A 56,879-nucleotide genomic window follows, 5' to 3' on the forward strand; every position below is an offset into this window, starting at 1 on the left:
TCGTGTGTCCTTGGCGTGTTGTGTTTTTTGTCGGTATTCACCCCCACAAAACCCTCACGACCAGCTCAGCCGAGCACGGCCCGGTGGAACGCCCGCAGCCCGAACCAGCCCACGCCGGCCGTCCCACCCACGAGCACCACCAGCACCACCCAAGCCGACAGGTGCGGCACGTCCGGGGTCAACGCCGCCCGCAACGCCTCGCTCAGGTACACCACCGGGTTCGCCAAGACCGTGATCTGCAGCCAGCGCACCGAGCCCAGGGCCGCCCACGGGTAGTACACGCAGCCGAGCATCATCAGGGGGATCATGATGATGCTGAACAGCACGTTCACCTGCGCGGGCTCCACCACCGAGCCGAGCAGCAGGCCGAGGGCGGCGGAGAACACCGAGCCCAGCAGCAGCATCAGCACCAGCAGCGGCCAGTCCGAATAGGACAGATCGGGTGCCTGGCCCGGGGCGTGCAGGAACGTCACGATCGGCAGCACCAGCACCGCCGCGAACAGCGACTGCACCGCGCCGCTGACGATCCGCTCCACCCCCACCGCCCACACCGGGACCGGGGTGAGCAGCCGGTCCTGGATGGACTTCGGGTAGGACAGTTCCGTGATCAGCGGCACGGTCACGCCGAGCAGGCCGGCGAACAGCATCGAGTTGGCGAGGATCCCCGGTGCCAGGACCGTGCCCGACGTCCCGCCGATCCCGCCGGAGATCGAGGGCAGCACGTAGGAGAACACGAACACCGTCAGCAACGGCTGGACCAGCACCCGCCCCAGCAGGCCGCCGAGCTGCTTGCGGAACACGACGTGGACGTCGCGGGCGAGGAAGGCGAAGAACACCCGGGCCGGGGACACCGACGGCGTGGTGATCGTGGTCATGCCCGGTACGCCCTTCCGGTCAGGGAGAGAAACGCGCTTTCGAGGCTGGGCCGGGCCGTCGTCACGTCCAGCAGCCGCCGGCCGGCCGCGGCGCCCAGGGCGACCAGCTCCGCGATCAGCCCGTCGGTCTCGGCCGTGGACACCCGGACCGAAGCGCCGTCCCGCACCACCGGCAGCGCGCCGAAGTCCATTCCGGACACCGGGCCGTCGTAGGTGGCAGTCACCAGCGACACCCCGCCCGCGGAGGCGATCAGCGCCGACACTTCGTCGCACACCAGCACGCGCCCGCCGTCGATGATCGCCGCCCGGCGGCAGAACCGCTCGGCCTCCTCGATGTTGTGCGTGGTGAGCACGATCGTCTGGCCCGAGGCGTGCAGCTCGCCGAGCGCGTCCCAGACGTTGACCCGGCTGTGCGGGTCGATGCCCGCGGTGGGCTCGTCGAGGAAGAGGATCTCCGGACGCTGCACCAGCGCCCGCGCGATCATCATCCGGCGCAGCTGCCCGCCGGAGAGCTGGTAGAACATCGCGCCGCGGCGGTCGCCGAGGCCGAACTGCTCCAGCAGCTCGTCCGCGCGCCGTCGTGCCGCCGCGCGGGTGCCGCCCCAGTACCGGGCCCGGTAGCGCAGGTTCTCCTCGACGGTCAGCTCCCGGTCAACGGAGTTGGTCTGGCTCACCAGGCTGATCCGGCGGCGCACCTGGACCGGCTCGCGCGCGGCGTCGAAGCCGGCGATGCGCACGCTGCCCGCGGTGGGCCGCACCAGCGTCGTCAGCATGCCGATCGTGGTCGACTTCCCGGCGCCGTTCGGGCCGAGCAGGCCGAAGAACTCCCCCGCGCGGACGTCGAGGTCGATCCCGGCGACCGCCTCGACCGGGCCCCGTTTCGCCGGGTAGACCTTCCGCAGCCCGGTCGCCGCCACGACGGAGGCCGTCCGCCCGGCCACGGCGGGCCGGGCGGGGGTTCGCAGTCCCGCCATCACACGGGCTTGCGCAGCACGAGCGACTGGCTCATCACCGGGTACATCGCGGAGACGAGCACTTCCGGCAGCGACTTCACCACGTGCTCGAAGTCGAACTCCGGCGTGCCGAGCAGCTCCCGCGGGTCGCCGGTCTCCAGCTGCAGCCCGCTCGCCTCGATCAGCGCGCCGACGTCCTGGTTGATGCCCCACATGTTCTTCTCCAGCACGCCGAACGGCCGGAGGTCGAGGAAGGCGTCCACGGTCAGGACCAGCTTGCCGCCCGGCTTCAGCAGCCGCGTGCTCGCCCGCACGATGTCGGCGCCTTCGGCGAGGTCCACGTGCTCCAGGACGGACAGGCACAGCACCCGGTCGAACGACTCCGGCTCGAGGTCCGCGTCCTGCAGCCGGGCCGCGACCAGTTCGACGTCGGTCCCGAAGGTGGTGTTGAGCAGCCGGTGCTCGCGCGGCGACAGCGGCAGGTACCCCGGGTCGGTCCAGACGTTGTAGTCCTCACGGGCCGACGGGTCGACGTTGACCACCGAACAGCCTTCGAGCGCGGCGACGAACTGCAGCCCGCTCAGCCCGCTGCCGACGTCGAGCACCCGCATGCCCGGGGTGAACTCCGCGACGGCGAACGCCCACGGGTACTCGTGCACCCGCGTGCCGCTCGCGTACTGGAAGGCGAACGGGCCGTAGTCCGGCTTCGCCGGATCGGCCAGCGCTTCCAGCGGCCGCTGCATCGGCCGCTTGCCCTCGGCGAGCAGCCGCGCGGACCGGTGTCCGTAGGGCGCACCCCACTTCTCGTTCCAGGCCGCGAACTCGGCGGGAAGATCCTTGCGTGCCAGCATGGTTCACCTCTCAGACGGTGGCGTGCTCGCGTGCGGCCAGACGTTCCAGCACCGGCACGATCTCGGTGGGCACGGGCTGGGCGTTGGCCTCGTCGGCCAGCCGCCGGGCGTCGGCCCGCCATCGGGGGTTCTCGAGCAGGTCGGTGACCAGCCCGCGGACGGTGTCGGGCCCGGCGTCCTCGGGCAGCAGCACCGCGGCCGCCCCGGTCGGCGCCAGCTGGTTCGCGACGAACGCCTGGTCGGGGAACTGCGGCACGATGAGCTGCGGGACGCCGTTGACGACCCCGGTCATCGTGGTGCCGTTGCCGCCCTGGTGGATCATCAGGTCGCAGGTCGGCAGCAGCAGGTGCAGCGGCAGCGCGTCGACCACCCGGATGCCGTCGGGGATCGGGCCGAGGTGCTCGCGGTGCGAAGGCGCGACGGTGACGACGACCTCGGCGTCGATCCCGGCGACCGCCTCCAGCATCTGCCCGGCCAGCACCAGGTTCGGGTTCACCTTCGCCAGGGTGGTGCCCCAGGTGATGCAGACCCGGCGCTCCGATGGCGGCTCCAGCAGCCACTCCGGCACCTCGGCCGGCCCGTTGTAGGCGATGTAGCGCATGAGCTGCTTGGGGTAGTCCGTCGGGAGCTGGATGCTCGGCGGGCACGGGTCGACCGTGAGCGTCCCCTGTGGACTGAACTCGGTGACGCCGAAGCGCTCGGCGAGCGGGCGCAGGAGGACCGGCTCGATGTCCCGGCCGCGGTAGGCGATGTCCGGCGCCATCAGCACCCGCACGTTCGGCACCCCGACCGCGGCGGCGGCGATCGGGCCGGCGTAGGTGGTCGGGCCGTGCACGACCAGGTCCGGCTGCCAGGCGCGGGCGAACTCGACCAGGCCGTCGACCATGGTCTCGGCGATGTCGGCGAACATCCGCAGCGCGCGTTCGCCCTTGGGCTTGCGCAGCTGCTTCCACAGCTCCACCGTGGCCGGCGCGTCCCGGTCGATGTGCATCGTGTCGCGCGTCAGCTGGCTGAAGTCGCAGTCCTCGCCGACTTCGACGGCGGGCTGGCCGGACATGGTGATCGCCTCGGCGAGCGCGGGCGGACCGGCGACCCGGATCTCGTGCCCCGCGTTGCGCAGCGCCCAGGCCAGCGGAACCATCGGGTAGTAGTGCGGGGGCCACGCCCACGCGGAGAACAGCACGCGCATTCGCGTACTTCCTTTCTGAGACGCCGAATGACCAGAACTTCGCAGCCGGGCTTGGGGCACGGCTGGAGGATCGCTCACCTCCCGGCGAGCGACCGCAGGTCCGCGACGAGCTCGGCGGGGGCGGGCCGGTCCTCGTTCTCCAGCCGCGCCCGCCGCGCCGCCGCCGTGAACCCGCTCCGCTGCAGCACGTCGAACACCGCGCCGGCGACCGCCGCCGCGCTGAACTCCGCGGCCGCCAGCGCGCGGCCCGCGCCCGCGGCCTCGAGCCGCCGCGCGATCGCCAGGTGGTCCGGCAGCTGGCCGACGGCGACCTGGGGCAGCCCGGCGGCGAGCCCGGTCAGGACGCTGCCCGCCCCGCCCTGGGACACCAGCACGTCGCAGTGGGCGAGGAGCCGGTCCAGCGGCGGGTCGACGAACACCGACACGGTGGGCGGCAGGTCGCCGAGCAGCGCGCGCTGCCGCGCCGAAACCGCCAGCACGACGTGCACGTCCAGTTCGGCCACCGCGCGGGCGGTCTCCCCCGCGAGGAAGTACTCCGGGCCGAGCAGCTCCATCGTGTGTCCCCAGGTGACGCACACCCGGGGCCGCGCCACCGGGCCGAGCACCACCTCGGCCCGCTCCGGACCCGAGCACGGCAGGTAGCGGACCAGCCGCCGCGGCAGGTCGCCCGGAGCGTGCAGGCACGACGGTGTCGGGTCGATCGTGGTGCCGGCGAGCGGGTCGACCGGCCCGACACCGAGCCGCCCCCCGATCGGTTCCAGCAGGCCGGGCAGGAACCGGGCGGCCCGCGCCACCAGGTCGGGCCCGTAGAGGTGGCGGACCGACGGGATCCCGAGCGCGGCCGCCACCAGCGGCCCGGCGAACGCCGTCGGTTCGGCGACCACGAGGTCGGGTCGCCAGGCCTGGGCGAACCGCACGGCGTCGCCCGCCATCTCACCGGCCAGCCGCGCGAACAGCTTCAGCGCCCGGGGCACCCCGTCGGCCGGCGGCGCCGGCGCGGGCCCGGCTTCGGCGGGCAGGACGAACTCCCGGAACTCCGGCAGCACGTCGAGGTCGGGGCCGGCGGCGACCGCGGTCAGCCCGAGCTCGGCGATCGCCGGGCCGAGCGCGGGCTGCCCGAGCACTCTGACCTCGTGCCCGGCTCCGCGCAGCGCCCACGCGAGCGGGGCGACCGGATGCAGGTGGGTGCGCCAGCCCCACATGACGAACAGCACGCGCATCGCCCTCGGCCGCCGGCCGCCAGTGCTCACACTTCCTCCAGCACGTCACGTCCGCGGCACCCTTGCGCGCGGGCGAGCCATCGCTCACGGCCACACCGGATCAAGGTGCCATCGGGCCGCACTGGATTCGCCGTCCAGCCGCCCGCCCGCGAGCCGGGGTCGAGCAGGGCTATAGCCGCCATCGCGACACTTCGGCAGCTTTCCGTCACCCGAGCGCAGGGGATACGACATGGCCGATTCAGCGAGATCGCTCCTGCTGGAGCAGGTCCGCGGCTACCACGAAGCACAGGCCCCCGGGCCGCAGAAGTTCGTCCCCGGCGAGACGCCGATCCTGTCCTCGGGCGCGGTGCTCGACGCGGACGACCGCGTGGCGCTGGTGGCGGCCGCGCTCGACCTCCGGATCGCCTCCGGCGGGATCGCGGCCAAGTTCGAGTCGTCGTTCGCCCGGACCCTCAAGCGGCGCAAGGCGCTGCTCACCAACTCGGGCTCGTCGGCGAACCTGCTGGCGATCAGCGCGCTGTGCGCGCCCCAGCTCGGCGACGACCGGCTGCGGCCCGGTGACGAGGTGATCACGGTCGCGGCCGGGTTCCCGACCACGGTGAACCCGATCCTGCAGCACGGCCTCGTCCCGGTGTTCGTCGACATCGAACTCGGCACCTACAACACGACGGCCGAACGGGTCGAAGCCGCCTTCTCGCCGCGCACCCGCGCGATCATGATCGCGCACACCCTCGGCAACCCCTTCCCGGTCGCGGAGATCGCCGAGCTCGCCGAGCGGCACGGGTGCTACCTGATCGAGGACAACTGCGACGCGGTCGGGTCGACCTACCGGGGCCGGCTGACCGGGACGTTCGGCCAGTTCTCCACCGTGTCCTTCTACCCGGCCCACCACCTGACCATGGGCGAGGGCGGCTGCCTGCTGACTTCGAGCCTGAAGCTGGAGCGGCTGGCGAGGTCCCTGCGCGACTGGGGCCGCGACTGCTGGTGCGAACCCGGCGAGGACGACCGCTGCCTGCGGCGGTTCGACTTCTCGCTGGGCACGCTGCCGCCGGGCTACGACCACAAGTACGTGTTCTCGCAGCTCGGGTACAACCTCAAGAGCACGGACCTGCAGGCCGCGCTGGGGCTGAGCCAGCTGGCGAAACTGCCCGGCTTCACCGAGGCGAGGAAGCAGAACTGGCAGCAGCTGCGCGAAGGCCTCGACGGCCTGCCGGGCCTGCTGCTGCCCGAGCCGACCCCGGGCAGCGACCCGAGCTGGTTCGGGTTCGTGATCACGGTGCAACCGGACGCGGGCTTCACCGCCGGCGAGGTGATCGCCCACCTGGAGGCCAACGCGATCCGGACCCGGCGGCTGTTCGCCGGCAACCTCACCCGGCACCCGGCCTACCTCGACCGGCCGCACCGCATCTCCGGCTCGCTGGCCAACAGCGACATCGTCACCGAGCGGACGTTCTGGGTCGGTGTGTACCCGGGCATCACCCCGGAAATGATCGAGTTCGTCATCGGCACGCTCAAGGAGTTCGTCGCCACCCACTGAAGCGACCCTCCCCCGGCGCCTCTCGGAACTCCCCCGTTCCGAGAGGCGCTTTTCTTTTTCATATTGTGACGACTTAAGATAGAATTGATATTCGCGGCAATCTTTGCCACCGTGGACACCGGGTGTGAATTCATATTTACCGCTCGTGACGCACCCGACGATCCGGATGAATCGGATTAAACAGAAAAGACGGACGAATGCGTGCGAATCCTCTGGGCATCGGGTCTTCGCTGCTCACCGGGACTTCACCGGCCCCGAGCCGCCCGCCTCGACGGTCTTCCCACCAACGTCGGGGCGTCTCGGGGAAATCTTGACACCGCCACCAGCGGCGAATACTGTCAGCCACACGGCGCGAAAGTGCTAAATCTGGGGTGAGGGCAGCCCTTTTGCGCCGAACTGGGGATGATGTCGGCTATTTCGCCGTTTCGTCGGATAGTCGAATCACCGTCCCCCGGTTACGTGTTCTTATGCCTACCGCTGGGGGAAGTCATGAGATTCAATACCCTGGGCACCTTCGAGGTGACCCACGAAGACCGGCTGCTCACACCGACCGCACCGAAGCAGCGCAGCGTCCTGGCGCTGCTGGTCCTCTGCCACGGCGGCCTGGTGCCGGTGACCTCGCTCATCGAGGAGATCTGGCCGGAGAACCCGCCGGCGAGCGCACTGACCACCTTGCAGACCTACATCTACCAGCTGCGCAAGCTGTTCTGCGCCGCCGGCAACAGCCACGACGGCGTGCTGGTGACGAAACCGCTGGGCTACCTGGCCCGGATCGCGCCGGGAAGCGTCGACGCCGACGAGTTCGAGCAGCTGGCCGGCACCGCCAAGGACGCGCTGGAGGCGGGTGACCCGCTGCGCGCCTCGCAGCTGCTCCACCGGGCGACCGCGCTGTGGCGGGGCGACGCGTTGTGCGACGTCCAACGTGGACCGCTGCTCGACGCGCACGCCGCGAAGCTCAACGAGGCCTGGTTGCAGGCGCTCGGGATGCGGGTCGAGGCCGACCTGCAGATCGGCAGGCACCACGAGCTGGTCGGCGAGCTGCGCGGGCTGATCGCGAAGTACCCGCTGCACGAGGACCTGTACGCGAAGCTGATGCTCGCGCTGTACCGGTGCGACCGGCGGTCGCAGGCGTTGCAGGTCTACCACGAGGTCCGGCGCTGCCTCGACGACGAGCTGGGCATCGATCCCTCGCCGACGCTGCAGCGGCTGCACCAGAACGTCCTCTCGGACTCCCCCTCGCTGCGCCAGGTGACGCCGGTGGTGCGGGCGGGGACCGCGCCGGCGCCGCGGAACATCGTCCAGGCGCAGCTGCCCGCGGACCTGTCGGACTTCACCGGCCGGACCGCCGAGCTGGCCGAGCTGGACCGGCTCCTCACCCCCGAGGGGTCGGCCGGGCGGACGTTCGCGGTGACCGGGATGACCGGGGTGGGCAAGACGGTGCTCGCGGTGCGGGCGGCGCACGCGGCCCGGTCGCGGTTCCCGGACGGCCAGCTGTTCGCCGAGTTCGGCCCGGACACCGAGCCCGCGGACGTCCTCGGCGGGTTCCTGACCGACCTCGGCGTCCCCGCGGCGGACGTGCCCGCGGGCGAGGCCGAGCGCGCCAAGCTGTTCCGGACCAGGACCGCCGGCGGCTGCGGGCTGATCCTGCTCGACAACGTCACGTCGGCCGCGCAGATCCGGCCGCTGCTGCCCGGCGGCCGCTGGGTGGTGCTGGCCACCGGGCGGCGGCTCACCGGCTCCCTGCCGGGGGTGGTGCCGATGCTGCTGGAGCCGATGTCCACCGACGACGGTGTCGCGCTCATGTCCAAAGTGGTCACGTCGCGGAACATCCTGCACGAACGCGGCACGGTGGCCGCGGTGGTCCACCGCTGCGGCGGTCTCCCGGTGGCGCTGCGCGCGCTGGGCGAGCGCCTGTCGGTCAACCGGCACTGGCCGGTGACCAAGCTGGCGGCCCGCGTCATCGGCGACGACGGGCTGCGCCCGGAGCTGCAGGCCGCGGGCGTCGACCTGCACGGGCCGTTCCGGGAGGACCTCGCCGCGCTCGAGCCCCGCGACCGGCAGGTGCTGACCCGGCTGTGCGAGTCCGGATTGGACTGCTTCACGGCGAAGAACGCGGTCGCGGTCGTCGAAGGGAGCGAACGCGAGGCGGAGGACACCCTCGACCGGCTGGTGGCGGCGAACATGCTGCGGGTCCGGGTCCAGGCCGACGGCCCGGAGTTCCACTACTCCCTGCCGCCCCTGTTCAAGGACTTCTGCACCGGGGCGGAACGGCCGTCGCACCTGCTCCAGGTGGTCGCCACCCTCCCGCGCGAAGCGGAGACCGGGATCGCCGTCCCCGGTTGAGCCGGGGACCGGGACCGGCGGAGTGGATTCGTGGAGGACCACCCCGCCGGATCCGGCGAACCGCAGGACTGCCGCCCGGAGCGGCGAACAGGTGATCGGAACGGCCGACACGGGGTACTCCCGGCGTGTCGGCCGTTCCCGTCGGTGGGCCGGCCACCGAAGCCGGCACCGCGCGGTCCGCTCGGCGCGCACCGGCTCCGCCACCGGCACCGCCCGCCTCACCGGGCCAGGAACTCCAGCCGCCCCACCACCGCCGCCGGAGCCGGACGCGACCGGTTCTCCGCCGCGATCTCCGCCGCCCGCCGGGCGTAGCCCGCCTCCGCGAGCACCCCGGCAGCAGCCGAAGCCACCGCTTCCGGGGTGAGCTCCGCCGCCGGGAGCAGGACGCCGGCGCCCGCGGCCGCCACCCGTCCGGCGTGCGTGACCTGGTCGCCCTTGAACGGGACCACCAGCTGCGGCACCCCGCAGGCCGCGGCCGTGAGCGCCGTGCCCGCGCCACCCTGGTGCACGACCAGGGCGCAGCCGGGCAGGATCGTGTGCAGCGGCACCGATTCCAGCACCCGGACGCCGTCGGGCAGCTCGCCCAGCAGGGGCCGCTGGCCGCGGGCCACCGCGACGAGCACCTCGGTGCCGCAGCGGAGGAGCCCCGCCAGCGCCACCCGGACCGGGTCCAGGTTGCCCGTGGTGCCCCCGAACGAGGCGCCCCAGGTCAGGCAGACGCGGGGACGGCCCGCCGGGGCGCCCGTCCGGGGGATCACGGCCGAGCCGTTGTAGGGGATGGTGCGCAACGGCCAGGCCGGCCCCGGGGTCTCCAGCTGCAGGGCCGCCGGGCACGGATCGATCGTCACCGTGCCCGCCGGGTCCGGCTCGCCGAGGCCCCACTCGTCCCACAGCGGGGCCAGCAGGGGCCATTCCCCCGCGCGCTGGGCGTAGGTGTGGTCGACCCCGTAGAGCACCCGCGCCGACGGGATGCCCGCCACCGCGGCCGCGACCGGGCCCGCGTACTCACGCGGGTCGAACAGGACGACGTCCGCCCAGTCACGGGCCACCGCCACGAGTGCGCCGGCCCAGCCCTGCGCGGTCAGGCGGAACATCCGCATGGTCCGCTCGGTGCGGTCGCCCGCGCGGGGGTCGAACCCCTGCCAGGCCACCGTGCCGTCGACGTCCTCGCCCAGGGGCAGCACCGGGAGCCCGGTGCGGCGTGCCGCGGCCGCGAACGACGGCGCCGCCGCCACCCGCACCTCGTGCCCGGCGGCTCGCAGCCCCCAGGCGAGCGGCACCATCGGGTAGAGGTGGGAGACGGCGGGATAGCTGGTCACCAGGATTCGCATGGGGCACTCCGGGGAAGAAGGACGTGGCCGGTCACGACGCGTCGAGGACCTCGACCGCGCCGGTCGTCCCGTCCACGGTGACCAGCTGGCCGTCGCGCAGGACCTCGGTCGCGTTGCCGGTCGCCACCACGGCCGGGATGCCGTGCTCGCGCGCGAGGATCGACGGGTGCGAGAGCAGCCCGCCGGTGTCGGTGATCAGGGCGCCGATGCCGCCGAACAGCACCGACCACTGCGGGGTGGTCTCCGGGCAGACCAGCACGTCGCCGGGGCGCAGCTTCGCGAACTCGCGCTCGCTGATCACCACCCGCACGACGCCGGTGTACCGGCCCGCCGACGCCGCCGTCCCGCGCAGCAGCCGGTCGCCCGCCGCCGCGCGGTGCCCGGCGCCCAGCTCGGACACCGAGTCGATCCACAGCATCGGCTCCAGCACCGCGCGATCGGCCGGGGCCAGCTCGGCCAGCACCGCCTCCCGATCGGGCCCGCCCTGGTATTCGCCGTAGGTCTGCGGGCCGAGGTTGGCCTGCGACCACGCCTGCTGCCCGGCGCGCAGCGCCACCAGATCGTGCTGCGCCGCACCGGAAGCGAAGGCGGCGCGTGCTTCGTCCAAAGTGAGCAGGAAGATGTCGTCGACGTCGGCCAGCAGTCCACCCGAGACTAGCCGGGCGGCCAGTTCGCGCAGCGCGTACCGGACCTGCGCCCAGGCGACGTGCGCCTCGAACCCGGTGTCGTCGCGCAGCGGGAACGCGCGTTGCGCGCGGGCCAGCGCGCGGTCGAACCGGGCGAGCTCCGCTCCGGACAGCCGGACGCGGGCCGCCGCGACGGTCTCTTCGCGCTCGGCGATCGCCGCCGCCGCGGCGGCGTCGGTGTCGGTGCCCGCGTCGAGCCGGTCCCGGATCAGGCTCAGCACCAGCCGCGGCTGTTCCGCCAGCGACGGCTCGGCGAGGTCCGCGCCGAGACAGCGCTGGCCGTACTCGACGAGGTAGGCCTCGAACGCTTCGGCGAATTCGCCGGCCGGCTCCCGGAGCACGCCGGGGTCGCGCGCGGCGAGGCGGGCCAGCCGGCCCAGCTCTCGCGCGGGCTCGGCCGCTCGGCCGGGGAGCCCGGTCAGCATCGGGAGGATCTCCGCGGCGCCCCAGCCGAGCAGGTCCCGGCAGACGACGCCGAGCTCGCCCCAGACCATGCTGGACACGCCGCCGACGAGGAAGTGCAGCCGCTGTGCCTCGTAGGCCAGCTCGACCCGCCGGTCCAGTTCCGCGGCCAGCTCCGGCCCCGGCAGCTCGCCGAGGACCACCGACCGGACCTCGGTCAAGGCGGCGCGCAGCCCCGGGAGCCACTCGGCGTACCACCGGTCGACGATCTCGCCGTGCTTGTCGGCCCGGCCGGCCCCGACCACCTTCCGCGCTCGCTCGCGCACCGCGTCCACCGACGCCAGCGGCACGATCCGCACGTAGGACCAGCCGCCGAGGTTCCGCACCTCGACCCGCTCGCCGAACGCGTAGGTGAACAGGTTCGAGCTGGTCCGGTTGACCGCCCGGATCAGGGTCGAGGTGTTCATGGGCGACAGCGGCTTGAGCGTGTACCCGCCGCGGAGCCAGAACCCCGGCGGCACCTCGAACTCGATCGCGACCGGCTCCGGCCCCGCGGCGGGCAGCGCGGTGATCGGGCGCGCCTGCAGGAGGACCACGTCGTCGCCGGCCCACGCCCATTCGATGTCCTGCGGAGAGCCGGCGTCGGCCTCGACCCGCCGCGCCAGGTCCGCGACGCGGCCGGCCTGCTCCGCGGTCAGCACCCCGTGCGGCCCGCGGACCAGGGCGGGCGCGTCCGTGACGGCCCATTCGTCCGGCACGACCCGGCCGGAGACCAGCTGGTCGCCGAGCCCCGGCACGGCGTCGACGCGGACCGTGCCCCGCGCGCCGGTGACCGGATCGGCGCTGAACGCCACGCCGGCGGCGACGGCCGGGACCAGCGGCTGGACCAGCACGGCCAGCCCCGGCCGGTCCGCGCGGCCGCGGTATTCGCGCAGCCGGGCCGCGTCGGCCGACGCCCAGCAGGTGCGCACGGCCGCGACGAGCTCGTCGAACCCGGACACCCCGAGCACCGTTTCGTACTGCCCGGCGTGGGACTGCTCGTCCCCGTCCTCGGCGACGCCGGAGGACCGCACCGCCAGCGGCACGTCGCCGAAGTGGCCGGCCACGGACCGCAGCGCGGCCAGCACACCGGCCGAGAACTCGCCGGCCTCGAACGCGGCGACGGTGAGCACCAGCCCCGGCGGCACCGGGAACCCGGCCTGCCGCAGCCGCGCCAGCCGGGCGGCCTTCCGCCCGGCTTCGGCCGCTTCGAGGCCGGGCTCGTCCAGCGACCGGACGAGATCGGGCTGGGTGAGCGTCACGCGGAACCTCCCGGCGTGTCGACGAGGATCGCGGCGCCCACCGGGTCGGCTGTGCCCGCGTGCTCGATGTCGGCGCCGACCGCGACCGCCCGGCGATCGAGATCGGTCACCTCGTCCGCGACGTTCACCGAGTCGGCAGCGGCGCCCACGTCGCCGCGAACCTCCGCCACCCGACCGCCGACGCCAGCCACCTCGGCCGCATCGCCCACCGGGCCGGCCGCGGAGTCCGCGCCGTCGGCGCCGGTGCGGTCCGCGACCGGGGAACCGAGACCGGTCACTTCGGCCGCGAGGTCGATGAGGATCGCGGCGTCCGCGTCGCCCGCTCCGGCCGCGACCACCGCCTCGTAGGCCAGCGCGGCCGCGGTCAGCACCGGCGTGGCGACGCCCGCTTCGGCCGCCGCGGCGGTGCCCAGCCTCAGGTCCTTGGCCATCAGCTCGGACCGGAACGCGGCCGGCTCGTAGCGGCGCGAACGCATCAGCTCCGCCCGGAACGACAGGACCTTCGAGCTGAAGCCGCTGGCTCCGATCGCCGCCAGGAGCCGGTCGCGGTCGAGGCCGGCCGCCACGCCGTAGTTGACGGCCTCGGCCAGCGCCGCGACCTGGCCGCCCAGCAGGAGGTTGAACACCAGCTTCGTGGTGGCCGCGTGGCCGGCCGGGCCGAGGTAGGACACCTCGCGGCCGATCGCCGCCAGCACGTCGCCCGCCGACTCGACGGCCGGCCGGGCTCCGGCGGCGAGCACCCGGAGCTGCCCGGCCGCGGCTTGGGCCGGGTTGCCCAGCACGCACGCCTCGATCCGGGTCACCCCGGCGGCCGCGAGCCGGGCGGTCAGCGCCCGGGAGTACCCGGCCGACACGGTCGAGGTGTCCACGATGACCAGCCCGGGCCGGATCGCGGGCCCGGCCGCGGCCAGCACCGCGTCCACCGCCGGCTCGTCGGCGAGGCTCAGCAGCACGCGGCCGGCGCCGGCCACCGCGGCCTCGGCCGAAGCGGCGAGCTCGGCGCCGCGGTCGAGCAGCGGGGCCGCCTTGGCGGCGGTGCGGTTGTGCACCAGCACCCGGTAACCGTGGCCGAGCAGGCTCGCCGCCATGCCCGAGCCCATCACGCCGAGGCCGAGCACGGCGATCGTCTTGGTGTCCATCGGCCTCAGCCCGCGGCGAACGCGGCCGGCGGCACCGAGATCTGCGAAATGCACCGCATCACGCTCTTGGCGAAGTGCTGCCGGAAGCCTTCGGGCGTCTCGGTGTTGCGCTCCGAAGCGAGGTACGGCTTCAGCTGCTCCTCGACCAGGTGCACCCCCTCCTGGCGGGCCATGTGCCTGCCGATCTGGGAGAAGTCGCCTTCGTAGTGGATGAACCGGACCAGCTGCGCGTCGCGGATGAACACCGCGGTGCCGAGGAGCCGGCCGACCTCGGTGCCGCTCTCGTCGCGCATGATCGGCGAATCGGCCCGCTTGAAGTTCGCGAAGATCCCGGCGATCTCGTCTTCGAAGCCGGGCTTGATGTCGTAGGTGATGGCCGCGTAGGGCATGGCAAAGCCTCCTGGTTCACATTCCGCCGTCGACGGCCAGCAGCGCGCCGGTGACGTAGGCCGACAGGTCACTGGCGAGGAACAGCACCGCGCCGGCGACCTCTTCCGGGGTGCCGAGCCGGCCCAGCGCGGTCATCCGCTTGACCCGTTCGGCGACCGGCGGCGCAAGCTCGTCGCCGGTGTCGATCACGCCCGGCGCGATCGTGTTGACCCTGATCCCGCCGAACTCCTTGCACAGCGACCGGGTCAGGCCGACCACGCCCGCTTTGGCCGCGGTGTAGTGCGCCGTGCCCGCCATCCCGCGGAACGCCACCGAGGCACCCACGTTGACCACGCTCGCGCCCTCGGCCAGCAGGGGCACGCACGCCTGGGTGACCAGGAACATCGACGTCAGGTCGGTGTCGATCAGCCGGGTCCACTCGGCCGGGTCCAGCCCGGCCAGCGGGGCGTGCCCGTGCACGCCCGCGTTGTTCACCAGCACGTCCAGGCCGCCCAGCTGCGCCTGGCAGGTCTCCGCGACGCGCGCCACGTCCGCCGCGGCGGTCACGTCCGCGCGCACGACGCTGCCGCCGAGCTCGGCCAGCTCCCGCCGCAGCGACTCCGCGGCGGCGGTGTCCTCCCGGTGCACGGCGACCACGGTCGCGCCGGCCGAGGCCAGCCCGAGCGTCACGGCCCGGCCGATCCCGCGGGTGCCGCCCGTGACGAGCGCCCGCTTGCCCTTCAATCCGAGTTCCACGCATTTCTCCTATCCGGTCGCGACCACGGCGATCGCGTTGACCAGCAGCGCGGCGATCGCGAGACCGGTCCGCAGCAGGTTCCAGTTGCGCCACCGCGGGCGCGGGTCGTCCCAAGTGGACGGAACGGTTTCGAGCGTCTTGACCGACCGGTTGATCGGCACGTTGGCCAGGTGTGAAACCGCGGACACGCCGAGCAGCAGCGCCGCCGCGAGTCCGAAGAGGACAGCCGCGCCGGCGATCGCCAGCACGGCGTCGGCCACCGCCGTCCCCAGCACGGTCAGCGGCATGACCGGGTCGTAGTTCTTCCCGATCAGCCGGTGGGCGGCCACGTACTGCTCGGGCTCCATCCCCCGGAACGCGGGCACCACGCTGAGCGCCACGCAGAACAGCACGCCGGCCGCGATCCCGCTGCCCGCGAGCACGAGCACCTCGAGCACGCCATCCACAATGGACTCCTAGTAGCTGGCCACGACCTGGTAGAGACCGAACGCGCTGCCCCGTGAGGCGTCCTGGTAGGGCCGCAGCGGCGACGTGGTGCCGCGGTGGTCCGGCCCGGTCTCCCACTTCCGGAAGGCGTCCAGGTCGGCCCACTCGCTCATCACGACGAACGAGCGGGCCTCGCCCAGCGACTGCATCAGCTCGTTGCCGAGCAGGCCCGGCGTGCCGGACAGCTCGGCGCTGATGCGGTGGTAGGCCTCGGTGACGCCGCCGGCGTCGCCCTCCGGCGCCGACGCGTAGATCAGCACGCGGACGCGGCTCACGCGGAAGCCCCGGCGCCGGTCAGGTTGTGCACCACCCGCATCGTCTGCATGGAGCCCTTGCTGCGGTACGGGTGCAGCTTGCCGCGGTGCACCACGTGCTCCTCGCTGCGCTCGTACTCGCGGAACAGCTCCTCGCTCACCCAGTCGCTGACGATGTAGTAGACGCCCTCCTCCTCGTCGCCGCGGGAGAGCCACTGGCCGAGGTTGGCGCGCTGGCCGGTGATCGTGCCGGCGCTCTCGTACCAGACCTTCTCGAACTCCTCGCCCTTGCCGGGCAGGACCTCCATCCGCAGCATGACGCGGAAGACCTCGCTGTCGGCCATCGTGTTCCCCTTCAGATTCCGCCGTCGACGTGGACGGTCTCGCCGGTGATGTAGGACGACAGGTCGCTGGCCAGGAACAGCACCGCGTTGGCGATCTCCGCCGGGCTGCCCAGCCTGCCGATCGCCGTGAGCTGGTGGTAACGCTGCTTGACTTCGTCCGGCAGCGGACGTTCCGGCGTCTCGATCACGCCGGGCGCCACCACGTTGACCCGGATCCGGCGGCCGCCCAGCTCCTTGGCGAGCGACCGCGCGAGCCCGATCAGCGCCGACTTCGACGCCGTGTAGTGCGCCCGCAGCGGGATCCCGACGGTCGCCACCCGGGAGCCGATCAGCACGATGGACGCGCCGTCGGACAGCAGCGGCAGCGCCTTCGAGATCAGCAGGTAGGCCGCGGTCAGGTTCGTGTCGAGGACGCGCTTCCACTCCTCGAGCGGCAGCTCCCCGAACGGGATGTGGCTGATCGCCCCGGCGTTGCTGACCAGGACGTCCAGCCCGCCCAGCCGCGTCCGGCACTCCTCCAGGAGTGTGTCGACCTCGTCGGGCCGGGTGACGTCGGCGAGCACGACGTGGTGTTCCCCGCCGATCTCCTTGAGTTCGCGGGACATCTTGGCGGCGGCCTCGGAGTCCGACCGTCCACAGGTGACGAGGCCGGCGCCCGCCCCGGCGAACGCGTGGGACAGGCCGCGGCCGATCCCCCCGGTTCCCCCGGTGACCAGCACCCGTTTGCCGTCGAGCCTGATGCTCATGTCTCTCCTTCGAAGTGTCAGTACAGGACGGCGATGCCGTCGGCGAGCAGCGCGGCCGCCATCAGGACCGTGCGGGCGGTGTTCCACGCCTTCCAGCGCGCCCGCGGGTCCCGGCTGGGCCAGTCCGGGGGTTCGTCCGCCGGGTCGAGCTTCAGCACGAACCGGTTGATCGGCACGGCCTTGGCGACCGACACCGCGATCACCGACGCGACGAGCACCGCGGCGACCACGAACCAGGCGCCCGAGGGCGCGGTGATCGCGGCGACCACGTTGGCCAGCAGCGCGACCGCGTTAATGATCGGCATCGCCGGGTCGTACCGCGGCTGCAGGTACTGCACCATCTCGACGTACCGCCGGTAGGACAGCACCTGCATCATCGGCGCGAGCCCGACGGTGGTGCAGAACATGTCGCCCGCGGCGATGCCGCCGCAGACCAGCGCCAGCAGCGCGGCGATCTGGTAGGTCATGGGCTCAGACCGGCACTTCGGCTTCGCGCGCGGCCTGCTCGAGGAGCTGCTTGATCCTCGCCTGCTGCCGGACGCTGTTCCCGTTGATCCGGGCGGCCATCGCGTGGTCGTCGAGCGGGGCGCCGGGCTTCATCTCGAAGTCCTGCACCCAGCGCAGCCGCACCCCGCCGGCCACCTCGGTGTACTCCCAGAACAGCGTCATGTACTTGAACGGGCCGGTCTCGACGCGGTGCGAAAGGGTGGTGCGGGCCGCCTCGTCGAGGCGTCGTTCGGACACCCACGACCACACCTTGCCGTTCTCGTCCGGGTGCAGCGCGAGCCGGAAGGTGATCCGGTCGTCCCGGCGGTCGAGCACCGTGGCCTCGGCGTACTCGTCGAACAGCTCGGTCCACGACCCGACGTCGTTGGTCCGCTGCCAGACCAGCTCCATCGGCGCCTCGATGAACACGCTGTTGTCCGTGTGCGCGGCCATGTCAGGCGATCCCGACGGGGTTGTTGATGTAGCCCAGCAGCTGCCGCAGGGTCATCGACTCGGCGGTGACCTCCTCCGGGATCCCGCGGCCGGAACGCTGCTGCAGCCGCGCGGCGATCTCGAGCACCGCCAGCGAGTCGTAGCCGAGTTCGGCCATCTCGACGTCCAGGATGTCGCCGTCCAGGTCGACGGACTCGTCGGTTCCGCAGGTGCGCAGGACCTGTTTGAGATCTTCGAGCGTGAGCACGTTCTCCTCCTTCGTGGGGTCAGGGGTCAGCGGGTGAGCACGAGCGCCGAGTTGAACCCGCCGAAGCCCCGGGCCAGCACCAGCGCGGTCCGCACCCGCGCGGGCCGGGGCTCGCGGACCAGATCGAGCTCGTAGGCGGGTTCGGTGACGCCGACGGTCGGCGGCAGCACGCCGTCGCGCATGGCCAGCAGCGCGCAGGCGACGTCCAGGGGCGCGCCACCCGCGGCCAGCCGCCCGGTCATCGTCTTCGGCACGGTGACCGGCACCCCGCGGCCGCCGAACACCCCGGCCAGTGCCGCGGCTTCCTCGGCGTCGCGCGTTCGCGTCCCCGCGCCGTCGGCGAACACGACGTCCACATCGGACGGACGCAGGCCGGCGTCCGCCAGCGCGCCGGTGATCGCCCGCAGCAGCCCGCCGGGGCGCCCGGACCCCGGCCGGGGATCGAACGTCGCCGCGTACCCGGCGACCCGTCCGTACTCTTCGGACACTCCGCGGGCGCGGGCGGAGCGCTCGTCTTCCAGCACCAGGATCGCGCCGCCCTCGCCCGGCACGTGCCCGGAAGCGCGTTCGTCGAAGGGCAGGTACTCGCCGCGGGTCAACTGCCCGCCGGCGCTCTGGCACACCAGCGCGTACGGCGAAAGCGCCGCCTCGGTGCCGCCGGTGACCACGGCCTTGGTGCCGGTGCGCAGCATCCGCCGGCTCTGCGCGAGCGCGTCCAGGCCGCCCGCCTGCTCGGCGACGACGACGCCGTTGGGGCCGCGCATCCCGTGCCGGATGGACAGCTGGCCGGTGGTCGCCGCGTAGAACCACGCGATCGACTGGTACACCGAAACGTACTCCGGTCCGGCGCTCCACAGCCGCTCGATCTCCCGCTGGCCGAACTCGTTGCCCCCGGACGAACTGGCGGTGATCGCGGCGAAGTCGTAGTCGTCGAAGCCCCGTTCGCCGTCGAGGCCCGCGGTCCGCAGTGCCTCCTCGGTCGCGGTCATGGCGAGCCGGGTCCAGCGGTCGGTCTGCACGGTGATCCGGTTCGGCAGGGAGTCCGCGTCGTCGGGCACCGCGCCGACGTGCGAGACCGGGTAGCCGGTGGCGTCGAACCGGGTCACCGGCGCGAGCCCGCTCTGCCCGGCCAGCACGTTCGCCCAGAAGTCCTCGACGCCGACGCCGTTGGGCGCGACCACCCCGATCCCGGTGATCACCGGGGCCGTCTCCGAAGTGGTCGCGGTGGTCGCGGTGGTCACCGTCGTCACACCGGCTCCCGGGTCAGGACGACGGCCGTCTGGAACCCGCCGAAGCCGCTGCCGACCGTGAGCACGGTGTCCAGCCCGATCTCCCGGGCGACGTTCGGGACGTAGTCGAGATCGCACTCCGGGTCGCGCTCGTGCAGGTTCGCCGTCGGCGGCACGACCTGGTGCTCCAGCGCCAGCGCGCAGGCCGCGACCTCCAGCGAGCCGATCGCGCCGAGCGAGTGCCCGATCATCGACTTGATCGAGCTGACCGGCACCCGGTAGGCGTGGTCGCCGAGGCTGCGCTTGACCGCGGCGGTCTCGTGCCGGTCGTTCTGTTTGGTGCCCGAACCGTGGGCGTTGACGTAGCCGACGCGGTCGCCGGGCAGGCCGGCCCGGCGGAGCGCGACGTCGACGGCCTCGGCCAGCTCGCGGCCGTCGGGTTTCAGCCCGGTCATGTGGTAGGCGTTCGCCCTGGTCGCGAAGCCGGAGACCGCGCAGTAGACGTGCGCGCCGCGCCGCCGGGCGCTCTCGGCTTCCTCGACGACGAAGACGGCGGCGCCCTCGCCGAGCACGAAACCGTTGCGCGTGCGGTCGAACGGCCGGGACGCGTGCGCGGCGTCGTCGTTGTCGGGGGACGTGGCCTTGATCGCGTCGAAGCAGGCGACGGTGATCGGCGAGATCGGCGCGTCGGTGGCGCCGGCGAGCATGACGTCGGCCTCGCCGGACTCGATGAGCCCGGCGGCGTGGCCGATCGCGTCGAGCCCGGACGTGCAGCCGGTGGAGATCGTGGCGACCGGGCCCTGTGCGCCGCAGCGCCAGGCGACCTCGGCCGCGAAACTGCTCGGGACGAGGTACTCGTACAGCTGCGGGGCGGCCTTGGCGGGGTCGACCACCCAGTCGCGGGCCCCGGCGGAGACGGTGAGGTACTCGTTCTCCAGCCCGATGGTGGCGCCGACGGCGCTGCCGATCGTGACACCGAGCCGGTACGGATCGAGCGCACCCGGGTCCAGGCCGCTGTCGACCACGGCTTCGTCCGCGCAGACGAGCGCGAACTGCGCCGCGCGGTCGAGGCGCGCGGACTCCTCCGCGGTCAGGCCGTTGAGCTCGCCCTCGAAGTCGCATTCGGCCGCGATGCGCGAGCGGAACCCCGACGCGTCGAAGGCCGAGATCGGCCGGGTCGCGGTGCGGCCTTCGGTGAGCAGCGCCCAGAAGGCCTTGGTGCCGATCCCGCCCGGGGCGACGACACCGATGCCGGTGATGACCGCGGTCCTCGTCACGGTGCCCCCACGGCCGGCTGGGCCTCGGCCGGCGCCGGCAGCTCCTCGGTGTCGACGTGGCCGAGCTCCGGGCGCGGGGCCAGCGGGCACAGGTGGAACACCGCCTCGGCGGGCTCGCCGGTGTGGTTGTCCACCCGGTGGCGACCGTTCTTCGGCACGACCAGGCCTTCACCCTGGTGCAGCACGTAGGACGCGCCGTCGACGCGGACGGTCAGCTCGCCGCGCGTGACGTAGAGGAACTCCTCGGAATAGGGGTGGTAGTGCTCCGAGACGAACTCGCCTGGGCGCAGGGTCAGCACCCCGAGGAAGCCGGTCGTGGCCCCGGCGGTCTTGGGGCCGAGGACGACGCGCAGCTCGCCGCCGCGGCGGCGGTTGGGCTCGGCGTCGGCGTAGGACGCCACCTTCAGCTGCTCCATCAGGCGGCCCGCCAGCTGTAGAAGCGGTGCGCCATCGCGTCGGCCGGGCCGCGCCAGGTCTGCGGGTCGTACGGGGTGATGAACGGGTCGAGCTTGGTGTTGATGTCGGTCCACAAGGGACTCTTGCGGGCCGCGGCGAGCCCTTCGGCCAGCGGCCGTTCGGCCTCGATGAGGTGGAAGTACAGGCCCCGGTAGGAGAACAGCGACCGCGCCGTCACACCCACCGTCGCCGGGAGCTCCCCGGCGTCGGACTCGCCGAATATCCCGGCCACCGATTCCGCCGAATCCGGATCCATGCGTGCCACGATGAGAGTGCGTTCCACTCGTGCCGCCCTTCCCTGAAGCGAGGTCCCGATGTTTTCGCGGGCAGGACGATACTCGTCGGCCGCATTCGAGAACGGTTCGAAATCCGGTCGCACTTTTGCCGCTGCCGCGCTTTCCCCCGGAATTCACGGCGCCGCTCAGCCCACCCGGGCCGGATCGCCGCTCATCGTGGCGAGCACGCGGCGCAGCCAGTCCAGCTCGGCGTGCCCGACGGCGCACAGGTAGTCCAGCTCCATGACGCGCTTGAACTCCAGGTGCGGGCCGGCGGCCGCCAGCTGGACGGCGTACTCGGCGAGCCGGCCTTCGAGCCGGATCCGGCGCTGCCGCAGCGCCGACACCTGCAGGTCGGCGTCCAGGTTCCCGAGCAGCGACAACGCCGCGCCGAAGGCCGGGATCTCCTCCGGCGTGGTGACCAGGCGGGACAGCTGGGTCGCCATCTCCTCGTCGCCGTCGGGGGTGATCCGGTACACCGTCCGCTCCGGGCGGCGCCCCTCCCGGGTGGTCTCGACCGGCTCGATCAGCCCGTCGGCCTGCAGCCGCTCGATGGCCCGGTAGATGCTGCGCGGCAACCCGGGGATGATGTTGTCCTTGTGCCGCTGGCGGATCAGCCGCAGCATCTCGTACGGGTGCCGGTCGCCCTCGTTGAGAAAGCACAGCACGGTCAATGCGGCGAAATCCCGGGATCGATTCACGGAGCTTCCTTTCCGAAGTATTTCGTTCCGCACTATTTCCCCGGCCGGTTTTCCGGAGCACGGGAAGGCGGAAACGGGAGGAGCGCCGGTTCCGCGGGGAACCGGCGCTCCTCGGGCGGGAACTCAGCGGGCCGCGGCGGCCACCGCCGGCGCGGCGGGTCTCGCCGCGGCCGGCACGGCGAGCCGCGCGGCCAGCGACCGCCGGGCGAGCACGAGCGCCAGCCCGGCGCCGAGGCCGGCGCCCGCCAGCACGAGGTAGTACACCGGGCGCGGGAGCACCGCGGACAGGTGCACGAGCTGGCTGCCGATGCCGGCGCCGAAGGCCGAGCACATCCAGTACAGCCCCATCGTGCGCCCGGCGAAGGTCGACGGCGCGACGTCCACCGAAGCGCTGAGGCCGACCGGCGCGAGCACCACCTCGCCGAGGGCGAGCAGCAGGTAGACCGCGATCAGCCACCAGGGGGAGACCAGGCCGCCGGTGGCGAGCCCCGACGCGGCGCTCATCAGCAGCATCGACCCCGCGGCGGCGGCCAGCCCGAGGGCGATCTTCACGGGTAGCGAGATGCGCTCGCCCACCCGGGTCCACAGCACCGCGAGCACCGGCGCGAGCACGAGCATGAACAACGGGGTCGCGGAGGCGAACCAGCCGGCCGGGATGGTGAACCCGCCGAGCCGCCGGTCGGTCGCGTGCTCGGCGAACAGGCTGAGCAGGGAGTTGCCCTGGATGACGAACATCCAGAACAACGCGGTCGCGGCGAGCACCCAGCCGAACGCCGTCACCCGGCTCCGCTGCGGCACGCTCAGCGCGGGGCTGCGGCGCAGGACCAGGAAGTAGGCCACCGGCGCGATCAGCGAAAGCAGGCCCATCGCGATCACGACGTGCATCAGGGTGAACGTGCCCGCCAGCACGTCGGCGGCCGCCAGCACGGCGACGGCACCGGCGGAGATCGCCGCGATCAGCGCGGCCTTGCGGCGCTCGGCCGCCGAGGCCGGGTGCCCCGGTGCCCGCCCCAGGTCGCCGAAGGACCGGCTGCCCAGCACGAACTGCGCGATCCCGAAGGTCATGCCGACGCCGGCGGCGGCGAACCCGAGGTGCCAGTCGACGGTCTCCCCCAGGAACCCGGTCACCAGCGGCGCGACCAGTGCGGACAGCTGGATGCTGACGTAGAACAGCGAAAGCGTCGATTCGCGCTGCGCGCTCTGGCCGGGCCCGTGGAACCGGCCGAGCAGCGCGAGCATGTTCGGCTTGAGCAGCCCGGTGCCCGCGGCGATCAGCCCGAGCCCGAGCCACGTCGCGGCGGCGGCCGGGACGAGCATGGTGAAGTGCCCGAGCGCGATGCCCGAGCCCCCGATCACCACGGCCCGGCGCTCGCCGAGCACCCGGTCGCCGAGCCAGCCGCCGGGCATGGCGGCCATGAAGACGAGACCGACGTACGCGCCGAAGAGCGCGGCCGCGGTTCCCATCGGCAGACCGAGCCCGCCGCGGGCCGGTGGTGCCGCGGCGTAGAGCGCGAGGATCGCGATCATGCCGAAGAAGCTGAAGCGTTCCCACATGTCGGTGAGGAACAACGTGACGAACCAGCGTGGGCGACCTAGGACCATGCCGGCGAGCATGCGGCGGCCGCTTCGAGCGCTGCTGGAGAAGGACTCGCGGCCTCGCGCGCGCGGCCGGCCACGCGCGCGAGGCCGGCCGGGAGAACGGGACCCGAGTCTTTTTCGAGCGCCCGGTGGTGTTGTTCGGCCCGACGCCCCGAAAGGAGACCGATGTGAGCGGTCCGTCCACTTTGAACGACATCAACCGGCTGGGTATCGCGTTCGCCGAAGCGAAGGTCGTGCTGGCCGCCGTCGAGCTCGGCCTCTTCACCCGGCTGGCCGCCGGGCCCGCGACCCGGGACGAGCTGTGCGACGCGCTCGGGTTGCACCCCCGCGCCGCAAGGGATTTCCTGACCGCGTTGACCTGCACCGGGCTCGTGCACCACGAGGACGGCAAGTACGCGGCGAGCCCGGCCGCCGACACCTACCTCGACAAGACCAAGCCGACCTACGGCGGCGCGTTCCTCGAACGCGCGAACCGGATGATGTACCCGGCGTGGGAGAACCTCTCGGGGCTGCTGCGCACCGGCGAACCGCAGCTGGCCGGCCGCGAAGACCAGGCCGCCGCGTTCGAGAAGATGATGGGCAACCCCGATCACCTGCGGAACTTCCTGCGGATGATGGACGCCGTGTCCGGGCCGCTGGCACCGGAACTGGCGACGAAGTTCGACTGGAGCGCCCGCCGCACGGTGCTCGACGTCGGCGGCGCGCGCGGCAACCTGCTCGCGCAGGTGCTCAAGGCCCACCCGCACCTGACCGGGACGGTGTTCGACCTGCCCCCGATCGAACCCATGTTCGACGAGCACATCGCGGGCTTCGGGCTCACCGACCGGGCGCGGTTCGCCGGCGGCGACGCGTTCACCACCGAACTGCCCGCGGCCGACGTCGTCGTCACCGGGCACGTCCTGCACGACTGGGGTCCCGCCGAGCGGACCGAGCTGGTGCGGCGGATGGCGCGGGCGGTGAACCCCGGCGGGGCGCTGCTGATCTACGACATGCTGCTGGAACCGGCGCCGACGGACCCGTGGAACACGCTGATCAGCCTCAACATGCAGCTGCTCTCCCCCGGTGGGTCCGAGTACACCCTGGCCGAGTGCCAGGAGTACCTCGCCGCGGCCGGGCTGTCCGATGTGGACACCGTGCGCCTCGGCGACCACGACACCCTCGTCATCGCCCGGAAGCCCGCATGAGCTCCGCACGGGTGCCCGTCCTCGTCGTCGGCGGCGGCCCGGTCGGCCTGTCCACCGCGCTGTTCCTGACCCGGCACGGCATCGCGCCGACACTGGTGGAGCGCCGCGACTCCACGTCGTGGCTGCCGCGCGCACCGGGCATCCAGGCGCGGACCCTGGAGATCTTCGCCGCGGCGGGTCTCGAGCGGGAGATCCGCGCGCTCGAAATGGGGGACTCCCACCCGTACTTCGAGGGCGGCATCCTCCGCACTCCCACCCTGGCCGAGATCGGCACCGCCGAGATCGTCGAGTCGCCGTCACTGGACGGTGCGGAGATCAGCCCGCAGCGGGTGATGGGCTGCGGCCAGGACCGCTACGAGCGCGTGCTGGCCGAGGCCGCCCGCGCGGGCGGCGCCACGCTGGAGTTCGGCACCAAGCTCGTCGCCTTCACCGCCGGCGAGGACGGGGTGACCGCCGAGCTGGAGTCCGTCGCCGACGGCACGCGGCGGACGATCGAGGCCGGTTACCTCGTCGCCGCCGACGGCGCAAGCAGCTTCGTCCGGCGCACGCTGGGGATCCCCCAGGAGGGGCGGGGCACGGTCTTCCACGCCCTGAGCATCTACTTCCGGGCCCCGCGCCTGGAAAGCGTCATGCACGACCGCAAGTTCATCCTGTGCTACGCCACCCAGGGCCCGACGGTGATGACGTTGTCCCGGCTGCACGGGTGCGACCCGTGGGCCGGCGCCGCGCTGTACGACCCGGCCGAGGAGTCACCGGCCGACTTCACCGAGGAGCGGTGCGTGCAGGTCGTGCGGGACGCCGCCGGGGTGCCCGACCTCGAGGTCGAGATCGTCGGCACCGTGCCGTGGGAGGGCGCCCAGCGGGTGGCCACCACGTTCCGGTCCGGGCGGGTGCTGCTCGCCGGGGACGCCGCGCACGTGCACCCGCCCGCGGGCGGGTTCGGCGCCAACACGGGCATCCACGACGCGCACAACCTGGCGTGGAAGCTCGCGGCCGTCCTGCGCGGCTGGGGCGGGGAACGGCTGCTCGACAGCTACGACGCCGAGCGGCGTCCACTGGGGACGGCCATGGCCGACCAGGCGTTGCTGCGCAACCGGATCCGGCACGGCCACGCCACGGAGGCGGACCGGGCCCGGATGGTCGACGACATCATCGTCACCCTCGGCTACCGGTATTCGTCGTCGGCGATCGCGGCCGAGGACGACGACGCCCCGGTGCTCACCCCGCGCCTGGAGCTGACCGGCCAGCCCGGCACCCGGGCCCCGCACGTGTGGCTCCGCCGCGACGGGAAGCGCGTTTCGGCGGTCGAGCTGTTCTTCGGCTCGTACGTGCTGCTGGCCGGCCCCGACGCCGAGAAGTGGCACGACGCGGCTTCGGTGGTCGCGACGGAAACCGCGGTGCCGTTGCGCTCGTTCCGGATCGGCCGCGAGCTGGTGGAGGACGAGGGCGCCGACTGGGCCAAGGCCTACGGGGTCGCGCCGGACGGTGCGGTGCTGGTGCGTCCGGACGGGTTCGTCGCGTGGCGCACGACGGAGGCCGGGCAGGACCCGAAGGCCACCCTGCACGCGCTGCTGGAATCCCTGGTCTGACCGCTTTCGGGGACGCCGTCGCGCTCGCCCGCCGAGTGCGGCGGCGCGGCGGAGACGGCGGCGGCGCCGAGTGCGGCGGCGTGGCGGAGGCGGCGGCGGTGGCGCGGAGGCGGCGGCGGGCGCACCGGAGGCGGCGAGCACCGTGTCGGAGCGAACGCGCCGAGTTGCCCACAACCGTCCCGGGCTGTGGGCAACCCGTCCTCGGCGGGCACTTCCCGGCAGTTTCCGTCGGCCACCGCCGATAAGCTGAAGCGGGGCGGATCCCCCAGGGAGGGCGGGTCCCGCGCGCGGCGACCTTGCAGGCGCCCCCAACGGCCCAAACGGCAAGCGGACAGCCAAACCCGCACCCCACCCAGACCCGCTCCCCCCACCCCGATCCGAAGCCCCAACACGGCCGGTGGCGCCGGGTCAAGGCACGCTTTCCCGCCTTGACCCGGCACCACCGGCCGTAGTCACAATCGGGCATCGGGGTGGAGGACACCACCCAAGGCAACCCGAAACCACCCACACCAGCCACACCTCCAGACGAAAGCCAGCCACCACGGACCCGAAACAACTGAAGCGCCTTCGCCAGGATCTCCCGGCGAAGGCGCTTCAGTGGCGTTCTAGACCGTCACCGGCTCCCGGCAGTGCAGTGCCGCCAGCACGTCGCCCAGGTCCTCCGGCGTGAAGCCGGATTCCTTGCGCCAGGCCACGAACCCGTCCGGACGGACCAGCAGCGCGCCGGTTCCGGTGATGCCGTGCCGGGCCTGCTGGGTGCCTTCGAGCACGAAGGACCTGAGTCCGGTGGCCACCTTCGTGCCGGTGAGCAGGACGTACTCGCGGCCGTAGCGGTCGAGGGTGGACCCGCTGCCGAGCCGCAGGTGCGGTGCCCGCGTGCCCGGCTGTCCGGTCAGCTCCGCGGGCTCCAGCGCCACCGGTCCGTCACCGGAAGCGAACGGGCCCGGGTAGCGGTACCCGAACACCGCGGCGTCGTACGGCACCAGCGCGTGCCCCTCAGGCGCGGGCACCTTCGCCCCGCCCCGCGCGTTCATCAGCAGCAGCGCCTGCCCCAGGGTGAACTCCGCGACCGGACGGCGTTCGGCGTCGTAGGTGTCCAGCAGCGCCTCCCCCGCCCGGCCGCTCAGCACGTGCGCGAGCTTCCAGGCCAGGTTGTGCGCGTCCTGGATGCCGGTGCCGGCACCGAACGCGCCGGTCGGCGGCATGACGTGCGCGGCGTCGCCGACGAGGAACACCCGGCCGGCGCGGTAGGTGTCCGCGACGAGCGCGCCGACTTCGTAGCCGAGCACCCGCACGCCGTTCTCCAGCTGCGGGACGAGGGAGACCGGCAGGTCTTCCACGCCGGTCGCGGCCCGGATCGCGGCCACGCAGCGCTCGTCCCCGAAGTCCTCGATGCGCTCGCCGCGCTCGGGGAAGTACGGGGTGTTGAACACCCAGCGCCGGTCGCCGCCGTGCGGGAACAGCACCGTGCCCTCGGCGGGCGTGGTGAGGTGGCACGACGCGACGAACCGGCCGCATCCCGGGTCGTGGCGGCCGCGCATCGGCCCGGACAGGTCGGCGTCGAAGACCATGCTCGCGACGTGGCTGAGCTTGCCGGGACCGTGCCGGCCGATGCCGAGCAGCGACCGCACCGTGCTGCCGTTGCCGTCGGCACCGATCACGTACGCGGCCCGGATCTCGCGCTCACCCTCCACAGTGGACACGGTGGCGGTGACCCCGGCTTCGTCTTGGTCGAGCCGGACGAGCCGGTGCCCGAACCGCACGTCCGCGCCGAGCTCCTCGGCCCGCTCCCGCAACACGTGCTCGAGCCGATCCTGGTCGATCATCCCCCAGCCGGACGGGCTGACCTCGGCACCGCCACCCGCGTCGGCGGGCGGCCGCTGTTCGGTGCGGCTGAGCTCCTCGCCGGCCAGGGTCACCGCGCGCAGGAGGTACACCGAGGGCAGTTCGCTCACGTAGCCGCCGCTGTCGGTGACCGCGGACGCGAGCCCGACCTGGCGGAGCAGCTCCGCCGTCCGGGGGTTGATGCTGCGGGCCCGGGGGTGGATCAGCGTCCCGGAATGCCGCTCCACCACGGCGGTGCGCACGCCGAGCCAGGAGAGGAAGGTGGCGGCGGCGAGGCCGGTCAGCCCGCCGCCGGCCACCAGGACGTCCACAGTGGTCGGCTTCACCGCGGGGCCTCCAGCAGCGCGTGCCGCAGCTGCCGGGTCAGCTGGTCGGTGACCCCGAGCGCGGCGAGGTAGTCCGGGAACGACCCGTAGTCGAGGTCGACCTGGTCGTAGGCCGCGTCGAGGTAGGCGCCCGTGGTGCCGGAGGACAGCAGGTAGTCCTGGCGGATCACGTCGTCGGGCACCCCGAGCACCTTGAGCAGGAGCACCGTCATCCAGCCGGTGCGGTGGTTGCCGCCGGTGCAGTGGTAGAGCACCGGCCGCTGGCGGGCGTCGGCGATGTGGGTGAGCGCGTCGACGAACTGGTGGCCCAGGTTCGGGTTCGACACCAGCAGCCGGTAGTTGTCCATGATCAGGTCCCCGGTGGACGGCGGGGTCTTCGGGTCCGGCGGCACCGCCTGGTCCGGGTCGCCGACCGGTTCCGCGACGTGCGTGACGCCGGCCGGGATCGGGTCCGGGCCCTCGGCGGTCGCTTCCGCGGTCGAGCGGAAGTCGACGTCTTCCTTGATCCCCAGACCGGCGAGCTCTTCGCGGCCGGTCGCGGTGGCGGGCGTCAGCCGCGCGGTGCGGAAGATCGTGCCCCACCGGATGCGCAGGCCGTCCGCGGCCGGGTAGCCGCCGAGGTCGCGGGCGTTCTTGACGCCGTCGAGCTCGATCAGCTTGGCGGCCACCGCCTCGCCCAGCCTCGCCCCGCCGGGCACGATGACGAAGTACCAGCGGGACACCGGCGCCAGGCCGGTCACGGTCACCGCCCCGGTGGCGTCCTTCGCGACCAGCACGCCGTCCTGGGCCTTCTCGATCGGGCGGGTGGCGGCGTACACCGACGCCGAGCGGACGTCGCTCGCGGGTGACCAGCTCAGCCGGTAGCTGCCGTCGGCGGCCCGCACCGCCGTGGCGCCGGCGATCGGCAGCGGCCGGGGATCGCAGGCGAACGCGGCGGTACCGCCGGTCAGGACGGCGGTGGCGGTGAAGACGGCCGTCACCACCCCACCTCGCCGCAGGGACAAGCGCACCATAACGGTCTTCTTCCTCTGGATCGGATCGGTAACACGAGCGGGACACGCGCGCGGCCCCAGGCTCGTCACCGCCGGTCGAAGCCCGCTGGGACCCGGCTCGACGGCGCGGCCGGGAGTCCCAGCCGGGTCCCAACGAGGTTCGAGTCCGCGCGCCGACCATGCGGGGCGAAGCTGCCACCGGAAGACTGGAGACCGGCATGCGGATCGGGGTCGGCCTGCCCGCGATGGTTCCGGGCACCCGCGGCGCGGACCTGCTCGGCTGGGCCGTGACGGCCGAAGCGAGGGGCTTCTCGACGCTCGGGGTGCTGGACCGGATCGTCTACCCGAACCACGAGCCGCTCACCACGCTGGCGGTCGCGGCCGGAGCGACGCGCCGGATCCGCCTGTCCACCACGGTGCTGCTCGGCGCGACGCGCAACCCGGCCGTGCTGGCCAAGGAGGCGGCGACCCTGCACGAGCTGTCCGGCGGGCGGCTGGAGCTCGGGCTCGCCGCGGGCGGGCGGCGCGACGACTTCGACGTCACCGGCACGTCGTTCACCCGGCGCGGCCGGAACCTGGACGAGCTGATCACCACCTTGCGCCGCACCTGGCGCGACGGCGAGATCGGCCCCACCCCCGCGACGCCCCCGCCGGTGCTGCTCGGCGGCCACTCCGAGGCGGCGATGCGGCGGGCCGCCGCGATCGCGGACGGGTGGATCTCCGGGAGCGGCTCGGCCGAGCCGTACGCCGACCGGCTCACCCGGCTGCGCAAGGCCTGGGCCGAGGCCGGCCGCACCGACGAACCCCGGCTGGTCGCGCTGGCCTATTTCGCGCTCGGCCCGGACGGGAGCACGCAGGCCCGTGCCTACCTCGGCGGCTGCTACCGAGGCATGGGCCGCTACGCCGAGCGGGTCATCGGCGAAACGCTGCTCACGCGGGAGGCGCTCGCCCGCACCGCCGCCGAGTACGCCGACGCCGGCTGCCACGAGCTCGTGCTCTTCCCGTGTTCGGCCGGGCTCGGCCAGCTCGACCTGCTCACCGAGGCCCTGTCCGGTACGGGCCTGCTCGATGCGGGGCTGTCTTGAGGGCGCTGGTCACCGGGGCGGGGCGCGGCATCGGGCTCGCCGTCTGCCGTCACCTCGTCGACGCCGGCTTCGAGGTCGTCGCGTCGGCGCGGCGCCTCGCCGACGCCGAGGCCGCCGGAACCGGCCGGGCCGTGCGGCTCGACGTCACCGACGCCGGCTCGGTGGCCGCCGCGCTCGAGCAGGCCGGCCCGGTCGACATCCTGGTGAACAACGCCGGGGTGCTCCTCGACGCCGGTGCGCCGCCCGAGTCCGTCCCGCCCGAGCTCGTCGCCGGAACCCTGGCGGTCAACGCGCTCGGCGCGCTGCGCGTGTCCCAGGCCGTGCTGCCGGGCATGTTCGCGCGCGGCTGGGGCCGGATCGTCATGGTGTCGAGCGGCACCGGGGCGTTCAGCCACGGCCTGTTCACCGGCGCGCCGGCGTATTCACTGTCCAAGACCGCGCTGAACGCCGTGACCGTGCTGCTCGCGAACTCCGCGCGCGGCCGGGGAGTGCTGGTCAACGCGGTCAACCCCGGCCGGGTGCGCACCCGCATGATGCCCGAGGCCGACGGCGACCCCGCGACCGCGGCCGCCGACATCGCCTGGGCCGCCACGCTGCCCGACGACGGGCCGACCGGCACCTTCTTCCGTTCCCGCGAACCGATCGATTGGTGAGGATCCCGATGACCGAAGCCGTGACGGCACTGCCCGCGTTCCCCTTCCGCGTCCGCACCCCCGGGGAAGCGCTCGACGAGTACTCGAAACTGCGCGCGCGGGCGGCGGTGACCCGGGTCCGGCTGCCCGGCGGCCACGAAGGCTGGCTGGTCCTGCGCCACGCCGAGGTCCGCACCGTCCTCACCGACCTGCGGTTCAGCAAGGAAGCGATGACCGGGCCGGACGCGCCGAGGCTGATCCCGGTGCACCGCGGCTCGCGGTCGCTGGTGAACCTGGACCCGCCGGACCACACCCGGTTGCGCAAACTGGCCTCGCGCGAGTTCACCCAGCGGCGGGTCGACACGCTGCGGCCGCGGATCGAGGAGATCACGGCGGGTCTGGTCGACGCGATGCTGGCCGCCGGGACCACCGCCGACGCGGTGACCGCGCTGGCCCTGCCGCTGCCGATCACGGTGATCTGCGAACTGCTCGGCGTCGAACCCGCCGAACAGGCGCAGTTCCGGCAGTGGGGCGACAAGGTGCTCACCGTCGGCGGGCCGGGCGCGGACGCCGACGCGGCACGCGAGGCCGCCGGCGCGCTCATGGGCTACCTCACCGGGCTGATCGAGCGCAAGCGCGCCCGGCCGGGCGAGGACCTGCTGACCCGGCTGCTGCAGGCCCAGGAGGACGGCGACTCGCTCGACGACGAGGAACTGCGCACGCTCGCGATGACGATCCTGATCGCCGGCTACCACACCACGGTCAGCGCGGTGTCGCACCTCCTCGTGCACCTGCTGGAAGATCCGGCGCGCTACCAGTCCATCTTGGACGATCCGAGGCTGATCGGCACCGCCGTCGAAGAGGCACTGCGCTACAGCCAGGTCGCCGGCGGGTTCGGCTCGATGCGGATCGCGCTCGAAGATGTCGAGCTCGACGGCGTGACGATCCGGGCGGGCGAGCCGGTGATCCCGCTGATCAACTCCGCGAACCGCGACGAATCCGCGTTCGCGGCGGCGGACGAGCTCCGGCTGGACCGCACCGACAACCCGCACCTGGCCTTCGGCGCGGGCATCCACTTCTGCCTCGGTGCCGCCCTCGCCCGGCTGGAACTGCGCGTGCTGCTGGAAACCCTGGTGGCCCGGCGGATCCCGCTCGCCCTGGGCACCCCGGTGGACGAGCTGCGGTGGCACCTCGCGACCGCGTTCCCCCGCCCGGCCGAGCTGCCGATCCGATGGTGACCGCGCCGAGGTTCGGCATCCTGGGCTGCGCCGACATCGCCGCGCGCCGGACGGTTCCGGCGATGGCCGCCGCGGGCCTGCGGGTCACCGCGGTGGCGAGCCGGTCGGCGGCGAAGGCGGCGGCCTTCACCGCCCGGTTCGGCGGCGAGGCCGTGACCGGCTACGCGACGCTGCTGGACCGGCCGGACGTCGACGCGGTGTACATCCCGCTGCCGATCGCCCTGCACCAGGAATGGGCGGAAGCGGCCCTCGAAGCGGGCAAGCACGTGCTGGTGGAGAAGACGGCGACGATCGGGACGGCCGCGGCCGCCCGGCTGGTCGAGCTCGCGACCGCGCGGGGGCTGGTGGTGATGGAGAACTTCGCGTTCCCCCACCACTCCCAGCACGCCGAGGCGGCGGAACTGGTGACCAAGGGCGTGGTCGGCGAGCCCCGCCTGATCACCGCGGACTTCGGCATCCCGCCGACGGCGCCGTCCGGGATCAGGTACTCCTCCGCCCTCGGCGGCGGCTCGCTGCGCGAGACCGGGTGCTACCCGATCCGGGCGTCCTGGCCCTACCTCCGCACCCCCGAGGTGGCCGGCGCGGTGCTCGTGCGCTCCGGCGAGGTGGACGTGTCCGGCAGCGCGCTGCTGAGCGACGGGAAGGTGGCGGCCCAGTGCTCGTTCGGGTTCGTGCACACCTACCGGAGCACGATGTCGGTGTGGGGCAGCGAAGGCCGGCTGACGCTGGACTGGGCGTTCACCCCGCCGGCCACGACGCGCCCGGTGCTGCGCCTGGAGTCCCAGGACGTGCGGGAGGAGCGGACTCTCCCGGCGGACGACCAGTTCCGCAATGTCCTGCTGCACTTCGCGAGCCTGATCGGCGATCCGGCCGGGCGGGTTCTCGAATACGAAACGCTGCTCACCCAGGCCCGGCTGCTCGAAGAGGTCGTCGCGCGGGCGTGAGCGGTCTGCCGTGGCCGGTCGTGAGTGGTAATTCGGGTTAGAACCCGAATCACCACTCACGACGGGGTCAGGCTGTGGCCACGAACGACATGAAGTGCGGGTGCACGTCCAGCTCCAGCACCTCGGTGAACACCTCGTTCAGGATCGCGGTGCCTTCCGCGCTGGTCAGCAGCTGCGTCCGGTACGCGCCGGTCTTCATCCGGCCGCCCGAGGCGCGGATCACCACCGCCGTGCTGAAGAACGCCGCCGTGCGGCGGAGGTGGTTGAACGTGCCGTAGCGCTTGCGCTCGAAGTCGTGGAAGTTGTCGCCCGTCCACAGGTTCCCGACGAAGATCCCGCCCGGCGCCATGAACGTCTTGAGCCGCTCCAGCACTTCGCGGACGTCACCGAGGTGGTGGATCGCGTCGACGCACATCACCAGGTCCGCGGTGCCGAGCTCGTGCTCGGCCCAGAAGTCGCCCAGCACGAGCTCGAGGTCCTCGTGGTGCACCCGGCCGCGCACGATGTCGAGGCCCTGCTGGGAGATGTCGAGCGCGGTGATGCTCTTCGCCGCGGTGCGGGTCGCCGCGAGGCCGGTGAACTCACCGGTGCCGCAGGCGAATTCGAGCACCCGCCCGGTGTCGGCGCCGTACTTCTCCAGGTATTTGCCGATGGTGTCCTTCTGGCTGAGGAAGTGCTCGCGCAGCAGCGGGTGCCGCTCCGCCGCCGCCCGGTCCCAGAACCGCGCCGCCCAGTACTTCCGGCCGTCCGGCGGCACGTTGTCGAGCAGTACCTTGCCGGAACGGGCGAGCATTTCAGCTAACATTCGGTCCCTCGCTCTGCAGTCGGGTTACTCCGGTACAGCGTGGTCAGATGGTCTCGAAAATCGTTTGGAGCTCGTTGACCCCGGCGGTGACCGCCGCGCCGGCGAGCCACGACCGCCAGGTCGCCGCCACGCCTTCCGCCAGCGACGTCTCGGGCCGCCAGCCCAGCACGCGCTCGGCCTCGCCGACGTCGAGCCAGACGTCCTGCCGGTCGAACAGCCGGCTCGGCTGGAACTCCACCCGCAGGTCGAGCGCCACGACCGAGCGCACCACGTCCAGCAGGCCGGACAGCGAGGTGCGCACGCCGGAGCCGATGTTGAGGATCAGGGGTTCCGTGGGCCCGGCGCCCCGCAGCCTCCGCATCACGTCGACGACGTCGTCGACGTAGACGTAGTCGCGGGTCGCGGTCACGTCGCCGATCAGCCGCAGCGGCCGGGAATCCAGCGCGGCGGACAGCCAGTGGGCGAGCACGCCCTGGCCGCGCCCGGTCGGCTGCCCGGGACCATACACATTGGACATCCGGAGGATCACCGCCGGCAGTTCACCCGCGTGGCTGAGCAGTTCCTCTTCGAGGGCGATCTTCGCGCGGCCGTAGGCGCCCGAGGGTTTCAGCGGCGAAGTCTCCGCGTACGGCGGGGCGAACGCGGGGTCGTACACCGTGCCGCCGGAGCTCGTCAGCACCACCGTCGGCGGGTCGTCCCGGCGGCGCAGCCGATCGAGCAGGGTGCTGAACAGCACGTGGTCGGCCCTGGCCAGCTCCGGGTGGCTTTCCCCGAGCGCCGGGTTGATGCTGGACGCGAGGTAGAACACGGTCCCGGCGCCGGCGATCGGGGCGGCCAGCTCGCCGTCGCACAGGAACCTCGACTGCCGGGTGAAGCACGCCGTCCGCACCCGCGCGAGGTCGAGCGTCGCCGAAAGCCGGCGTCCGATGAACCCCGCACTCCCGATCACCACCGCCGTGTCGGTAGCGCCGTCCGCGACCACCCGACCAGACATGAGCACCACAGCCTCTCCCCACATCCGCGCCTTCCGCGACCGGACGGCGGGACCGTATGGCGCGCGGGTCCAGCCGCATTCGAGTCCGGGCCGAGCACCGCCGAAGACCGTGGGAAGCCACGAGACACAGGAGGCGGAATGCGGGTTCTGGTCACGGGCGGCGCCGGGTTCATCGGCCGGCACGTCGTCGAAGCACTGGTGGCAGGCGGGCACGAGGTCCGGGTCCTGGACGCGCTGCTCCCCCACGTGCACCCGGCCGGGTCGCCGCCGGAGTTCCCCGACGGCGTCGAGTTCCGGCACGGCGACCTGCGCGACGAGTCCACAGTGGTCTCGGCCCTGCGCGGGGTGGACGCGGTGTGCCACCAGGCCGCGATGGTCGGCCGGGGCAAGGAAATCCGCGACGCGGCGCGGTACGTCACGTGCAACGACCTCGCCACCGCGCGGCTCGTCACCGCCATGACCGAACTGGGCCTCGGCAAGCTGGTGCTCGGCAGCTCGGTGGTGATCTACGGCGACAGCCGGTACGACTGCCCGGTGCACGGCCGGGTCCGGCCCGGCCGCCGTCCGAAGGAAGCCCTCGACGCGGGCCGGTTCGAGGTGACCTGCCCGGAGTGCGGGCTGACCGTCGTGGACAGTCCGGTCGAAGAGGACGATCCGCTCGATCCGCCCCGCAACGTCTACGCGGTCACCAAGCTGGCCCAGGAACACCTGGCCGGCGCGTGGGCCCGCGAGACCGGCGGCCAGGCGGTCGCCTTGCGGTACCACAACGTCTACGGGCCCGAGATGCCCCCGGGCAGCCCGTATTCCGGCGTGACGGCCGTCTTCCGCACGGCCGTGGAGCGCGGCACGGCGGCCCGCGTCTTCGAGGACGGCAAGCCGTGCCGCGACTTCATCCACGTCCGCGACATCGCGACGGCCAACGTGGCGGCCCTGACGGCGGCGCACCCGGGCTTCCGCGCCTTCAACGTGGCGACCGGCGACCCCCGCAGCATCGCGGAGGTGGCGGCCGCACTGGCCGCGGCGGCCGGAACGCCCCCGCCGGTGATCACCGGCGAGTACCGCATCGGCGACGTGCGCCACATCGTGGCCTCACCGAGCCGGATCAAGGCGGAGCTGGGCTGGCAGCCCTCGACCGGGTTCGGCGAAGGCATGGCGGAATTCGCCATGGCCCCGATGCGCACCCCCGTTCCGGCTTAGTGCTCCGGCGAAACAACGGGGATGCCACCGGTCCGTGTAGCCTGAGGTCCGTGTTCACGAAGTGAACAGTGATTCCAGACTTGCGCGGAGGCACCCCGTGACCAAACCGACGCGGTCCCCGGAGGCCCGCGCGGACCAGGCGGACATCCAGGCGGTGAGCCGGGTCAGCCAGATCCTCTCGCTGTTCGACCCGGCGACCCCCGAGCTGACCGCCGGGGAAGTCGCCGAGCGGCTCGGCCTCAACCGCACCACGGCGTACCGGTACTGCACCTCGCTCGTCGCGGCCGGCCTGCTGGAACGCAGCGCCGACGGCGGTTACGTGCCCGGCGGGCTGCTGCTGCAGCTCGGCGCGTTCGCGATCGGGCACCGCCGGGTCGTCAACCTCGCGCCACGGCACATGCAGGCGCTCTCGCGCGCCACGCAGACCAGCGTCGTGCTCAGCCTCTGGGGGCTGACCGGCCCGGTGGTCTCGCGGGTCGAAGAGAACGCCTCGACCATCGTCATCGTGTCCGTGCGGGTCGGCAGCCACCTGCCGCTGGACACCGCGCAGAGCAAGGTCTTCCTCGCCTACCACGCCGACCAGCTGTCGATGGAACGCCTGATCGGCACCCTGTCCGGCCCGGCGCGCGACGAGCTGCGCGCCGACGTCGAACGCGTGCGCGCGGCCGGCCACTGCTCCGCGATGAGCACGCCCGGCATCGTCGCGGTGGCCGCGCCGGTCTTCGACGAGTACGGCATCTGCGCCACGATCGCGATCGTGGGCCCGGACAACACCCTGTCGATGGGCGACGACACGCCCGAGCTGCGGGTCGTGGTCGACACCGCGCGCGAGCTCACCCAGGAGCTGGGCGGGCACTACCGGCCCGACGACGTCCAGCGAGCCGGGTAGGGCCGCTCCGGTCAGGACAGCGCCGGGATCGTGCTGTCGTCGGACATGTCGACGTCCTTGGTCTCCGGGCCGAGGAAGCCGCCGAGGCTGATCAGCAGGCCGGCGAGCACGAGCAGGACACCCGGGGCGAGGTGCGCGGGCATGACCCCGTCGAAGCGCTGCAGGTAGAACTGGTAGAACGCCGGGGCGATCAGCGCGAGGCTGTAGCCGACGCCGTAGCCGGTCGAGCGGATGCTCGCCGGGAACCGCTCGGTCAGGTACGCCGCGATCGGGCCGAACGTGCCGACCGTGAACACCCCGATGAGCACGCCGAAGCCGAGCGCCGCGCCGAAGCCGCCGTTCGAGGCCATCAGCACCGTGTAGGACCCCGCGCCGAGCACGACCATCGCCAGGCCGTAGCCGATGTAGAACCGCCGGCGGCCGATGCGCTGGGACAGCACCCCGAACACCGGGTAGGACAGCGCGGCGGCCGCGTTGATGACGAGCATGGTCATGGTGACCTCCTTGCTCGACAGGTCCAGGTGGGCCTTCAGCTGCGCCGGCGTCACGGCGGCTTCCATGTTGGTCGCGAGCCACGTGCCGGTCATCAGGACGAACACCTGGCCCAGCGCCCGCGGGTACTTCTTCAGCAGCCGGAGGAACGGCAGCTTGTGCTTCTCGCCGGTCAGCCGGGCCGGCGGCTCGTGGACCTGCTTGAGGTAGTAGCGGAACAGCACCGCCGCCAGCGCCGCCCCGACGAAGAACGGGATCCGCCAGCCCCACTGGACGTACGCGCTGTGCAGGCCGGCGGAGGGCAGCAGCTGCAGCATCAGCAGCGTGATCGCGGCGATCATCGCGTACGCGGCGGGCGAGGTCGACGTGATGATCGAGGCGTAGAGGCCGCGCTTGTGCTTCGGGCTCCACTCCATCGCCAGCGGCACCGCCGTCGTGTACTCGCCGCCGAGGAAGATCCCGTCGACGAACCGCAGGGCGATGAGGGTGCCGACCGACCACATCCCGATCGTCTCGTGCCCGGGCAGGCACGCGGTCAGCAACGTGATGGTGCCGAACCCGCCGACCGCGACCAGCGTCGTCCGCTTGCGCCCGACCGTGTCGGCGAAGTGGCCGAAGATGATCGCGCCGAGCGGGCGGCCGATCAGCGTCGACGCGAACACCAGGGACGCCAGCAGCGCGGTCGTGCTCGCGCTCAGGTTGGCCGCCTGGAAGTACGCCGCGGCCGGGGCCAGCACGACGATCGGCAGGTAGATGTCGAACTGGTCGACGAAGTAGGCGAGCGTCCCGCCGCGGATCGCGGCACGCACCTTGGCCGCGTCCGGGCCGTGCGGGGTACCGGGACGGGCGGCCGTCCCTGCGGCGCTGGGCGGTGTGGACATCAGCGTCCTCCGTTGCTCCGAACTGAATGTTCACGAAGTGAACGTCCCGACACTCTAAATACGCGCCCCTCGCGGCACAAGAGTGGTCACAGGGTTGACAGGCGGTCTTATAGTGAACTTGGACTTCATAATGCGAACGGAAAGGCCGCTCATGAGCCCGCGCCCTGCCATCGCCGCCGTCCTGGACGGCCTGGTCGACATGCACGTCCACTCCGGCCCCAGCCCGTTCCCCCGGCGATTCGACCACGTCGAGGCCGCGCGGGACGGCGCCCGGATCGGGATGCGCGCCATGGTCGCCAAGTCCCACCACCACAACACCCAGATGGACGTCCTCGCGATGCGGGGCCGGCTCGCCGAGGTCGAGGCGCAGGTCTTCGGCGGCATCGCGCTCAACAGCACGGTCGGCGGGCTCAACGTCCACGCCGTGCGCATGACCTTGCGCATGGGCGGCAAGGTCGTCTGGTTCCCGACCATCTCCTCCGGCCGGCACCTCGACTGCCACCCCGAGGACGGCGCCTTCCCGACCACCACCGTCCCGCTGACGCTCGAGCGCATCGACATCGTCGACGGCGAAGGCGCCCTCAAGCCCGAAGCGATCGAGATCCTCGACGAGATCAAAGAGCAGCAGGCCGTCCTCAACGGCGGCCACATGTACCCCGAGTACATCAAGACGCTGTTCGGGGAGGCACGCGAGCGCGGCCTGAAGCGGATGGTCGTCAGCCACCCGGACTTCGTCATCGGCGCCGACCCGGCCCTGTGCCGCGAGCTGATCGGGCTCGGCGCGTTCGTCGAGCACGAGGTCGGCATGTACGACCCCGAAGGCACCCAGAAATGGGACCCGAAGAACCTGCTGACGTGGATCGAGACGCTCGGTCCCGAGCACACCGTGCTGGCCTCGGACTTCGGCCAGAAGGCCAACCCGAAGCCGGTCGACGCGTGGCTGCGCGTCGGCGAGGCGCTGCTCGACCTCGGGCTGCCGGAGAAGGACCTGCGGCGGATGGTCCGGGACAACCCGTCGTACCTGCTGAACCTCGACGCCTGAAAGGACGCGACCGTGTACGGAAAAGACGATCCCCGCTCCAGCCTGGCCACCGCGGCCCGGCCCGGCAGTGCTCGATCCGACAGTGGCGCCGCGATCGCGCCCGCGCAGTACCTCGACCTGTGGGAGACCCCGGTCGTGCGGGCGCAGAACGTCATCCTGATCCACACCGACGCCCACGACGGCGACGACCTCGACAACGGCACCCTGGACGGCGAGCTGGCGATCGTCGTCACGGACGCCTCCCCCGCCTTCACCGTGCTGACCGGCGACGGCGCCACCAGGGTGGACTCCCCCGGGCTCGTCGTCGTCCCGCCGGGCGCGTCGCGGATCAGCGTCCACGGCGACGGCCCGCTCGTCCGGCTGGTCGAGGCGACCGAACCGGCGTGGCGGGATCGCGTCGCCAACGCCGGCGCGTACGCCGAGGACCACCCGCGCGTCACACCGCTGGAACGCTGGCCGGCGCCCGCCGAAGAGCGGGTCCGCTGCTACCCGCTGTCGGACGTGCCGGACGACCCGAAGCGGTTCGGGCGGATCTTCCGGACGCGGTCGTTCATGGTGAACTTCCTGCCGCCGCAGGACGGGCCGCGCGACCCGCACCAGCTTTCCCCGCACCACCACGACGACTTCGAGCAGCTTTCGCTGGCAGTGCAGGGCGAATACGTGCACCACATCCGCACGCCGTGGCTGCCCGACCGCACCACCTGGCGCGGGGACGAGCACGTCCGGATCGGGAGCCCGTCGGTGACGATCATCCCGCCGCCGACCGTGCACACGTCCGAAGCGAGCAGCCCGGGGGTGAACCAGCTGATCGACATCTTCAGCCCGCCGCGCGTGGACTTCTCGGAGAAACCGGGCTGGGTCCTCAACGCCGACGACTACCCGATGCCGTGAGCACGCGCACTGGTGGTGGGCTGTTCGACCGTCCCGCCACTCCCGTCGGGACGTGGCTGAAGATCGCCTCGACCGAGCCCGCCGAGATCATGGCGTTCGCCGGGTTCGACTTCGTGGTCGTCGATCTCGAACACGCGCCGCTGGACCTGGTGACGGCGTACCGGCTGATCAACACCGCCGCCGCGCTGGGCATGACGCCGCTGGTGCGGGTGCCGGACAAGACGCCGTCGACGATCCAGAAGATCCTCGACGCCGGGGCGATGGGCATCCTCGTCCCCCATGTGGACACCGTCGAGGAGGCGGCGGCCGTCGGGCGGGCGTGCCGGTTCCCGCCCCACGGCGTCCGCGGCGCCGGCGGCACCAGCCGGGCCGGGGCGTGGGGGCTGCGGCCGAACGCCGAGTACCTGGCGACGGGCAACGACGACGTGCTGTGCATCCCGCAGCTGGAAAGCGTCGAGGCGATCAAGGCCGCGCCCGAGATGCTCGCGCTGGACACGGTGGACGCGGTGTTCGTCGGCGCGGCCGACCTGTCGCTGTCGATGGGCTCGGCGCCCGCCTCGCCCGAGGTCCTCGACCTGATCGCCTCGGCGATCGCGGCCGCGCACGCCGCCGGGAAGAAGTGCGGGCTGGCGTTCGGCGGAGTACCGGAGAAGGCCGCGCAGGCGGTCCGCGACGGCTGCGACTTCGTGCTGCTCGGCAACGACACGACGATGCTGGCCGAGGCCGCCCGCGGGCTGGTCCGGGCGTTCCGGGCGCTCGCCGAAGAGGAGAACTGATGCGCACGGCCGAAAAGGTCATCATCACCACCGCGATCACGGGCTCGGTGCACGTCCCGTCGCAGAGCCCGTACCTGCCGCTGTCCGCCGACGAGGTGGCCGACGCCGCCTTGGCGGCCATCGAAGCCGGGTCGGCCGTCGTGCACCTGCACGCCCGGGAGCCCGACGGGCGGCCGACGCCCGATCCCGGCGTGTTCGAGAAGATCGTCGGGCGGATCACCGCGGAGACCGATGCCGTCATCAACATCACCACCGGCGGCGCGTCCTCGATGACGATGGACGAACGGCTCGCGGCCGCGTACCGGCTGCGCCCCGAGCTGGCGTCGATGAACATGGGGTCGATGAACTTCGTCTACTCCGGCATCGCCGGCAAGGTGACCGAGTGGACGCACGACTGGGAGAAGCCGTACGTGCTCGACACCTACTCGAAGCCGTTCGTGAACACGTTCGACAGGATCGAGCACACGCTGCGGACGCTCGGCGAGTCCGGGACCCGGTTCGAGTACGAGTGCTACGACATCGGGCACCTGTACTCGCTGGCGTACTTCGCCGAACTCGGCCTGGCGAAACCGCCGTTGCTGATCCAGGGGGTGTTCGGGATCCTCGGCGGGATCGGCGCCGACCACGCGAACCTCGAGCACATGGTGCGGATCGCGGACAAGCTGTTCGGCGACGACTACGTGTTTTCGGCGTTCGCCGCCGGCCGCGACCAGATGAGCTTCGGCACGCACAGCGCGTGGCTCGGCGGGCACGTGCGGGTCGGCCTGGAGGACAGCCTGTGGATCGGCAAGGGGAAGCTCGCGGAGAGCAACGCCCAGCAGGTCCGCAAGATCCGGGCGGTGGTGGAAGATCTCGGGAAACCCCTCGCCACCCCCGCCGACGCCCGCGCGATGCTGGCACTTCGTGGAGGGAACGCATGAGCTTGCTGACGGGGAAGGTGGTCCTGGTCGTCGGGGCCGGCTCGGGCATCGGCGCGGACGCCGCGCGGGTGTTCGCCGAGGACGGCGCTTCGGTGATGCTGGTGGCCCGGCACGAGGAGCCGCTGGCCAAACTGGCTGCCGAGCTTTCCGGCTACGACGTCGCGTACACGACGGGCGATGTCGCTTCGGCGTCCGATGTGGACGGTTTCGTGTCGGCGACCGTCTCGCGCTTCGGCCGCCTGGACGGCGCGTTCAACAACGCGGCGATGGGCGGCGGCGGGCGGCTCGACCGGGTGGCCGAAGCGGACTTCGACCGGATCATGGCGGTGAACGTGAAGGGCACGTGGCTGTGCCTGCGTGCGGAGGTCGCGGTGATGGAAGGCCAGGGCTCCGGCTCGATCGTGAACGTGAGCAGCATCGGTGGCCTGCGGGGAAGCCCGGGCATGGGTGCCTACCAGGCGACGAAGCACGCGGTGATCGGCCTCACCCGCACGGCCGCCCACGACTTCGGGCCACTGGGCATCCGGGTCAACGCGCTCGCCCCGGGCCCGACGGAGACCCCGATGCTCGACGAGCTGCGCCGCACGATCCCGGGCGGCGTGGAAGCCCGCATCGCGGCGACGCCGTTGCGGAAGGCCGGCACCGGCGCAGAAGTCGGCTCGACGGCGGCTTTCCTGCTGAGCGACCAGGCAAGCCACCTCAGCGGAGTGGTCCTTCCGGTGGACGGCGGCTTCACGGCCTGACCGGTAGACCTAACCGGGACGTAGCATCGCGGTAATCAATCGTCATTACGGTCCCCGGGGCATGTCGATCGGGCAGATGACGGATCCGGCGCCGGTGGTGTCTCTGGAAGCGGACGCGAAACAGGTCAACGCGCGACGGCGGTGGCTGCCCGTTTCCGGGGCGGTGCTGGCCGCCGCGCTCTTCCTGGTGGTGCGCGGCAGTCTCACCGACGACGGCTACATCACGCTCGCCTACGCGAAGAACCTCGCCATGCACGGCGAATGGGGCATCATCCCCGGCTCGCCCGCGAACTCCGCGACGTCACCGCTGAACGTCCTGCTCCTCGCCGCGTTGACCCTGGTGACGCGGGTGGCGGGCAGCCCGCACCCGGTCGTGGCGCTCGGGATCCTGACGGTCCTGTGCGGCGGTGCGCTCGGCTGGGCCTGGCAGCGCATCGGGCGGCAGCTGGTGCTGCCGCCCGCGATCGGGGTGCTCGGCGTCGCGCTGGTGCTGGTCAACCCGTTCGTGCTGTCCGCGATCGGCCTCGAAGTCCTCTTGATCCCCGCTGTCCTGCTGGTCCTCACGGTCTTCGCGCTCGAAGGACGGCCGGTCCGGTTCGGCGTGACCGCCGGGCTCGCCATCCTCACCCGGCTCGACCTCGTCGTGTTCCTGGTGGTGATCGCGCTCAGCGCAGCCGCGATCCGGCGGCGGCTGCTGCCCGCCGCCGGGTTGACCGTGCTGACGGCCGCGCCGTGGTTCGTCTTCAGCTGGGTCGCCTTCGGCTCGTTCGTGCCCGACACGCTGGCGATCAAGCAGACACAGGTGGGGCTGTTCGCCCCGTGGACCTACCGCACCGGGCCGATGATGTACTACGAGGGCCACCCGGTGACCGTGCTGGTGACGTTCGCCCCGGCCCTGCTCGGCGTGGTCGCGCTCGCCGCGTGGGCCACGGCGCGGTTCCTGCTCCGCCGGCCGGAGGTGCCCGCGCTCGGCGCGGTGGCGGCGCTGGGTGCCGGCGGGATCCTGTACTTCGTCGCCTATTCGTTCATCGGCGTCGGCCCGTTCCACTGGTACTACGTGGCTCCGACGACGACCGTGGGCAGTTTCGCCGTCGCGGCCTTCGGTGCCTGGTTCGGGCAGGCACGCGAGCGGACGGCACCGCGCACCGTTCCCCCGCTGCTCGCGCTCGGGCTGACCGGGCTGCTGGCGCTGGGCGCGGCGGCCGTCGACGCCGCCCAGGGCATCCCGTGGAAGTCGCCGGTCATCTTCGGGAACTGGGCGAGCGCGCAGGACTACGCGCGGGTCGGCAAGGAGCTGGGCGCGCGGCTGGACGGCGCGAGCGTGGCCAGTCCCGGGGAGATCGGTACCCTCGCGTACTTCTGCGAGTGCGCCATCATCGACGAGTTCTCCGACCGCGGCCACGCGAAGGTGCTGGTCGAGCGGCGGATCGCGACGGCGAACCCGCTGATGCGCCTCGCGCTGCGGGTCAACTACCACTGGCTGGACCGCTCGATCACCCCGCGCGAACCGGCCTACCGGCTGCTGTACGAACCGGGGCCGGCGACCGGGCCGGACAGCTGGCAGGTGCGGTCCGCGGCGAAGGGCGTCGGACACTTCACCCTCGTCCGCGAACCGTGACGGTGGCACAGCGGCAGGACCGCACGGCACGAGCGATCGCCCCGGAGTCCCGGCCGCGGCGCTGGGTGCTGCCCGGCGCCGTCGCCGTGGTGTCCGCCGTCGTCTTCGCGGTGGTGCGCCCGCACCTCGTCGACGACACGTTCATCACGCTGGCCTACGCGCGCAACCTCGCCTTCCACGGACATTGGGGGCTGATCACGGCGGAGACGTCGAACACCGCGACGTCGCCGCTGAACGTCCTGCTCCTCGCCGCGCTGACCCTGGTCCTGCGTGACGCGGTGCTCGCCGCCGGCGCGCTCTTCGTGCTCTGCCAGGTCGCGCTGGCCCTCGCGCTGCGCCCGGCCGGCGACCGGGCGGGGCTGCCGGCCTGGTTCGCTCCCGCCGCCGTCGCCCTGCTGACGGTGAACCCGCTGCTGCTGTCGTCGATCGGGCTCGAGGTCGAGCTCGGCGCGGCCGGCATCGCCTGGCTGCTGGTCTTCGCCGGGGAACGGCGGCCGGTCGCCCTCGGCGTCCTGACCGGGCTGCTCGCCCTCGTCCGGCTCGATCTGGTCGTGGTCGCGCTGGTGCTCTTCGCGCTGCGACCCCGGTTCTGGGAGAAGGCCTGGCAGTCGGTGCTCGGCGCGGCGGCGGTCGCGCTCCCCTGGTTCGCCTTCAGCTGGGTGGTCCTCGGGTCGGCGGTACCGGACACCCTGATCATCAAGACCCTGCAGAAGTCCTGGGGGCGATGGGACTTCGGCAACGGTCCCGGGCTCTACGCCGAGGTCTTCCCGTGGGCGACGGCCGCGGCCTTCCTCCCGGCCGCGCTCGCCCTGCTCGCCTTCGCGTTCTGCGTGGCGGACGCGGCCCGGCGCGGCCCGCTGTGGGCCCGGGTGCGGCCGTTCGTCCCGCTGGTGCCCGCCGGGATCGCGCACTACCTGGCCTACACGCGGCTCCACGTGCCGCCGTACCACTGGTACTACGGGCCGAGCCTGGTCGCGGCGACGCTCTTCTTGGCAGCCGCCGCGACGGCCGCGGTACGCGGGCCGGCCCGGGTGGCGGCCGCCGTCGCGGTCGCGGGTGTGCTGGTGGTCGGTGTCTTCGCCTACGCGGCCGGTGGCCTGCCGCGCCGGTTCGCGCCGCTGATGTCCAACCACGACGCGACCGCGGACTACGAACGGATCGGACCGGAGCTGGGCCGGCTCGTGGGCGGCGGCACCGTGCGCAGCGGAGGCGAGATCGGCGTGCTGGCCTACAGCTGCGGCTGTGCGATCGTCGACCTCTTCGACGACCGCGGCGCCGTCGGCCCGGCCATCACCGAGCGCGAGGCCCACCTCGGCGCGCTCGGCCGGGCGCTGGTCGACGTCAACTTCCGGTTCTTCGACTTCGGCGACCGGCCGATCGTCACGGACTACGCGCTGGTGCGCGGCGACCCGCCGCCCGGCGCGCTGGCCCACTGGACCCTGACCTCGCCCTGGGCCGGCACCCAGCAGCTGTACCTCGTCCGCGGCAATGGAGACGGAGCTTGACCGGCCTCGCCACGTCCGGCTTGCCGTCGTGTCCGCTCCGGCTACCCGTCGGAGGCGGCGGCCCGCTCGGCGCGTAGCCGGTCGTACTCGGCGGTGACGCGGGACAGTTCCCGCTCGAGGTGCTTGGCGTATTCGTCGGCGGATTTCCAGGCGCGGTCGGCGTCGATCCTCGCCGAAAGCGCGGCGGCGAGGTCGTGTTCGACTTCGCCGAAGAGGGATTCGCGGTAGCGGGCGTGGCTGACGGGGACGGTGAAGTCCTTGTCGCGCGGGTCGAAGGAGACCGCGATGAGGCCGTCGCCGCTGAAGGATTCGCCGACGGTGTGTTCGGCGATGAGGTGGGCGCCGGCGTCGAGCAGGGTACGCAGGGCGTTCTGGTGGGTGAGCGGGTCGCCGGAAATGGAGTGGTGGTGGGTGGAGACGATCAGGAACCGCACCTTGCCGGCCTCGAAGTCGCCGCGTGCGCGTTCGAGCAGGATCGTTTCGGCGCCTTGGACGTCGGCCAGCACGAGGTCGGCCCGGTGCAGGCCGGTGGCCGCCAGCAGGGAGGCGAGGTCGTGCTGGGCGATGACGCGGGTCCGTCCGTCGCTTTCGGCTTCGAACGCCATCGGCTCGCCGGGGTGACCACCGACCGCGGCGTGGACGAAGCGGACGCGGCCGGTGTAGCCGTTGAGCGCGGCGTTGCGGCGCCCGACGTCGAGGTAGGCGGGGTCGGGTTCGAGGGCGACGACGCGGCCGGCCGGGATGGCGTGGCAGAACCAGAGGCCGTAGTAGGTCCAGAAGCTGCCGAATTCCACCATGGCCGGGCTGCCCCCGCCGGCGGCGAGCCGCTCGACGACCCGGTGGAAGACGAGTTCTTCCTGCGGTTCGTGGTGCCCGTGCAGGGCGCGGATGATTTCGGTCATCCAGGCGCCGTAGTAGCCGCCCTCTTCGACGAGCAGGCCGTTGTGCATGACCTGCACCCGCCCGCTTTCGTCGTCGCGGGACCGCCCGGCGTCCGCGACCTTGGGGATGTCGTCCGCGTCGGGGCACGAAACGGTGGCCAGCACCCGGCGGGCCAGCGCCGCGTCGAACCCCGTGACATCGGGCACCAGCCGCTCCACGAAACCTCCAAGACGGAAACCGAGACCCCGAGCCTAGATCTCGCAGGCCGGATCCCCGCATTCCCCCCTGTCGCACGGCCGCCCGGCTCACGCAGCGGATCGGCGCCCCAGCCGGACGGAGCGAACGAGGCCGGTCACGAAGGAGGCCGGCGCCGATCCCTTTTCACGATGAAAGGCTGGCCGCTGGCGTAGTACTCGTCTTCACTCGACTTCACCCATTGCATTTCGCCGGTTTCCGACATGGCGAGCTTTTCGATCACGAGGACACGCTTGGGCCGGTAAACCACGAGAAGCTGCTCTTCGTGCTCGCTATTGTTCCTCACCGCCACGGAGACGATGCGTTCCGCCTGACGCGTCTCCGTGGTGGTCTTGGTTCTCGACCAGTCGGCTCCGATCGAACCACCCGATTCCCACTCGAACCCGGCGTTCAGCCCCACCTTTTTGGCGACGGCCTCGGACAAGCCCGCCGATGTCCTCAATTCGATCTTGAGCGCGCCGCTTGCCGGCACGCAGGAGACGTCCTTTTCTCGTTCCCAGAAGGAGTAATGCCGGATTCTGACCAGCTCCACGCCACTTTTTCCCAGGCCGACCAGATCCGGGCGATGGCGAGCCAGCGCGAGCGCCAGCCAGACCGGGAATGCGTAGGCGGAAAAAAGGGCAGCCGCCCCGGTCGCGATCCACGCTGCGCGTTCCGACCTCCTGGACACCCGACGCCTCGGCGGAGCCGGATTGTCCAGGGTGGTCTTGAGCCACTCCGCCGCTTCCCGGAACTCTGCGGCAATCTCCCCTTCTTCCGTGAGCAATGCCTCCACAGCTCGGCTCCCGCGCGATTCCGCGGAGTTCGCCGCCCGAACAACGTGCTCGGTTTCCTCCAGGACAAGATCAGTTTTGAGCGGCGGCAGTGACTCATCCGCCCCGAACTCCGGCGGACGCTCTGGAGAGCTCATGATTGGCACAATAGCGCATGGTGAGCACGTGGAGATTTTGCGCACAGCTCCAGGCGATCGAGAATTGTTCCCGACGGCCAAAAACGGCTCAAAACACCTGGCCACAAGGGCGAAAGCGGACGCGAACCCGCTCACTCCGGCCGGTTCGCACCGGCCGGAGCGAAGGGACTCAGCCGGCCAGTTCCGGCAACACCGCCTTGACGAACAAGTCGATACCGGACCGGTCGTGGGCCGACTCGATGAAGTGCAGGATCGTGTACTCCAGACCGAGGCCCTTCATCCGGGTCAGCCGTTCCACCAGCTGCTCCGGCGTGCCGACCAGCAGCCCGGAGGCGTACAGGCGGTCGAAATCGGCCAGTTTGTCGGCGGGGACCAGCGGCTCGTACTGGGCGTGGACCCAGGCCAGCCGGTCCTGGACGTCCTTCTCCGTCTCGCCGATCATGATGTTGTAGTTGGCCGACCGGACGATCGCGTCGAAATCGGTGCCCACCTCGCGGCAGTGCGCGGCCAGGACCTCCGACTTGTGCCGGAAACCCTCCGGGTCGCTGTCGAAGTTGGTGTAGCCGGCGTACTTCGCCGCGATTCGCAGCGTCTTCTTCTCGCCCCCACCGGCGATCCAGAGCGGGATTCCGCCCTCCTGCACCGGCAGCGGACGGCTGATCGCGCCATCGACCTGGTAGTACTTGCCCGCCAGGGTCGCGGTGCCGGTCGACCACAACTGGCGCATGATCTGCACGCCCTCGTCCAGCCTGCCGAGCCGCTCGCCGGCACTCGGGAAGCCGTAGCCGTAGGCCCGCCACTCGTGCTCGTACCAGCCGGCGCCGATCCCCATCTCCACGCGGCCACCGGAAATGATGTCGACCGTGGACGCGACCTTCGCCAGGTACGCCGGGTTGCGGTACCCCATGGACGTGCACATCTGGCCCAGCCGCACCCGGTTGGTCGCCGCGGCGAAGCCGGCCATCAGCGACCACGCCTCGTGCGTCGCCTCCTCGGTGGGCGCCGGGACGGTGTGGAAGTGGTCGTAGACCCAGATCGACTCGAAAGGCCCGTCCTCGGCGTACCTGGCCAGCTCCAGCATCGTCCGCCAGTGCTCGGCCGGCTCGATTCCGACGAGGTCGAGTTTCCAGCCCTGCGGAATGAAAAGTCCGAATCGCATGGGCAGATCATACTGTTTTCGGTGAGACCTCGGTGAGAATCGGCGCCGGGTGCCTCATCCGGCGGCGGACCACCTGAGCAAGGTGGCACCCACGGACATCCCGCCACCGAAGGCCGCCAGCAGGACCAGATCCTCGTCGTGGACCACGCCCGAACGGACCGCGTCGTCGAGGGTCACCGGCACGGATGCGCTGCCGAGGTTGCCGTACCGCTCGACCACGCGGTGGGTGTGCGTGTCGGTCAAGCCGCACGCCTCCACCAGGTGGTCCAGCAGCACCCCGTTCGCTTGGTGCGGCACGAAACACCGGACGTCGGCCAGGCTCGAACCGGCGTCCGTGACCAGTTTTTCCAGGATCTGCGGGACGTTGTCGAGCACGAAGTCCCGGACGGCACGGCCCTGCATGGTGAACAGGTGGCCGCCGGCCGCCAGGGTTTCCGCCGTGGTCGGCGTCCGGCTGCCGCCCGCGGGCACCTTGATCAGGTCCTGGGCCTCGCCGTGGCTGCTCAGGTGGACGTTGAGGAATCCGCGTCCCTCGGGAACCTCGCCGACGATGGCCGCTCCCGCACCGTCGCCGAGCAGCACCGACGTACTGCGGTCGTCGTAGTTCAGGAAGCGCGAGTACAGGTCGGCGCCGATCACCATGGCGTGCGCGTCGGGCTGGGCCTCCACCAGGCGGCGGGCGATCTCGAGCCCGTACGCGAAACCGGCGCACACCACGTTGATGTCGAAGCACGCCGCGTCGTGCGTGCCGATGAGGTTCTGCACCACGCAGGCCGTCGGCGGCTGCGGGAAGTCGCCGGTGGAGGTCGAAACGATCAAATAGTCGATCCGATTGGGCGTGAGGTCCGCGCTTTCCAGGGCCCGGATCGCGGCCTTCGCCGCCAGATCCGACGTCGCCTCGCCGGGGGCCGCGTAGCGCCGGGTCGCAATCCCCGTTTTGCGCATGATCCATTCCGTCGTGATGTTCGGTACCATCGCGACGATTTCCTCGTTGGTCACCACGCGCTCCGGCACGTACGAACCCGTGCCGAGCAGCCCGATGGTCCGCTTGGTCATGTTCCGATCCTCTCCTCGGTCCGCCCGGCTATCCGTAGGAATGGAAACCGTGCCCGGACTTCTTGCCGAGCAGCCCGGACTCGACCATCCGGACCAGCAGGGGCGGGGGCGCGTACAACGGCTCCCCGTATTCGGCGTACAGGGCCCGCGCCACGTGCACCACGACATCGGCGCCGATCAGGTCGATCAGCGCCAGCGGCCCCATCGGGTGCGCGCAGCCGAGCGTCATGCCACGGTCCACTTCGGACGCGGTGGAGAAGCCGGACTCGACCACCCGCACGGCACTCAGCAGGTACGGGACCAGCAGCCCGTTGACGACGAAGCCGGCGCGGTCCGGCGAGCCGACCACCTCCTTGCCGAGCACGCCGGTGACGAACTCCTCCGCCCGTTCCCGGACGCCCGGCGCGGTCACCAGCGAAGCGACGACCTCGACCAGGGGCAGGACCTGGACCGGGTTGAAGAAGTGCAGGCCGATCACCCGCTCCGGCGCCGAGGTCACGGCGGCCAGCCGCGCGATCGGGATGGAGGACGTGTTCGAGGCGAGAATCGCGTCGGGATCCCGCACCACCTTGTCGAGCCGCGAGAAGATGTCCAGCTTCGTCGCCTCGTCCTCCGGCACGGTCTCGATGACCAGCCGGCGGTCCTCGAACTCGAGGAGGTCGGCGGCGAAGGAAATCCGGCCCAGCGCGGCGTCACGATCGGGCCCGGAAAGCTTCCCGCGGTCGACCGCCCGCTCCAGCGAGCGGCTGATCCGGCCGAGCCCCGCGTCCGCCGACGACGGACGGGACACGGCCACCTTGACGTCCAAGCCGGACCGCGCGCACAACTCGGCCAGCCCCGCGCCCATCACGCCGCAGCCGACGATGCCCACCTTGTCGATCATCGGTGCCCCCTTCAGACCGCGACGAGTGCGTCGAGAGTGGACTCCAGGTCGCGCAGCCCGGTGCGGGGCGCGTTGACGAGGACGGCCATGTTGCCCGGCGGGTGGGCGTTGTCGCGCATCATCTGGTGCGCCTTGCCCACTTCGCTCAGGTCACCGCACCACGACAGGCACGGGTCCAGCTTGCCCGCCCCGACCAGCTCGGTCACCTCGCGGCACTCGCGCGAGTTGGCGTAGTGCGAGCCCTGGAGCCGCTTCTGGCGCATCCAGAAGTGCCGCAGGTCGGTGTCGGCGTTGTAGCCGCTGGTGCCGCCGCAGATCACGACCATGCCGCCCGAGTCGGCCACGTACAGCGAGGTGGGGATGGTGTCCTGGCCGACGTGCTCCAGCACGATGCGCGGCGACCGGCGCTCGCCGAGGATGTCCCAGATCCGGCGGCCGAAGCTGCGCGCGCCGTGCGTCCACCGGGCCATCGCCTCGTCGTCGGTGACGTCGGGCATCCGGCCCCAGTGGTCGAACTCCTTGCGGTTGATGACGCCTTCGGCGCCGAGCCGCATGCAGTACTCCGCGCGGGCGTCGTCGGAGATGACCGCGATCGGGATGCCGCCGTACAACCGGACGATCTGGATGGCCATCGAGCCGAGCCCGCCCGCGCCGCCCCAGATGAGCACCGGGTCGCCCGGCCGCACCACGTGCGGTTCCCAGCCGCGCAGCTGCCGGTACGCCGTGACGCCGGTCAGCATGAAGCAGGCCGCCTCCTCCCACGTGAGGTTCGCCGGCTTCGGGTGGCATTGGTACTCGTCGACGACGGTGAACTGCGCGAACGAGCCGAAGTTGTTCTCGTAACCCCAGACGTGCTGCGAGGTCGAGAGGATCGGGTCGGCGCCCAGCCTGATGTCGGTGGCCGACTCGTCCCACTGGAGCCCGGAAAGGCAGACCTCGGAGCCGACCTTGACGTCGCGGACGCCCTCGCCGACCGCCCACACCACGCCGGAACCCTCCGAGCCGCCGATGTGGAACCCGGTCTTGTCACCGGCCTTCGTGCGGGCGGCGATCACGTCGAACGGGTAGCCCAGCGCCGCCCAGACGTTGTTGTAGTTGATCCCGGCCGCCATCACGAGCACCAGGACCTGGCCGCGGCCCAGCTCGGGCACCGGCAGCCGTTCGATCTCGAAGGCGCTGCTCGGCGGTCCGTACCGCTCGGGGCGGATCACCGAGGCGTACATCTTCTCGGGCACGCTGCCCAAGGGCGGGATCTCGCCCACTTCGTAGATCGACTTCGGCATCGACGGCTTCCTTTCCGGTAAGTCGGGCGCACCCGCATTCGGGTAGCTGTCCATTGTGGAGCGTTCAGCTCGTCGGCGAGAGAGCCGAGACCACCGACCGGATCGTCGGGTGGCGGTACAGCTCACGCAGCTGCAACGGCGGCAGGCCGCCTTCCCGCATCCGCGCCCCGATCCGGACCGCGAAGAGGGAGTTGCCACCCAGCTCGAAGAAGTCGTCGTCCAGCCCGACCGGGACGCCCAGTACCGAGCCCCACACCTCGCGGATCCGGGACGCGAGGTCGTCGCCGTCCACGGGCGCTTCGGCCGGGCCCGCCGGGGCCTCCGGCGCCGGCAGCTTCGAGGCGTCCAGCTTGCCGTTGGTGGTGAGCGGCAGGGAATCCAGCGCGGTCACCGAGGTCGGCACCATGTAGTCGGGCAGGATCTCGGCGGCCCGCTTGCGCACACCGGCCGTGGCCCCCGAAACGCCGGGTGCCAGCACCACGTACGCGTCGATCCGGGCGGTGGCCGCGTCGGCCGGGTCGTCCCGGCGCACCACGACCGCCGCCGCGCGCACGTCCGGGTCCTCCAGCAGCACCGAGCGGATTTCGTCCAGCTCGATGCGGAACCCGCGCACCTTCACCTGGCTGTCGATGCGCCCCAGGTGTTCCAGCGCGCCGTCCGGTCGCAGCCTGCCCAGGTCGCCCGAGTGGTAGACCCGGCCGCCGGGCCGCACCGGGTCCTCGGTGAAGCGCTGCGCGGTCAGGTCGTCCCGGCCGAGGTAGCCGGCGCTCACCCCGGCACCGCCGACCCAGATCTCGCCCGGCACGCCCGGCGGCAGCAGCCGCCCGGACGGGTCCACCACGTACAGGTGCCACCCGGGCAGGGCCGGGCCCACCGACCGTGACCCCGCCAGCGCGTGCCGCCGGGTGACCGTCTGGTGCGTGACGTGCACGGTGGTCTCGGTGATGCCGAACATGTTCACCACGCGGCACTCTGATTCGGGGTGCGCGTCGAACCACGGCAGCAGCGCCCGCTGGTCCAGCGGCTCGCCGCCGAACACCACGAGCCGCACCACCAGATCGTCGTGCGGCACTTCCAGGAGCTGCGCGAACGCCGACGGAGTCTGGCTGAGCACGGTGACCCGCTCCGCCGCCAGCAGGTCGCGGAACTTCTCCGGTTCGCGGGAGACGAAGTAGGGCACCACGACCAGCCGGCCGCCGGTCAGCAGGCAGCCCCAGATCTCCCACACCGAGAAGTCGAACGCGCTGGAGTGGAACAGGGTCCAGACGTCGGACGAGCCGAGCCCGTACTCCTCGCGGGTCGCGTCCACCAACGCGATCACGTTGCGGTGCGGCACCACGACGCCCTTGGGCCGGCCGGTCGAGCCGGACGTGTAGATCACGTACGCGGGGTCGTCCGCCGACACCGCGCTGGTGACCGGCTCCGTCGCGGCCGCGATCACCTCGTCGGGGGTCACCGGGGTGACCCCGGGGAGTTCGGGCAGCCGGGTGAGCACCAGCCGAAGACCCGCGTCCTCCGCGGTGTAGGCCAGCCGTTCGGCCGGGTAGGCGGGGTCGGTGGGCACGTAGACGGCGCCCGCCTTGAGCACGCCCAGCAGGGTGACGACGAGTTCGGCGGTGCGCTCCAGGCACACTCCGACGCGATCGCCGTCCGCCACGCCCAGCGCGCGGAGGCCGGCGGCCACCGCGTCCGAACGATCGTCGAGCTCGCGGTAGGTCAGCGAGACTTCGCCGTCGGTCAGCGCCACCCGCTCGGGGGTGCGGGCCGCGACCGCGCGGAACGCCGCGTCGATCCGGACCGGCGTGGTCCTCAGCTCCTTCTCCGGCCGGCCCAGCGCGGCCACCCGCTCGCGTTCGGCCGCGTCCAGCAGCTCGACCGCTTCGGGCGCCACCCCCGGATTCGCCAGCACCTGGCGGTGCACGTGCGCGAGGTGCCGGGTGAACTGCCCGACCTGCGCCGGCGAGATCCGGCCCGCCTGGTGGTCGCAGCGCAACCGGACCGTGCCGCCCTTGCGCCACGACGAGAACGTCAGCGGCAGCGGCGGCACGAGGCAGGGCCGGTACTCGTCGGTGTGGAAGTCCACGTCGGACACCAGCAGCCCCGCCGCGGCCGGCTCGGTGGTCGGTTCGGCCGCGGCGCCCGGGCGCACCCGGACCGCGCCCGAGTCGGTGCCGATGACCGCCCAGCCGGGCGAGCCCACTGAGCCGTAGCGGATCAGGGTGATCGCGAGCGCGATGCGCCAGCTCTCCGCCGTCCCGGCCTCGGACAGCGGCAGGACCAGCTCGGCCGCACCCGCGGCCACGACGTCGGCCGCGCCCGCCCAGTCGGGCACCGCGGCCGCGGCGACCGGCACCACGTCGGTGCCGGCGGGTTCCACCGGAGCCGAGCCGGTCAGCGCCGCCGCGACCGCCCGCAGCCCGGCGGCGTCCAGGAATGCCCGGTCCGCCACCAGGACCAGGTCGGCGATCCCGTCCCGGTAGCGCAGCAGGGTGCACCGCAGGCCGGTCGTGGCGCGGTTCATCTCGGCCTCGCGCAACCGGTGCGCGACCGGCTCGGCGGACCCCGCGGGGACGTCCTCCACCCACAGCCGGGACCAGCCGGGTGCGGTCAGCACCTCCGGGCGGACCGCCTCGGCGAGCCGGATCCGCAGCGCGTGGCATCGGGCACCTGAAAACACATGTCCTCCTGGTCAGTGCGCGGTGAATCCGCCGTCGACGGTCAGCACCGAGCCGGTCACCTGCGCCGAGTCGTCCGACGCGAGGAACACCACGGCCCCGGCCACGTCGTCCGGCTCGACCAGCCGGTTCATCGGCTGCGACTGGGTGAACGCGGCCACGTGCTCGTCCGCGGGGACGTCCAGCGCGCGGGCGATCTCCCGCAGCATCAGGCCTTCGCCCTCGGTGGTGTCCCGGACGTTGCCCGGGCACACCGCGTTCACCCGCACCTGCATCGGCGCGTAGTCCAGCGCCGCGGCCTTGGTCAGCCCGATCAGCCCGTGCTTGGCGGCCACGTACCCGGCGAAGTGCCGGTAGCCGACCAGCCCGGCGGTCGACGCGATGTTCACGATGCTGCCCGACCGCTGGTCGCTCATGGTCTTGCCGACCTCGCGGATCAGCCGCCACGCGCCGGTCAGGTCGACGTCGATCATCAGCGACCACTCGTCTTCGGTGATCTCGTGCACCCGCTTGCCCGAAGGCGCGGCGATGCCCGCGTTGTTCACCACGGTGTCGATCCGGCCGTAGCGCTCGATCGCCAGCTCCACGGCGTCCCGGACCGACACCGCGTCGCGCACGTCCGCCTTCGCGGTGAGCGCGGACGCTCCCCGGTCCCGGCACAGCGCCGCGGTGTGCTCCAGCTGGCCCGCCGAGCCCAGCGGGTACGGCACACCCGCCAGGTCCGCGCAGACGTCCAGCAGCAGGAGGTCCGCGCCTTCGGCGGCGCAGGCGAGCGCGGTGGCCCGGCCAATCCCGCGGGCCGCCCCGGTGATGACGACGACCTTTCCCGTCAACCGCACGCGAATCCCCTCAGACCGTGGTGTCGATGAGCTTGAGCAGGTCGGGTGCCGACTCCGTCAGGTACATGTGGCCGCCGGGCAGCTCCAGGTACTCGAACCCGGCGCCGGCCACCTCCGACCAGCGGGCACCCTCGGCCGCGGTCACCAGCGTGTCGTCCGACCCGCGCAGCGACGTGATGGGCGCGGGCAGCCGGGCTTCGGTGCTCGGCCGGTAGTTCTCGTGCATCTCCACGTCGGCGCGCAGCGTCGGCAGGATCAGCTCGCGCATCTCCGGGTCTTCCAGCGCCTCGTGGCTGAACCCGGCGAACCGCGAGACCCGGGCCAGGAACTCGTCGTCGCCCAGCCCGGTCGCGCGCTCGGACCGCTGGGTGTGCGGCTCCGGCGACCCGCTGACGAACAGGTGCCGCAGCACCAGATCCGGGTGCGCGGCCACGCGGTGCGCCAGTTCGTAGGCCAGCACCGCGCCCAGGCTGTGTCCGAACAGGACCACGTCGGTCAGCCCGTCGAGCTGCCGCACCAGCTCCGGCAGCAGTTCGTCGGCCGCGACGACGGCGTCGCGGTAGGGCTCGGCGTCGATCCGCCGCTCCCGGCCGGGCAGCTGCACCGGCACGACGGCCAGCCGCTCACCCGCGTGTTCCTGCCACGGGCGGAAGAACGAGGCCCCCGCTCCGGCGAACGGCAGGCATACCAGTGCGATCTTCACTTCGCGTCCCCTCAGGCAGGCTGGCCGAGCGGCCGGACGATGATGGTGTTGACGTCCACGGGGGACGGCTGGCTCAGTGCGAAGACGATCGTGTCCGCGATCTGGTCGGGCGTGAGCAGCTTGCCGAGCTCGCCCTTGTC

The 56,879-nt window shown here is 72.3% G+C and carries 55 protein-coding genes (1 of these 55 running past the window's edge); 17 read left to right on the plus strand and 38 right to left on the minus strand.

Annotated elements, in window-relative coordinates; translation table 11 throughout:
- Positions 1-65: 65 nt before the first annotated feature.
- The 5 genes from ACWED2_RS27635 to ACWED2_RS27655 all read right to left on the minus strand — a co-directional run bounded on the left by ACWED2_RS27635 (position 66) and on the right by ACWED2_RS27655 (position 5,118).
- Complete coding sequence (locus tag ACWED2_RS27635) at positions 66-875, minus strand: ABC transporter permease (protein ID WP_449693407.1); 810 nt, start codon at positions 873-875, stop codon at positions 66-68.
- Positions 872-1,849 carry an ABC transporter ATP-binding protein gene (locus ACWED2_RS27640; protein WP_449693408.1) on the minus strand — a complete coding sequence of 326 codons (978 nt, stop codon included), beginning with the start codon at positions 1,847-1,849 and terminating at the stop codon, positions 872-874. Before ACWED2_RS27640 ends, ACWED2_RS27635 begins: the two co-directional genes overlap by 4 nt.
- On the minus strand, positions 1,849-2,679 hold the full coding sequence (locus tag ACWED2_RS27645; RefSeq protein ID WP_449693409.1) for a class I SAM-dependent methyltransferase: 831 nt from the start codon (positions 2,677-2,679) through the stop codon (positions 1,849-1,851). The genes ACWED2_RS27640 and ACWED2_RS27645 overlap by 1 nt, the downstream gene beginning before the upstream one ends.
- Positions 2,680-2,689: 10 nt before the next feature.
- Entirely contained in the window at positions 2,690-3,868 is a 1,179-nt protein-coding gene (locus tag ACWED2_RS27650) for a nucleotide disphospho-sugar-binding domain-containing protein (RefSeq protein ID WP_449693410.1), read from the minus strand.
- Positions 3,869-3,942: 74 nt separating this feature from the next.
- Positions 3,943-5,118 (minus strand): nucleotide disphospho-sugar-binding domain-containing protein, encoded by a 1,176-nt coding sequence (locus tag ACWED2_RS27655; RefSeq protein ID WP_449693411.1) that lies wholly within the window; start codon positions 5,116-5,118, stop codon positions 3,943-3,945.
- A 199-nt stretch (positions 5,119-5,317) separates the two neighbouring features.
- On the opposite strand from ACWED2_RS27655, the gene rfbH reads away from it, so the two are divergent.
- Positions 5,318-6,625 (plus strand): lipopolysaccharide biosynthesis protein RfbH, encoded by a 1,308-nt coding sequence (rfbH, locus tag ACWED2_RS27660; RefSeq protein ID WP_449693412.1) that lies wholly within the window; start codon positions 5,318-5,320, stop codon positions 6,623-6,625.
- Positions 6,626-7,114: 489 nt separating this feature from the next.
- The gene (locus ACWED2_RS27665; RefSeq protein ID WP_449693413.1) at positions 7,115-8,968 is read left to right on the plus strand and encodes a BTAD domain-containing putative transcriptional regulator; all 1,854 of its coding nucleotides are present in this window, start codon (positions 7,115-7,117) and stop codon (positions 8,966-8,968) included.
- Positions 8,969-9,186: 218 nt separating this feature from the next.
- Here ACWED2_RS27665 and ACWED2_RS27670 read toward each other — a convergent pair whose 3' ends face one another.
- The 18 genes from ACWED2_RS27670 to ACWED2_RS27755 form a co-directional block, all read right to left on the minus strand.
- Positions 9,187-10,299, minus strand: coding sequence for a nucleotide disphospho-sugar-binding domain-containing protein (locus tag ACWED2_RS27670; protein WP_449693414.1), 1,113 nt, complete (start codon positions 10,297-10,299; stop codon positions 9,187-9,189).
- A 31-nt stretch (positions 10,300-10,330) separates the two neighbouring features.
- On the minus strand, positions 10,331-12,688 hold the full coding sequence (locus ACWED2_RS27675) for a PEP/pyruvate-binding domain-containing protein (protein WP_449693415.1): 2,358 nt from the start codon (positions 12,686-12,688) through the stop codon (positions 10,331-10,333).
- Positions 12,685-13,827, minus strand: coding sequence for an NAD(P)-dependent oxidoreductase (locus tag ACWED2_RS27680; RefSeq protein WP_449693416.1), 1,143 nt, complete (start codon positions 13,825-13,827; stop codon positions 12,685-12,687). The genes ACWED2_RS27675 and ACWED2_RS27680 overlap by 4 nt, the downstream gene beginning before the upstream one ends.
- Before the next feature lie 5 nt (positions 13,828-13,832).
- Positions 13,833-14,216 carry a SchA/CurD-like domain-containing protein gene (locus tag ACWED2_RS27685; RefSeq protein WP_449693417.1) on the minus strand — a complete coding sequence of 128 codons (384 nt, stop codon included), beginning with the start codon at positions 14,214-14,216 and terminating at the stop codon, positions 13,833-13,835.
- A 16-nt stretch (positions 14,217-14,232) separates the two neighbouring features.
- On the minus strand, positions 14,233-14,952 hold the full coding sequence (locus tag ACWED2_RS27690) for an SDR family NAD(P)-dependent oxidoreductase (RefSeq protein WP_449693418.1): 720 nt from the start codon (positions 14,950-14,952) through the stop codon (positions 14,233-14,235).
- A 9-nt stretch (positions 14,953-14,961) separates the two neighbouring features.
- The gene (locus ACWED2_RS27695) at positions 14,962-15,399 is read right to left on the minus strand and encodes an anthrone oxygenase family protein (protein WP_449693419.1); all 438 of its coding nucleotides are present in this window, start codon (positions 15,397-15,399) and stop codon (positions 14,962-14,964) included.
- Between the two features lie 9 nt (positions 15,400-15,408).
- A complete protein-coding gene (locus ACWED2_RS27700) occupies positions 15,409-15,714 on the minus strand; it encodes an antibiotic biosynthesis monooxygenase family protein (protein ID WP_449693421.1) in 306 nt (101 codons plus the stop codon).
- Positions 15,711-16,037: an antibiotic biosynthesis monooxygenase family protein gene (locus ACWED2_RS27705; protein WP_449693422.1), complete on the minus strand. Its 327-nt coding sequence runs from the start codon at positions 16,035-16,037 to the stop codon at positions 15,711-15,713. Before ACWED2_RS27705 ends, ACWED2_RS27700 begins: the two co-directional genes overlap by 4 nt.
- Positions 16,038-16,048: 11 nt before the next feature.
- A complete protein-coding gene (locus ACWED2_RS27710) occupies positions 16,049-16,783 on the minus strand; it encodes an SDR family NAD(P)-dependent oxidoreductase (protein ID WP_449693423.1) in 735 nt (244 codons plus the stop codon).
- Between the two features lie 17 nt (positions 16,784-16,800).
- A complete protein-coding gene (locus tag ACWED2_RS27715) occupies positions 16,801-17,250 on the minus strand; it encodes an anthrone oxygenase family protein (RefSeq protein ID WP_449693424.1) in 450 nt (149 codons plus the stop codon).
- A gap of 4 nt (positions 17,251-17,254) precedes the next feature.
- Positions 17,255-17,722 (minus strand): SRPBCC family protein, encoded by a 468-nt coding sequence (locus tag ACWED2_RS27720; protein ID WP_449693425.1) that lies wholly within the window; start codon positions 17,720-17,722, stop codon positions 17,255-17,257.
- A gap of 1 nt (position 17,723) precedes the next feature.
- Positions 17,724-17,969 (minus strand): acyl carrier protein, encoded by a 246-nt coding sequence (locus tag ACWED2_RS27725; RefSeq protein ID WP_013227253.1) that lies wholly within the window; start codon positions 17,967-17,969, stop codon positions 17,724-17,726.
- A gap of 26 nt (positions 17,970-17,995) precedes the next feature.
- Positions 17,996-19,219, minus strand: coding sequence for a ketosynthase chain-length factor (locus ACWED2_RS27730; protein WP_449693426.1), 1,224 nt, complete (start codon positions 19,217-19,219; stop codon positions 17,996-17,998).
- Positions 19,216-20,475, minus strand: a complete 1,260-nt coding sequence (locus ACWED2_RS27735) for a beta-ketoacyl-[acyl-carrier-protein] synthase family protein (protein ID WP_449693427.1) — start codon at positions 20,473-20,475, stop codon at positions 19,216-19,218. The genes ACWED2_RS27730 and ACWED2_RS27735 overlap by 4 nt, the downstream gene beginning before the upstream one ends.
- The gene (locus ACWED2_RS27740) at positions 20,472-20,891 is read right to left on the minus strand and encodes a cupin domain-containing protein (protein WP_449693428.1); all 420 of its coding nucleotides are present in this window, start codon (positions 20,889-20,891) and stop codon (positions 20,472-20,474) included. The genes ACWED2_RS27735 and ACWED2_RS27740 overlap by 4 nt, the downstream gene beginning before the upstream one ends.
- Entirely contained in the window at positions 20,891-21,187 is a 297-nt protein-coding gene (locus ACWED2_RS27745) for a TcmI family type II polyketide cyclase (RefSeq protein WP_449693429.1), read from the minus strand. Before ACWED2_RS27745 ends, ACWED2_RS27740 begins: the two co-directional genes overlap by 1 nt.
- Before the next feature lie 165 nt (positions 21,188-21,352).
- Positions 21,353-21,907 (minus strand): PadR family transcriptional regulator, encoded by a 555-nt coding sequence (locus ACWED2_RS27750; RefSeq protein ID WP_449693430.1) that lies wholly within the window; start codon positions 21,905-21,907, stop codon positions 21,353-21,355.
- Between the two features lie 123 nt (positions 21,908-22,030).
- Entirely contained in the window at positions 22,031-23,509 is a 1,479-nt protein-coding gene (locus ACWED2_RS27755) for a peptide MFS transporter (protein WP_449693431.1), read from the minus strand.
- A 164-nt stretch (positions 23,510-23,673) separates the two neighbouring features.
- Between ACWED2_RS27755 and ACWED2_RS27760 the strand changes: the two genes are divergently transcribed.
- Complete coding sequence (locus ACWED2_RS27760) at positions 23,674-24,690, plus strand: methyltransferase (RefSeq protein ID WP_449693432.1); 1,017 nt, start codon at positions 23,674-23,676, stop codon at positions 24,688-24,690.
- Entirely contained in the window at positions 24,687-26,279 is a 1,593-nt protein-coding gene (locus ACWED2_RS27765; RefSeq protein ID WP_449693433.1) for an FAD-dependent monooxygenase, read from the plus strand. The genes ACWED2_RS27760 and ACWED2_RS27765 overlap by 4 nt, the downstream gene beginning before the upstream one ends.
- A 605-nt stretch (positions 26,280-26,884) precedes the next feature.
- On the opposite strand, the gene ACWED2_RS27770 is transcribed toward ACWED2_RS27765, so the two are convergent.
- Positions 26,885-28,450, minus strand: coding sequence for an FAD-dependent oxidoreductase (locus tag ACWED2_RS27770; protein ID WP_449693434.1), 1,566 nt, complete (start codon positions 28,448-28,450; stop codon positions 26,885-26,887).
- Positions 28,447-29,430, minus strand: a complete 984-nt coding sequence (locus tag ACWED2_RS27775; RefSeq protein WP_449693435.1) for a tyrosine-protein phosphatase — start codon at positions 29,428-29,430, stop codon at positions 28,447-28,449. Before ACWED2_RS27775 ends, ACWED2_RS27770 begins: the two co-directional genes overlap by 4 nt.
- A 230-nt stretch (positions 29,431-29,660) precedes the next feature.
- On the opposite strand from ACWED2_RS27775, the gene ACWED2_RS27780 reads away from it, so the two are divergent.
- The 4 genes from ACWED2_RS27780 to ACWED2_RS27795 are packed head-to-tail and all read left to right on the plus strand — an operon-like array spanning position 29,661 to position 33,341.
- Entirely contained in the window at positions 29,661-30,527 is an 867-nt protein-coding gene (locus tag ACWED2_RS27780; protein WP_449693436.1) for an LLM class flavin-dependent oxidoreductase, read from the plus strand.
- Positions 30,524-31,180, plus strand: coding sequence for an SDR family NAD(P)-dependent oxidoreductase (locus tag ACWED2_RS27785; protein ID WP_449693437.1), 657 nt, complete (start codon positions 30,524-30,526; stop codon positions 31,178-31,180). The genes ACWED2_RS27780 and ACWED2_RS27785 overlap by 4 nt, the downstream gene beginning before the upstream one ends.
- An 8-nt stretch (positions 31,181-31,188) precedes the next feature.
- Entirely contained in the window at positions 31,189-32,397 is a 1,209-nt protein-coding gene (locus ACWED2_RS27790) for a cytochrome P450 (RefSeq protein WP_449693438.1), read from the plus strand.
- Positions 32,391-33,341 (plus strand): Gfo/Idh/MocA family protein, encoded by a 951-nt coding sequence (locus ACWED2_RS27795; RefSeq protein WP_449693439.1) that lies wholly within the window; start codon positions 32,391-32,393, stop codon positions 33,339-33,341. Before ACWED2_RS27790 ends, ACWED2_RS27795 begins: the two co-directional genes overlap by 7 nt.
- A gap of 67 nt (positions 33,342-33,408) precedes the next feature.
- Here ACWED2_RS27795 and ACWED2_RS27800 read toward each other — a convergent pair whose 3' ends face one another.
- A complete protein-coding gene (locus ACWED2_RS27800) occupies positions 33,409-34,134 on the minus strand; it encodes a class I SAM-dependent methyltransferase (protein ID WP_449693440.1) in 726 nt (241 codons plus the stop codon).
- 55 nt (positions 34,135-34,189) lie between these two features.
- The gene (locus ACWED2_RS27805; RefSeq protein WP_449693441.1) at positions 34,190-35,140 is read right to left on the minus strand and encodes an NAD-dependent epimerase/dehydratase family protein; all 951 of its coding nucleotides are present in this window, start codon (positions 35,138-35,140) and stop codon (positions 34,190-34,192) included.
- 138 nt (positions 35,141-35,278) lie between these two features.
- On the opposite strand from ACWED2_RS27805, the gene ACWED2_RS27810 reads away from it, so the two are divergent.
- Both ACWED2_RS27810 and ACWED2_RS27815 read left to right on the plus strand, forming a co-directional pair.
- The gene (locus tag ACWED2_RS27810; protein WP_449693442.1) at positions 35,279-36,337 is read left to right on the plus strand and encodes an NAD-dependent epimerase/dehydratase family protein; all 1,059 of its coding nucleotides are present in this window, start codon (positions 35,279-35,281) and stop codon (positions 36,335-36,337) included.
- A 97-nt stretch (positions 36,338-36,434) separates the two neighbouring features.
- A complete protein-coding gene (locus ACWED2_RS27815) occupies positions 36,435-37,226 on the plus strand; it encodes an IclR family transcriptional regulator (RefSeq protein ID WP_449693443.1) in 792 nt (263 codons plus the stop codon).
- 11 nt (positions 37,227-37,237) lie between these two features.
- Here the strand turns inward: ACWED2_RS27815 and ACWED2_RS27820 are convergent, their stop codons facing one another.
- Entirely contained in the window at positions 37,238-38,599 is a 1,362-nt protein-coding gene (locus tag ACWED2_RS27820) for an MFS transporter (protein WP_449693444.1), read from the minus strand.
- Between the two features lie 151 nt (positions 38,600-38,750).
- On the opposite strand from ACWED2_RS27820, the gene ACWED2_RS27825 reads away from it, so the two are divergent.
- The 7 genes from ACWED2_RS27825 to ACWED2_RS27855 all read left to right on the plus strand — a co-directional run bounded on the left by ACWED2_RS27825 (position 38,751) and on the right by ACWED2_RS27855 (position 46,094).
- Entirely contained in the window at positions 38,751-39,641 is an 891-nt protein-coding gene (locus ACWED2_RS27825; RefSeq protein WP_449693445.1) for a DUF6282 family protein, read from the plus strand.
- A 12-nt stretch (positions 39,642-39,653) separates the two neighbouring features.
- Complete coding sequence (locus ACWED2_RS27830; protein ID WP_449693446.1) at positions 39,654-40,532, plus strand: hypothetical protein; 879 nt, start codon at positions 39,654-39,656, stop codon at positions 40,530-40,532.
- Complete coding sequence (locus ACWED2_RS27835) at positions 40,529-41,308, plus strand: HpcH/HpaI aldolase family protein (RefSeq protein ID WP_449693447.1); 780 nt, start codon at positions 40,529-40,531, stop codon at positions 41,306-41,308. The genes ACWED2_RS27830 and ACWED2_RS27835 overlap by 4 nt, the downstream gene beginning before the upstream one ends.
- A complete protein-coding gene (locus ACWED2_RS27840; RefSeq protein WP_449693448.1) occupies positions 41,308-42,228 on the plus strand; it encodes a 3-keto-5-aminohexanoate cleavage protein in 921 nt (306 codons plus the stop codon). The genes ACWED2_RS27835 and ACWED2_RS27840 overlap by 1 nt, the downstream gene beginning before the upstream one ends.
- On the plus strand, positions 42,225-42,971 hold the full coding sequence (locus tag ACWED2_RS27845) for an SDR family NAD(P)-dependent oxidoreductase (RefSeq protein WP_449693449.1): 747 nt from the start codon (positions 42,225-42,227) through the stop codon (positions 42,969-42,971). Before ACWED2_RS27840 ends, ACWED2_RS27845 begins: the two co-directional genes overlap by 4 nt.
- A 61-nt stretch (positions 42,972-43,032) precedes the next feature.
- A complete protein-coding gene (locus ACWED2_RS27850) occupies positions 43,033-44,589 on the plus strand; it encodes a hypothetical protein (protein WP_449693450.1) in 1,557 nt (518 codons plus the stop codon).
- Entirely contained in the window at positions 44,586-46,094 is a 1,509-nt protein-coding gene (locus tag ACWED2_RS27855; protein WP_449693451.1) for a hypothetical protein, read from the plus strand. Before ACWED2_RS27850 ends, ACWED2_RS27855 begins: the two co-directional genes overlap by 4 nt.
- Positions 46,095-46,135: 41 nt before the next feature.
- On the opposite strand, the gene ACWED2_RS27860 is transcribed toward ACWED2_RS27855, so the two are convergent.
- The 10 genes from ACWED2_RS27860 to ACWED2_RS27905 all read right to left on the minus strand — a co-directional run.
- A complete protein-coding gene (locus tag ACWED2_RS27860) occupies positions 46,136-47,182 on the minus strand; it encodes an FkbM family methyltransferase (protein ID WP_449693452.1) in 1,047 nt (348 codons plus the stop codon).
- 146 nt (positions 47,183-47,328) lie between these two features.
- Positions 47,329-48,141: a hypothetical protein gene (locus ACWED2_RS27865; protein ID WP_449693453.1), complete on the minus strand. Its 813-nt coding sequence runs from the start codon at positions 48,139-48,141 to the stop codon at positions 47,329-47,331.
- 169 nt (positions 48,142-48,310) lie between these two features.
- Entirely contained in the window at positions 48,311-49,300 is a 990-nt protein-coding gene (locus tag ACWED2_RS27870) for an LLM class F420-dependent oxidoreductase (protein WP_449693454.1), read from the minus strand.
- 54 nt (positions 49,301-49,354) lie between these two features.
- Positions 49,355-50,356 (minus strand): 3-oxoacyl-ACP synthase III family protein, encoded by a 1,002-nt coding sequence (locus tag ACWED2_RS27875; RefSeq protein ID WP_449693455.1) that lies wholly within the window; start codon positions 50,354-50,356, stop codon positions 49,355-49,357.
- A gap of 28 nt (positions 50,357-50,384) precedes the next feature.
- A complete protein-coding gene (locus tag ACWED2_RS27880) occupies positions 50,385-51,239 on the minus strand; it encodes a 3-hydroxybutyryl-CoA dehydrogenase (RefSeq protein WP_449693456.1) in 855 nt (284 codons plus the stop codon).
- A gap of 11 nt (positions 51,240-51,250) precedes the next feature.
- Positions 51,251-52,522, minus strand: a complete 1,272-nt coding sequence (gene ccrA / locus ACWED2_RS27885) for a crotonyl-CoA carboxylase/reductase (RefSeq protein ID WP_449693457.1) — start codon at positions 52,520-52,522, stop codon at positions 51,251-51,253.
- Between the two features lie 64 nt (positions 52,523-52,586).
- A complete protein-coding gene (locus tag ACWED2_RS27890) occupies positions 52,587-55,199 on the minus strand; it encodes a non-ribosomal peptide synthetase (RefSeq protein ID WP_449693458.1) in 2,613 nt (870 codons plus the stop codon).
- Between the two features lie 12 nt (positions 55,200-55,211).
- Positions 55,212-56,036 carry an SDR family oxidoreductase gene (locus ACWED2_RS27895; RefSeq protein ID WP_449693459.1) on the minus strand — a complete coding sequence of 275 codons (825 nt, stop codon included), beginning with the start codon at positions 56,034-56,036 and terminating at the stop codon, positions 55,212-55,214.
- Between the two features lie 10 nt (positions 56,037-56,046).
- Positions 56,047-56,739, minus strand: a complete 693-nt coding sequence (locus ACWED2_RS27900; RefSeq protein WP_449693460.1) for a thioesterase II family protein — start codon at positions 56,737-56,739, stop codon at positions 56,047-56,049.
- 11 nt (positions 56,740-56,750) lie between these two features.
- Positions 56,751-56,879: the end of an SDR family oxidoreductase gene (locus ACWED2_RS27905; RefSeq protein WP_449693461.1), read on the minus strand. The gene runs 579 nt beyond the window's last position; 129 of the gene's 708 nt are visible here — the last part of the coding sequence; the start codon falls outside the window, past its right edge; its stop codon occupies positions 56,751-56,753.

Source organism: Amycolatopsis sp. NPDC005003, from assembly GCF_053600695.1.

Bases quoted from the DNA above. Each gene is read 5' to 3' on its own strand.
- ACWED2_RS27635 (WP_449693407.1), bottom strand. From the start codon at position 875: ATGACCACGATCACCACGCCGTCGGTGTCCCCGGCCCGGGTGTTCTTC.
- ACWED2_RS27640 (WP_449693408.1), bottom strand. From the start codon at position 1,849: ATGGCGGGACTGCGAACCCCCGCCCGGCCCGCCGTGGCCGGGCGGACG.
- ACWED2_RS27645 (WP_449693409.1), bottom strand. From the start codon at position 2,679: ATGCTGGCACGCAAGGATCTTCCCGCCGAGTTCGCGGCCTGGAACGAG.
- ACWED2_RS27650 (WP_449693410.1), bottom strand. From the start codon at position 3,868: ATGCGCGTGCTGTTCTCCGCGTGGGCGTGGCCCCCGCACTACTACCCG.
- rfbH (WP_449693412.1), top strand. From the start codon at position 5,318: ATGGCCGATTCAGCGAGATCGCTCCTGCTGGAGCAGGTCCGCGGCTAC.
- ACWED2_RS27665 (WP_449693413.1), top strand. From the start codon at position 7,115: ATGAGATTCAATACCCTGGGCACCTTCGAGGTGACCCACGAAGACCGG.
- ACWED2_RS27670 (WP_449693414.1), bottom strand. From the start codon at position 10,299: ATGCGAATCCTGGTGACCAGCTATCCCGCCGTCTCCCACCTCTACCCG.
- ACWED2_RS27680 (WP_449693416.1), bottom strand. From the start codon at position 13,827: ATGGACACCAAGACGATCGCCGTGCTCGGCCTCGGCGTGATGGGCTCG.
- ACWED2_RS27685 (WP_449693417.1), bottom strand. From the start codon at position 14,216: ATGCCCTACGCGGCCATCACCTACGACATCAAGCCCGGCTTCGAAGAC.
- ACWED2_RS27705 (WP_449693422.1), bottom strand. From the start codon at position 16,037: ATGGCCGACAGCGAGGTCTTCCGCGTCATGCTGCGGATGGAGGTCCTG.
- ACWED2_RS27710 (WP_449693423.1), bottom strand. From the start codon at position 16,783: ATGAGCATCAGGCTCGACGGCAAACGGGTGCTGGTCACCGGGGGAACC.
- ACWED2_RS27715 (WP_449693424.1), bottom strand. From the start codon at position 17,250: ATGACCTACCAGATCGCCGCGCTGCTGGCGCTGGTCTGCGGCGGCATC.
- ACWED2_RS27720 (WP_449693425.1), bottom strand. From the start codon at position 17,722: ATGGCCGCGCACACGGACAACAGCGTGTTCATCGAGGCGCCGATGGAG.
- ACWED2_RS27740 (WP_449693428.1), bottom strand. From the start codon at position 20,891: ATGGAGCAGCTGAAGGTGGCGTCCTACGCCGACGCCGAGCCCAACCGC.
- ACWED2_RS27745 (WP_449693429.1), bottom strand. From the start codon at position 21,187: ATGGATCCGGATTCGGCGGAATCGGTGGCCGGGATATTCGGCGAGTCC.
- ACWED2_RS27755 (WP_449693431.1), bottom strand. From the start codon at position 23,509: ATGGTCCTAGGTCGCCCACGCTGGTTCGTCACGTTGTTCCTCACCGAC.
- ACWED2_RS27765 (WP_449693433.1), top strand. From the start codon at position 24,687: ATGAGCTCCGCACGGGTGCCCGTCCTCGTCGTCGGCGGCGGCCCGGTC.
- ACWED2_RS27780 (WP_449693436.1), top strand. From the start codon at position 29,661: ATGCGGATCGGGGTCGGCCTGCCCGCGATGGTTCCGGGCACCCGCGGC.
- ACWED2_RS27790 (WP_449693438.1), top strand. From the start codon at position 31,189: ATGACCGAAGCCGTGACGGCACTGCCCGCGTTCCCCTTCCGCGTCCGC.
- ACWED2_RS27795 (WP_449693439.1), top strand. From the start codon at position 32,391: ATGGTGACCGCGCCGAGGTTCGGCATCCTGGGCTGCGCCGACATCGCC.
- ACWED2_RS27800 (WP_449693440.1), bottom strand. From the start codon at position 34,134: ATGCTCGCCCGTTCCGGCAAGGTACTGCTCGACAACGTGCCGCCGGAC.
- ACWED2_RS27805 (WP_449693441.1), bottom strand. From the start codon at position 35,140: ATGTCTGGTCGGGTGGTCGCGGACGGCGCTACCGACACGGCGGTGGTG.
- ACWED2_RS27810 (WP_449693442.1), top strand. From the start codon at position 35,279: ATGCGGGTTCTGGTCACGGGCGGCGCCGGGTTCATCGGCCGGCACGTC.
- ACWED2_RS27820 (WP_449693444.1), bottom strand. From the start codon at position 38,599: ATGTCCACACCGCCCAGCGCCGCAGGGACGGCCGCCCGTCCCGGTACC.
- ACWED2_RS27825 (WP_449693445.1), top strand. From the start codon at position 38,751: ATGAGCCCGCGCCCTGCCATCGCCGCCGTCCTGGACGGCCTGGTCGAC.
- ACWED2_RS27840 (WP_449693448.1), top strand. From the start codon at position 41,308: ATGCGCACGGCCGAAAAGGTCATCATCACCACCGCGATCACGGGCTCG.
- ACWED2_RS27845 (WP_449693449.1), top strand. From the start codon at position 42,225: ATGAGCTTGCTGACGGGGAAGGTGGTCCTGGTCGTCGGGGCCGGCTCG.
- ACWED2_RS27850 (WP_449693450.1), top strand. From the start codon at position 43,033: ATGTCGATCGGGCAGATGACGGATCCGGCGCCGGTGGTGTCTCTGGAA.
- ACWED2_RS27865 (WP_449693453.1), bottom strand. From the start codon at position 48,141: ATGAGCTCTCCAGAGCGTCCGCCGGAGTTCGGGGCGGATGAGTCACTG.
- ACWED2_RS27870 (WP_449693454.1), bottom strand. From the start codon at position 49,300: ATGCGATTCGGACTTTTCATTCCGCAGGGCTGGAAACTCGACCTCGTC.
- ACWED2_RS27875 (WP_449693455.1), bottom strand. From the start codon at position 50,356: ATGACCAAGCGGACCATCGGGCTGCTCGGCACGGGTTCGTACGTGCCG.
- ACWED2_RS27880 (WP_449693456.1), bottom strand. From the start codon at position 51,239: ATGATCGACAAGGTGGGCATCGTCGGCTGCGGCGTGATGGGCGCGGGG.
- ccrA (WP_449693457.1), bottom strand. From the start codon at position 52,522: ATGCCGAAGTCGATCTACGAAGTGGGCGAGATCCCGCCCTTGGGCAGC.